At 71.1% G+C, this 54,931-nt stretch carries 59 protein-coding genes and 1 pseudogene (2 of these 60 cut by a window edge); 14 read left to right on the forward strand and 46 right to left on the reverse strand.

Annotated features, from left to right (window positions below):
• Nucleotides 1–175: the start of a serine/threonine-protein kinase gene (locus DN051_RS16520; RefSeq protein WP_112438992.1), read on the reverse strand. The gene continues 1,865 nt to the left of window position 1, outside the view; 175 of the gene's 2,040 nt are visible here — the first part of the coding sequence; its start codon is at nt 173–175; its stop codon lies beyond the left edge, outside the window.
• A gap of 96 nt (nt 176–271) precedes the next feature.
• Nucleotides 272–1,978, reverse strand: coding sequence for a glycerol-3-phosphate dehydrogenase/oxidase (locus DN051_RS16525; RefSeq protein ID WP_112438993.1), 1,707 nt, complete (start codon nt 1,976–1,978; stop codon nt 272–274).
• A 267-nt stretch (nt 1,979–2,245) separates the two neighbouring features.
• Between DN051_RS16525 and DN051_RS16530 the strand changes: the two genes are divergently transcribed.
• Nucleotides 2,246–3,454, forward strand: a complete 1,209-nt coding sequence (locus tag DN051_RS16530) for a nucleotide sugar dehydrogenase (protein WP_053759465.1) — start codon at nt 2,246–2,248, stop codon at nt 3,452–3,454.
• A 131-nt stretch (nt 3,455–3,585) separates the two neighbouring features.
• Here the strand turns inward: DN051_RS16530 and DN051_RS16535 are convergent, their stop codons facing one another.
• The 4 genes from DN051_RS16535 to DN051_RS16555 form a co-directional block, all read right to left on the reverse strand.
• On the reverse strand, nt 3,586–4,710 hold the full coding sequence (locus DN051_RS16535) for a GuaB3 family IMP dehydrogenase-related protein (protein WP_053759466.1): 1,125 nt from the start codon (nt 4,708–4,710) through the stop codon (nt 3,586–3,588).
• 117 nt (nt 4,711–4,827) lie between these two features.
• Nucleotides 4,828–6,333: an IMP dehydrogenase gene (guaB, locus tag DN051_RS16540; protein ID WP_053759467.1), complete on the reverse strand. Its 1,506-nt coding sequence runs from the start codon at nt 6,331–6,333 to the stop codon at nt 4,828–4,830.
• A gap of 143 nt (nt 6,334–6,476) precedes the next feature.
• A complete protein-coding gene (locus tag DN051_RS16545) occupies nt 6,477–7,064 on the reverse strand; it encodes a sigma-70 family RNA polymerase sigma factor (RefSeq protein WP_053759468.1) in 588 nt (195 codons plus the stop codon).
• 558 nt (nt 7,065–7,622) lie between these two features.
• Nucleotides 7,623–8,234 carry a response regulator transcription factor gene (locus tag DN051_RS16555; protein ID WP_003948568.1) on the reverse strand — a complete coding sequence of 204 codons (612 nt, stop codon included), beginning with the start codon at nt 8,232–8,234 and terminating at the stop codon, nt 7,623–7,625.
• Between the two features lie 380 nt (nt 8,235–8,614).
• Here DN051_RS16555 and DN051_RS16560 point away from each other — a divergent pair, with 380 nt between their 5' ends.
• The gene (locus DN051_RS16560; RefSeq protein WP_053759469.1) at nt 8,615–8,944 is read left to right on the forward strand and encodes a WhiB family transcriptional regulator; all 330 of its coding nucleotides are present in this window, start codon (nt 8,615–8,617) and stop codon (nt 8,942–8,944) included.
• Nucleotides 8,945–9,046: 102 nt separating this feature from the next.
• On the opposite strand, the gene DN051_RS16565 is transcribed toward DN051_RS16560, so the two are convergent.
• Nucleotides 9,047–9,952 carry a LysR family transcriptional regulator gene (locus DN051_RS16565; protein ID WP_053759470.1) on the reverse strand — a complete coding sequence of 302 codons (906 nt, stop codon included), beginning with the start codon at nt 9,950–9,952 and terminating at the stop codon, nt 9,047–9,049.
• A gap of 79 nt (nt 9,953–10,031) precedes the next feature.
• On the opposite strand from DN051_RS16565, the pseudogene DN051_RS16570 reads away from it, so the two are divergent.
• From DN051_RS16570 to DN051_RS16580, 3 genes and pseudogenes are all read left to right on the forward strand, one after another.
• Nucleotides 10,032–10,701: pseudogene (locus tag DN051_RS16570) on the forward strand (MOSC domain-containing protein).
• Nucleotides 10,702–10,806: 105 nt separating this feature from the next.
• A complete protein-coding gene (locus DN051_RS16575; protein WP_053759472.1) occupies nt 10,807–11,580 on the forward strand; it encodes an SDR family NAD(P)-dependent oxidoreductase in 774 nt (257 codons plus the stop codon).
• Nucleotides 11,581–11,677: 97 nt separating this feature from the next.
• Complete coding sequence (locus DN051_RS16580; RefSeq protein WP_053759473.1) at nt 11,678–12,385, forward strand: ester cyclase; 708 nt, start codon at nt 11,678–11,680, stop codon at nt 12,383–12,385.
• Nucleotides 12,386–12,472: 87 nt separating this feature from the next.
• On the opposite strand, the gene groL is transcribed toward DN051_RS16580, so the two are convergent.
• From groL to DN051_RS16600, 4 genes are all read right to left on the reverse strand, one after another.
• The gene (gene groL, locus DN051_RS16585) at nt 12,473–14,101 is read right to left on the reverse strand and encodes a chaperonin GroEL (RefSeq protein WP_053759474.1); all 1,629 of its coding nucleotides are present in this window, start codon (nt 14,099–14,101) and stop codon (nt 12,473–12,475) included.
• A 115-nt stretch (nt 14,102–14,216) separates the two neighbouring features.
• On the reverse strand, nt 14,217–14,525 hold the full coding sequence (gene groES / locus DN051_RS16590) for a co-chaperone GroES (RefSeq protein WP_053759475.1): 309 nt from the start codon (nt 14,523–14,525) through the stop codon (nt 14,217–14,219).
• A 219-nt stretch (nt 14,526–14,744) separates the two neighbouring features.
• Complete coding sequence (locus DN051_RS16595; RefSeq protein ID WP_053759529.1) at nt 14,745–15,518, reverse strand: polysaccharide deacetylase family protein; 774 nt, start codon at nt 15,516–15,518, stop codon at nt 14,745–14,747.
• A gap of 32 nt (nt 15,519–15,550) precedes the next feature.
• Entirely contained in the window at nt 15,551–16,435 is an 885-nt protein-coding gene (locus tag DN051_RS16600; protein WP_246041042.1) for a polysaccharide deacetylase family protein, read from the reverse strand.
• 135 nt (nt 16,436–16,570) lie between these two features.
• On the opposite strand from DN051_RS16600, the gene DN051_RS16605 reads away from it, so the two are divergent.
• Nucleotides 16,571–17,755 carry a class I SAM-dependent methyltransferase gene (locus DN051_RS16605; protein ID WP_246041044.1) on the forward strand — a complete coding sequence of 395 codons (1,185 nt, stop codon included), beginning with the start codon at nt 16,571–16,573 and terminating at the stop codon, nt 17,753–17,755.
• Between the two features lie 20 nt (nt 17,756–17,775).
• Here DN051_RS16605 and DN051_RS16610 read toward each other — a convergent pair whose 3' ends face one another.
• The 4 genes from DN051_RS16610 to DN051_RS16625 form a co-directional block, all read right to left on the reverse strand.
• The gene (locus tag DN051_RS16610) at nt 17,776–19,074 is read right to left on the reverse strand and encodes an RNA polymerase sigma factor (RefSeq protein WP_053759477.1); all 1,299 of its coding nucleotides are present in this window, start codon (nt 19,072–19,074) and stop codon (nt 17,776–17,778) included.
• A 48-nt stretch (nt 19,075–19,122) separates the two neighbouring features.
• Entirely contained in the window at nt 19,123–19,479 is a 357-nt protein-coding gene (locus tag DN051_RS16615) for a YciI family protein (RefSeq protein WP_053759478.1), read from the reverse strand.
• Nucleotides 19,480–19,691: 212 nt separating this feature from the next.
• Nucleotides 19,692–20,747 carry an LCP family protein gene (locus tag DN051_RS16620; RefSeq protein WP_112438996.1) on the reverse strand — a complete coding sequence of 352 codons (1,056 nt, stop codon included), beginning with the start codon at nt 20,745–20,747 and terminating at the stop codon, nt 19,692–19,694.
• A gap of 179 nt (nt 20,748–20,926) precedes the next feature.
• Entirely contained in the window at nt 20,927–21,976 is a 1,050-nt protein-coding gene (locus tag DN051_RS16625; protein WP_053759480.1) for a LacI family DNA-binding transcriptional regulator, read from the reverse strand.
• 109 nt (nt 21,977–22,085) lie between these two features.
• Here DN051_RS16625 and DN051_RS16630 point away from each other — a divergent pair, with 109 nt between their 5' ends.
• The 4 genes from DN051_RS16630 to DN051_RS16645 are packed head-to-tail and all read left to right on the forward strand — an operon-like array spanning nt 22,086 to nt 27,522.
• Nucleotides 22,086–23,420, forward strand: coding sequence for an ABC transporter substrate-binding protein (locus DN051_RS16630; protein ID WP_053759481.1), 1,335 nt, complete (start codon nt 22,086–22,088; stop codon nt 23,418–23,420).
• The gene (locus DN051_RS16635; protein WP_053759482.1) at nt 23,417–24,280 is read left to right on the forward strand and encodes a carbohydrate ABC transporter permease; all 864 of its coding nucleotides are present in this window, start codon (nt 23,417–23,419) and stop codon (nt 24,278–24,280) included. The genes DN051_RS16630 and DN051_RS16635 overlap by 4 nt, the downstream gene beginning before the upstream one ends.
• 4 nt (nt 24,281–24,284) lie before the next feature.
• Nucleotides 24,285–25,187, forward strand: a complete 903-nt coding sequence (locus DN051_RS16640) for a carbohydrate ABC transporter permease (protein ID WP_053759483.1) — start codon at nt 24,285–24,287, stop codon at nt 25,185–25,187.
• 25 nt (nt 25,188–25,212) lie between these two features.
• The gene (locus DN051_RS16645) at nt 25,213–27,522 is read left to right on the forward strand and encodes a beta-xylosidase/alpha-l-arabinosidase (RefSeq protein WP_053759484.1); all 2,310 of its coding nucleotides are present in this window, start codon (nt 25,213–25,215) and stop codon (nt 27,520–27,522) included.
• 333 nt (nt 27,523–27,855) lie between these two features.
• On the opposite strand, the gene DN051_RS16650 is transcribed toward DN051_RS16645, so the two are convergent.
• From DN051_RS16650 to tsaB, 4 genes are read right to left on the reverse strand one after another with little or no spacing between them, the layout of a single operon-like run.
• On the reverse strand, nt 27,856–28,113 hold the full coding sequence (locus DN051_RS16650; RefSeq protein ID WP_053759485.1) for a hypothetical protein: 258 nt from the start codon (nt 28,111–28,113) through the stop codon (nt 27,856–27,858).
• Entirely contained in the window at nt 28,110–29,201 is a 1,092-nt protein-coding gene (gene tsaD / locus DN051_RS16655; RefSeq protein ID WP_112438997.1) for a tRNA (adenosine(37)-N6)-threonylcarbamoyltransferase complex transferase subunit TsaD, read from the reverse strand. Before tsaD ends, DN051_RS16650 begins: the two co-directional genes overlap by 4 nt.
• Complete coding sequence (gene rimI, locus DN051_RS16660; protein ID WP_053759487.1) at nt 29,194–29,724, reverse strand: ribosomal protein S18-alanine N-acetyltransferase; 531 nt, start codon at nt 29,722–29,724, stop codon at nt 29,194–29,196. Before rimI ends, tsaD begins: the two co-directional genes overlap by 8 nt.
• Nucleotides 29,721–30,374 (reverse strand): tRNA (adenosine(37)-N6)-threonylcarbamoyltransferase complex dimerization subunit type 1 TsaB, encoded by a 654-nt coding sequence (tsaB, locus tag DN051_RS16665; protein ID WP_112438998.1) that lies wholly within the window; start codon nt 30,372–30,374, stop codon nt 29,721–29,723. The genes rimI and tsaB overlap by 4 nt, the downstream gene beginning before the upstream one ends.
• Nucleotides 30,375–30,492: 118 nt before the next feature.
• Between tsaB and DN051_RS16670 the strand changes: the two genes are divergently transcribed.
• Nucleotides 30,493–31,044, forward strand: coding sequence for a hypothetical protein (locus DN051_RS16670; RefSeq protein ID WP_053759489.1), 552 nt, complete (start codon nt 30,493–30,495; stop codon nt 31,042–31,044).
• Between the two features lie 105 nt (nt 31,045–31,149).
• Here DN051_RS16670 and DN051_RS45810 read toward each other — a convergent pair whose 3' ends face one another.
• The 7 genes from DN051_RS45810 to glmS form a co-directional block, all read right to left on the reverse strand.
• Nucleotides 31,150–31,323, reverse strand: coding sequence for a hypothetical protein (locus tag DN051_RS45810; RefSeq protein WP_199314944.1), 174 nt, complete (start codon nt 31,321–31,323; stop codon nt 31,150–31,152).
• A gap of 140 nt (nt 31,324–31,463) precedes the next feature.
• Nucleotides 31,464–31,976, reverse strand: a complete 513-nt coding sequence (gene tsaE / locus DN051_RS16675; protein ID WP_112438999.1) for a tRNA (adenosine(37)-N6)-threonylcarbamoyltransferase complex ATPase subunit type 1 TsaE — start codon at nt 31,974–31,976, stop codon at nt 31,464–31,466.
• A complete protein-coding gene (locus DN051_RS16680) occupies nt 31,942–33,189 on the reverse strand; it encodes an alpha/beta fold hydrolase (RefSeq protein ID WP_112439000.1) in 1,248 nt (415 codons plus the stop codon). Before DN051_RS16680 ends, tsaE begins: the two co-directional genes overlap by 35 nt.
• Nucleotides 33,190–33,360: 171 nt before the next feature.
• Complete coding sequence (gene alr / locus DN051_RS16685) at nt 33,361–34,539, reverse strand: alanine racemase (protein WP_053759492.1); 1,179 nt, start codon at nt 34,537–34,539, stop codon at nt 33,361–33,363.
• Between the two features lie 97 nt (nt 34,540–34,636).
• The gene (locus tag DN051_RS16690) at nt 34,637–36,067 is read right to left on the reverse strand and encodes an NAD(P)H-hydrate dehydratase (RefSeq protein WP_112439001.1); all 1,431 of its coding nucleotides are present in this window, start codon (nt 36,065–36,067) and stop codon (nt 34,637–34,639) included.
• Between the two features lie 157 nt (nt 36,068–36,224).
• Nucleotides 36,225–36,596, reverse strand: coding sequence for a holo-ACP synthase (locus tag DN051_RS16695; protein WP_053759494.1), 372 nt, complete (start codon nt 36,594–36,596; stop codon nt 36,225–36,227).
• A gap of 250 nt (nt 36,597–36,846) precedes the next feature.
• Nucleotides 36,847–38,694, reverse strand: coding sequence for a glutamine--fructose-6-phosphate transaminase (isomerizing) (gene glmS, locus DN051_RS16700; RefSeq protein ID WP_053759495.1), 1,848 nt, complete (start codon nt 38,692–38,694; stop codon nt 36,847–36,849).
• A 200-nt stretch (nt 38,695–38,894) separates the two neighbouring features.
• Between glmS and coaA the strand changes: the two genes are divergently transcribed.
• Both coaA and DN051_RS16710 read left to right on the forward strand, forming a co-directional pair.
• The gene (gene coaA / locus DN051_RS16705) at nt 38,895–39,863 is read left to right on the forward strand and encodes a type I pantothenate kinase (RefSeq protein WP_053759496.1); all 969 of its coding nucleotides are present in this window, start codon (nt 38,895–38,897) and stop codon (nt 39,861–39,863) included.
• 34 nt (nt 39,864–39,897) lie between these two features.
• The gene (locus DN051_RS16710; protein WP_112439002.1) at nt 39,898–40,839 is read left to right on the forward strand and encodes a DUF389 domain-containing protein; all 942 of its coding nucleotides are present in this window, start codon (nt 39,898–39,900) and stop codon (nt 40,837–40,839) included.
• 104 nt (nt 40,840–40,943) lie between these two features.
• Here DN051_RS16710 and glmM read toward each other — a convergent pair whose 3' ends face one another.
• The 4 genes from glmM to DN051_RS16730 all read right to left on the reverse strand — a co-directional run bounded on the left by glmM (nt 40,944) and on the right by DN051_RS16730 (nt 44,027).
• A complete protein-coding gene (gene glmM / locus DN051_RS16715) occupies nt 40,944–42,302 on the reverse strand; it encodes a phosphoglucosamine mutase (protein WP_053759498.1) in 1,359 nt (452 codons plus the stop codon).
• 218 nt (nt 42,303–42,520) lie between these two features.
• Nucleotides 42,521–43,033, reverse strand: coding sequence for a 30S ribosomal protein S9 (rpsI, locus tag DN051_RS16720; protein WP_010036632.1), 513 nt, complete (start codon nt 43,031–43,033; stop codon nt 42,521–42,523).
• Between the two features lie 42 nt (nt 43,034–43,075).
• A complete protein-coding gene (rplM, locus tag DN051_RS16725; RefSeq protein WP_053759499.1) occupies nt 43,076–43,519 on the reverse strand; it encodes a 50S ribosomal protein L13 in 444 nt (147 codons plus the stop codon).
• Between the two features lie 268 nt (nt 43,520–43,787).
• A complete protein-coding gene (locus DN051_RS16730) occupies nt 43,788–44,027 on the reverse strand; it encodes a hypothetical protein (protein WP_053759500.1) in 240 nt (79 codons plus the stop codon).
• Between the two features lie 74 nt (nt 44,028–44,101).
• Between DN051_RS16730 and DN051_RS16735 the strand changes: the two genes are divergently transcribed.
• Entirely contained in the window at nt 44,102–44,980 is an 879-nt protein-coding gene (locus DN051_RS16735; protein WP_053759501.1) for a hypothetical protein, read from the forward strand.
• 114 nt (nt 44,981–45,094) lie between these two features.
• Here the strand turns inward: DN051_RS16735 and truA are convergent, their stop codons facing one another.
• The 16 genes from truA to rpsH form a co-directional block, all read right to left on the reverse strand.
• Nucleotides 45,095–45,952 (reverse strand): tRNA pseudouridine(38-40) synthase TruA, encoded by an 858-nt coding sequence (gene truA / locus DN051_RS16740; protein WP_112439003.1) that lies wholly within the window; start codon nt 45,950–45,952, stop codon nt 45,095–45,097.
• Between the two features lie 73 nt (nt 45,953–46,025).
• Nucleotides 46,026–46,547, reverse strand: a complete 522-nt coding sequence (gene rplQ, locus DN051_RS16745) for a 50S ribosomal protein L17 (protein WP_053759503.1) — start codon at nt 46,545–46,547, stop codon at nt 46,026–46,028.
• A gap of 173 nt (nt 46,548–46,720) precedes the next feature.
• Nucleotides 46,721–47,743 carry a DNA-directed RNA polymerase subunit alpha gene (locus DN051_RS16750; RefSeq protein ID WP_003966937.1) on the reverse strand — a complete coding sequence of 341 codons (1,023 nt, stop codon included), beginning with the start codon at nt 47,741–47,743 and terminating at the stop codon, nt 46,721–46,723.
• Nucleotides 47,744–47,868: 125 nt separating this feature from the next.
• Nucleotides 47,869–48,273 carry a 30S ribosomal protein S11 gene (gene rpsK, locus DN051_RS16755; RefSeq protein ID WP_003956432.1) on the reverse strand — a complete coding sequence of 135 codons (405 nt, stop codon included), beginning with the start codon at nt 48,271–48,273 and terminating at the stop codon, nt 47,869–47,871.
• A 65-nt stretch (nt 48,274–48,338) separates the two neighbouring features.
• A complete protein-coding gene (rpsM, locus tag DN051_RS16760) occupies nt 48,339–48,719 on the reverse strand; it encodes a 30S ribosomal protein S13 (protein ID WP_053759504.1) in 381 nt (126 codons plus the stop codon).
• Nucleotides 48,720–48,911: 192 nt separating this feature from the next.
• Nucleotides 48,912–49,025, reverse strand: a complete 114-nt coding sequence (gene rpmJ / locus DN051_RS16765) for a 50S ribosomal protein L36 (protein WP_003974245.1) — start codon at nt 49,023–49,025, stop codon at nt 48,912–48,914.
• A gap of 60 nt (nt 49,026–49,085) precedes the next feature.
• Nucleotides 49,086–49,307 (reverse strand): translation initiation factor IF-1, encoded by a 222-nt coding sequence (infA, locus tag DN051_RS16770; protein WP_003948620.1) that lies wholly within the window; start codon nt 49,305–49,307, stop codon nt 49,086–49,088.
• Between the two features lie 141 nt (nt 49,308–49,448).
• A complete protein-coding gene (gene map, locus DN051_RS16775) occupies nt 49,449–50,285 on the reverse strand; it encodes a type I methionyl aminopeptidase (protein ID WP_053759505.1) in 837 nt (278 codons plus the stop codon).
• A gap of 163 nt (nt 50,286–50,448) precedes the next feature.
• Nucleotides 50,449–51,111: an adenylate kinase gene (locus DN051_RS16780; protein ID WP_112439004.1), complete on the reverse strand. Its 663-nt coding sequence runs from the start codon at nt 51,109–51,111 to the stop codon at nt 50,449–50,451.
• Complete coding sequence (gene secY, locus DN051_RS16785) at nt 51,111–52,424, reverse strand: preprotein translocase subunit SecY (RefSeq protein ID WP_053759507.1); 1,314 nt, start codon at nt 52,422–52,424, stop codon at nt 51,111–51,113. Before secY ends, DN051_RS16780 begins: the two co-directional genes overlap by 1 nt.
• Before the next feature lie 234 nt (nt 52,425–52,658).
• Nucleotides 52,659–53,114 carry a 50S ribosomal protein L15 gene (rplO, locus tag DN051_RS16790; RefSeq protein WP_053759508.1) on the reverse strand — a complete coding sequence of 152 codons (456 nt, stop codon included), beginning with the start codon at nt 53,112–53,114 and terminating at the stop codon, nt 52,659–52,661.
• 2 nt (nt 53,115–53,116) lie between these two features.
• Nucleotides 53,117–53,299 (reverse strand): 50S ribosomal protein L30, encoded by a 183-nt coding sequence (gene rpmD, locus DN051_RS16795; RefSeq protein ID WP_003974250.1) that lies wholly within the window; start codon nt 53,297–53,299, stop codon nt 53,117–53,119.
• A 2-nt stretch (nt 53,300–53,301) separates the two neighbouring features.
• Nucleotides 53,302–53,907: a 30S ribosomal protein S5 gene (gene rpsE / locus DN051_RS16800; protein WP_009190144.1), complete on the reverse strand. Its 606-nt coding sequence runs from the start codon at nt 53,905–53,907 to the stop codon at nt 53,302–53,304.
• A 37-nt stretch (nt 53,908–53,944) separates the two neighbouring features.
• Nucleotides 53,945–54,328 carry a 50S ribosomal protein L18 gene (gene rplR / locus DN051_RS16805; RefSeq protein WP_053759509.1) on the reverse strand — a complete coding sequence of 128 codons (384 nt, stop codon included), beginning with the start codon at nt 54,326–54,328 and terminating at the stop codon, nt 53,945–53,947.
• A gap of 3 nt (nt 54,329–54,331) precedes the next feature.
• On the reverse strand, nt 54,332–54,871 hold the full coding sequence (gene rplF / locus DN051_RS16810; protein WP_053759510.1) for a 50S ribosomal protein L6: 540 nt from the start codon (nt 54,869–54,871) through the stop codon (nt 54,332–54,334).
• Between the two features lie 24 nt (nt 54,872–54,895).
• A protein-coding gene (gene rpsH / locus DN051_RS16815) for a 30S ribosomal protein S8 (protein WP_053759511.1) crosses the window boundary here: on the reverse strand, nt 54,896–54,931 show its 3' portion. The gene runs 363 nt beyond the window's last position; only the last 36 of its 399 coding nucleotides appear in the window; its start codon lies off the right edge, out of view — the gene reads right to left on this strand; its stop codon occupies nt 54,896–54,898.

Consider the following 54,931-nt stretch of genomic DNA (forward strand, 5'->3'; position numbering starts at 1 on the left):
TCAGCTCCTTGACCGCGACCGTGCGGCCGAGCGTCTCGTCCTCGGCGCGCCACACCGTGCCCATGCCGCCTCGGCCGAGCACATCTCCCAGCCGGTACCGCCCGGCGAGAAGGCGCTCGCTCTTGTCCTGACGAGTGTCCTGACGGGATGTCCCCGCCCGCTCCGCCTCCGACATGCGTCCCCTCATGCAACCCGCCCTGACAGAGCCTCCATTGTCCCTCACCCGACAAGTGCCCGACGCCCAGGGTGCCCTCCCGCTGCTGTTACCCCCTCAGAGGGGCACGATGTCCGGCGCCCCGAGGCGCGCCGCGTCCGCCGTGAGGTCGTCCGGCTGGCGCTGCGACTCGCGTTCCGCTTCCACCCGCTTCTCGTAGTGCTGGATCTCGCGCTCGATGTGGTCCTTGTCCCAGCCGAGCACCGGCGCCACCAACTCGGCGGCCTCCCGGGCGCTGCGGGTGCCGCGGTCGAAGGTCTCGATGGAGATGCGGGTACGACGGGTCAGCACGTCGTCCAGGTGCCGGGCGCCCTCGTGCGAGGCGGCGTACACGATCTCGGCGCGCAGATAGTCGTCGGCCGCGTGCAGGGGTTCGCCCAGTGAGGGGTCCCCGGCGATGAGTTCGAACAGCTCCTCCGCCATCGAGCCGTACCGGTTGAGCAGGTGCTCGACGCGTGCGACGTGCAGGCCGGTGCGCGCGGCGATCCGCGCGCGGGCGTTCCACAGCGCGCGGTATCCCTCGGCGCCGAGCAGCGGGACGTCCTCGGTGACGCACTCGGCGACCCTGAGGTCGAGTCCGTGCACCGCCGCGTCCACCGCGTCCTTGGCCATCACCCGGTACGTCGTGTACTTGCCGCCGGCCACCACGACCAGCCCCGGCACCGGATGCGCGACGGTGTGCTCGCGCGACAGCTTGCTGGTGGCGTCCGACTCGCCGGCGAGCAGTGGGCGCAGTCCCGCGTACACCCCCTCGACGTCGTCGCGGGTGAGCGGCACCGCGAGCACCGAGTTCACATGCTCCAGCAGATAGTCGATGTCGGCGCTGGACGCGGCCGGGTGCGCCTTGTCCAGGTCCCAGCCGGTGTCGGTGGTGCCGATGATCCAGTGCCGGCCCCAGGGGATGACGAACAGCACGGACTTCTCGGTGCGCAGGATCAGCCCGGTGCTGGAGTGGATGCGGTCCTTGGGGACGACCAGGTGGATGCCCTTGGAGGCGCGGACGTGGAACTGACCGCGCTCACCGACCATCGCCTGGGTGTCGTCGGTCCACACTCCGGTGGCGTTGACGACCTGCTTGGCGTGGATCTCGTACTCCCCGCCGGCCTCGACGTCCTGCACCCGGGCGCCGACGACGCGCTCGCCCTCCCGCAGGAATCCGGTCACCCGCGCGCGGTTGGCGACCTTCGCGCCGTACGACGCCGCCGTGCGCACGAGGGTGGCGACGAAGCGGGCGTCGTCCATCTGGGCGTCGTAGTACTGGAGGGCGCCGACCAGGGCGTCCTTGCGCAGGGCGGGGGCGACGCGCAGCGCGTGACCGCGGGTCAGGTGGCGGTGCGCGGGCAGGCCGCGGCCGTGGCCGCGGGCCATCGACATCCCGTCGTAGAGCGCGACGCCCGACCCGGCGTACAGCCGCTCCCAGCCGTGGTGCTGAAGGGGATACAGGAACGGCACCGGTTTCACCAGGTGCGGGGCCAGCCGCTCCAGCAGCAGGCCACGCTCCTTCAACGCCTCCCGGACGAGCGCGAAGTCGAGCATCTCCAGATAGCGCAGGCCGCCGTGGATCAGCTTGCTGGACCTGCTCGACGTGCCCGATGCCCAGTCGCGCGCCTCCACCAGGCCGGTGGACAGTCCGCGGGTCACGGCGTCGAGGGCGGTGCCCGCGCCCACCACTCCGCCGCCCACGACCAGCACGTCCAGTTCCCGCTCGGCCATCGCCGCCAGTGCTTCGGCCCGCTGCGCCGGCCCCAGTTCCGCTGTCCTCACCGCTGCCTCCCGCTCATCGCCCGGTCGGTATCCCCATGCCCAGATTCTGGCCGGGTTGCCCGACTTCAGCCACCACGCACCCCCAGCCTGTGGACAACTTTCACGACCGCACGGGACGCCCCCGACACAACACCGCAAGGCGACACAGGGGAGTAATCCCATAAATCGGTCATATTTACCCCTAGTCTGACATTGCGGCCCGCTCATCCTGTCCACAGGGCTTGCGCACCTGTCCCGCTTCGGCTATTGGGAAGGACCGCCCACGCCATGCCCGCAGATCTCGCCGTGATCGGACTCGGCTCGCTCGGCCTGCCGCTGGCCCAGGCCGCCGTAGCCGCCGGTATCCCCACCGTCGGCTACCGGACCGGACCCGATCACGGCTCGCTCAGCGCCGCCGAACTGCGCCGGATGCTCTCGGGGGGCTTCCGGCAGCCCGCGGGACCGGCCGAGCTGGGCCGGGTGCGCACCGCCGTCATCTGCGCGCCCACCTCCAGGAGCGCGGACGGCGGCCTCGACCTCGGCCAGGTCGAGGCCGCCGCCCGCACCCTGGCCGAGCGGCTGCGCCCGCACACCACGGTCATCCTGGAGTCACCCGTGCACCCCGGCACCACCGAGGAATTCCTCCGCCCCCTCCTCGAAGAGGGTTCCGGGCTGCGCGCGGGCCGCGACTTCCACCTCGCCTACTCCCCCAGCCGCGTCGACCCCGGCAACCGCGACTTCACCCCCGCCAACACCCCCAAGGTGATCGGCGGCCTCACCCCCGCCTGCACCGAGTCGGCCGCCACCTTCTACGGCCGGCTCACCGACAAGGTGGTACGCGCGCGTGGCCCCCGGGAGGCCGAGACCGTACAGCTCCTGGAGACCAACTACCGGCACGTCAACATCGCGCTGGTCAACGAGATGGCGGCCCTGTGCCACGACCTGGGTGTCGACCTGTGGGACGTCATCCGCTGCGCGGAGACCAAGCCGTTCGGCTTCCAGGCCTTCCGCCCCGGCCCGGGAGTCGGCGGCCACGCGGCCGCCCAGGACGTGACCGGCCCCGCGGGCCGCGGCCTGCGCATGGTCGAGCTGGCCCAGCAGGTCAACAGCCGGATGCCCCGCTACGTCGTCAAACGCGCCGCCACCCTCCTGAACGAACACGGCAAGTCAGCCCGCGGCGCGCGCGTACTGCTGCTCGGCGTCACCTACAAGCCCGACGTCGCCGACCTTCAGAGCAGCCCGGCCCCCGAGATCGCGATCCGGCTCCGCGAACTCGGCGCCGCCGTCAGCTACCACGACCCCCACATGCCGTCCTGGAGCGTCCTCGACCGCCCGGTGCCGCGCGCCGAGGCCCTCTACGAGGCCGCCGCCGACGCCGACCTCACGATCCTGCTCCAGCACCACCGCACCTACGACCTCCAGGGCCTGTCCGTGAAGGCGCAGCTCCTCCTCGACACCCGAGGGGCGACCCCGACCGGCGCCGCGCACCGCCTGTGACTCGTCACCCCCTGCGACCCGTCACCACTTGTGCCCCGTCACACCACTTGTGACCTCGCACCGGGAGCCGCCCCACGACACGGAAGGGCCCGTCCACCGGCCGGGTGGACGGGCCCTTCCGGACGCGGGGACTACCGCTTGTGCTGCGAGTCCGCGACCGTCACCTCGACCCGCTGGAACTCCTTGAGCTCGCTGTAGCCGGTGGTGGCCATGGCACGGCGCAGGGCGCCGAAGAGGTTCATCGAGCCGTCCGGGGTGTGGGACGGGCCGGTCAGGATCTCCTCGATGGTGCCGACGGTGCCGAGGTCGACCTTCTTGCCGCGCGGCAGTTCCTCGTTCACCGCCTCCATGCCCCAGTGGTGGCCCTTGCCGGGAACGTCCGTGGCCCGTGCGAGCGGGGAGCCCATCATCACCGCGTCGGCACCGCAGGCGATCGCCTTGGGCAGGTCACCGGACCAGCCGACGCCGCCGTCCGCGATCACGTGGACGTACCGGCCGCCCGACTCGTCCATGTAGTCCCGGCGGGCCGCGGCCACGTCCGCGACGGCGGTGGCCATGGGCACCTGGATGCCGAGGACGTTGCGCGTGGTGTGCGCGGCGCCGCCGCCGAAGCCGACCAGGACACCCGCGGCACCGGAGCGCATCAGGTGCAGGGCCGCGGTGTAGGTGGCGCAGCCGCCGACGATCACGGGGACGTCCAGCTCGTAGATGAACTGCTTCAGGTTCAGCGGTTCGTGCGAGGACGAGACGTGCTCCGCGGAGACGGTCGTGCCGCGGATGACGAAGATGTCCACCCCGGCGTCCACGACCGCCTTGGAGAACTGGGCCGTGCGCTGCGGGGAGAGCGCCGCGGCGGTGACCACACCCGAGTCGCGGACCTCCCTTATGCGCTGCCCGATCAGTTCCTCCTTGATCGGGGCGGCGTAGATCTCCTGGAGGCGGCGGGTCGCGGCGTCCGCGTCCAGCCCGGCGATCTCGTCGAGCAGCGGCTGCGGGTCCTCGTACCGCGTCCACAGGCCTTCGAGGTTCAGCACGCCGAGGCCGCCGAGCTCGCCGATGCGGATCGCGGTGGCCGGCGAGACCACCGAGTCCATCGGGGCGGCCAGGAAGGGCAGCTCGAACCGGTAGGCGTCGATCTGCCAGGCGATCGAGACCTCCTTCGGGTCCCGCGTACGGCGGCTGGGGACGACGGCGATGTCGTCGAAGGCGTACGCCCGGCGGCCGCGCTTGCCGCGCCCGATCTCGATCTCAGTCACGTGTGTGGCCTTTCCCTGATGCGTTTCAGCGCCTTCCAGTATCCCCGACGGGTACGACAAGGGCGGCCCCGGAGCATCCGGGGCCGCCCTCGATGTCGCGTCACACGCGCGTGCGCCTCACTTGCGGCTGTAGTTCGGCGCCTCGACGGTCATCTGGATGTCGTGCGGGTGGCTCTCCTTCAGACCCGCCGAGGTGATCCGCACGAAGCGCCCCGAGGACTGGAGGTCCGGCACGGTCCTGCCGCCGACGTAGAACATCGACTGGCGCAGACCGCCGACCAGCTGGTGGACGACCGAGGACAGCGGGCCGCGGTAGGGCACCTGGCCCTCGATGCCCTCGGGGACCAGCTGCTCGTCGGAGGCGACGCCCTCCTGGAAGTAGCGGTCCTTGGAGAACGACTTGCGGTCGCCGCGGCTCTGCATGGCACCGAGCGATCCCATGCCGCGGTACGACTTGAACTGCTTGCCGTTGATGAACAGCAGCTCGCCCGGCGACTCCTCGCAGCCCGCGAGCAACGAACCCAGCATCACCGTGTCGGCGCCCGCGACCAGCGCCTTGGCGATGTCGCCGGAGTACTGCAGACCGCCGTCGCCGATCACCGGGACACCGGCCGCCTTGGCCGCGAGGGAGGCCTCGTAGATGGCCGTGACCTGCGGGACGCCGACGCCGGCGACGACCCGGGTGGTGCAGATGGAGCCGGGGCCGACGCCGACCTTGATGCCGTCCACGCCGGAGTCGATCAGGGCCTGGGCGCCGTCGCGGGTGGCGACGTTGCCGCCGATGACGTCGACGCCGGCGGAGTTCGACTTGATCTTGGCGACCATGTCGCCGACCAGCCGGGAGTGGCCGTGCGCGGTGTCGACCACGATGAAGTCGACGCCCGCCTCGATCAGCGCCTGGGCGCGCTCGAAGGAGTCGCCCGCGACACCGACCGCCGCGCCGACCAGGAGCCGGCCCTCGGCGTCCTTGGCGGCGTTCGGGTACTTCTCGGCCTTGACGAAGTCCTTGACCGTGATCAGGCCCTTGAGGACGCCCGCCTCGTCGACCAGCGGCAACTTCTCGATCTTGTGCCGGCGCAGCAGCTCGATGGCGTCGGCGCCGGAGATGCCGACCTTGCCGGTGACCAGCGGCATCGAGGTCATGACCTCGCGCACCCGGCGGGAGCGGTCGGTCTCGAAGGCCATGTCGCGGTTGGTGACGATGCCGAGCAGCTTGCCGCTCGGGTCGGTGACCGGGACGCCGCTGATCCGGAACTTGGCGCAGAGCGCGTCGGCCTCGGCGAGGGTGGCGTCCGGGTTGATCGTGATCGGGTCCGTGACCATCCCGGACTCGGAGCGCTTGACCAGGTCGACCTGGTTCGCCTGGTCCTCGATCGACAGGTTGCGGTGCAGAACACCGACGCCGCCCTGGCGGGCCATCGCGATCGCCATGCGCGATTCGGTGACCTTGTCCATGGCGGCGGACAGGAGCGGGATGTTGACCCGCACGTTCCTGGAGACGTACGAGGCGGTGTCGATCTCGTCGGGTGCCATGTCCGACGAGCCCGGCAGCAGCAACACGTCGTCGTAGGTCAGCCCGAGAGTCGCGAATTTGTCGGGCACTCCGTCGACGTTGGCAGTCATGACACCTTCCCCAAATGGCCTTGCTCGGTGCGGATGTCCATGCTAACGGGAAGCACGGCTCTCTCATTCCACGGTTCTGGGCGGCCTCAGGCTTCGTATGTTCGTACGGAATCGAGCCGGAGCCCGTTCAACCGGGAACGGCCTCACTGCTCGGCCAGGGCCCTCAGCCTGCTCAGCGCCCGGTGCTGGGCCACCCGGACCGCACCGGGTGACATTCCCAACATCTGACCAGTCTCCTCCGCCGTGAGACCCACGGCGATGCGGAGCAGCAGCAGCTCACGCTGGTTCTCCGGGAGATTGGCCAGCAGCTTCTTGGCCCACTCCGCGTCGCTGCTGAGCAGCGCGCGCTCCTCCGGCCCCAGTGAGTCGTCCGGCCGCTCGGGCATCTCGTCGGAGGGGACCGCCGTCGACCCCGGGTGCCGCATGGCCGCCCGCTGGAGATCGGCGACCTTGTGCGCGGCGATCGCGAAGACGAAGGCCTCGAAGGGGCGGCCGGTGTCCCGATAGCGCGGCAGCGCGAGCAGGACGGCGACACAGACCTCCTGGGCCAGGTCCTCCACGAAGTGCCGCGCGTCGCCGGGCAGACGGGACAGCCGGGTGCGGCAGTAGCGCAGGGCCAGCGGGTGAACTCGGGCGAGCAGGTCGTGTGTGGCCTGCTCGTCCCCGTCGACCGCGCGATGGACGAGCGCGCCGATCGCCCCAGGGGCGGTGGTGGCCTCGTCGTCACGCATCGGTCCATGGTGCCCTGCGGCCGATTGCTCCGCGGCACTGCCTCCGTTGTTGTGCACCGAAGCGTTATGAGCAGGTGCGCCGGAACTCATCCCCTGCGCCCTCCCCTTCCGCTCGACCGACTTGTCCCCGAGGAACTCCACACCTCAAGGATGCGGCATCCTCGCCGAAACAAGCAGCGGGCACTGGACGGGCCGCCGCGCGGACGGCCGCGTCGCGCCGCCGCCGAGGGCACGAGGAACCGCGCGACCGGCCACGGACACCCCGTGGCCCGCAGTCGGCCCGCACCCCACGATCCGACCCCACGGCGCGCGGCCGGCCCGGGGCCCATGACCGCGCCACCGGCGGAGCGCTGGGGCCTGTCGTCAAATTGCTGTCGTTGCCCGAAGGGCGGCCCCGCGGCGTCCGGTGCGTGCTCTCGGCGGGCCGGGCGGAAGCCCTCGTACCGGACGTACTCGGGCTTTCGCCCGGTGCGGCGAGTGGGGGCACCTCCCACGCCCTTGAGGCAGTGGGGGAGCGTGCCGGGCGTCGCGGGGCAGGCGGGAATTTGACGACAGGCCCTAGCGCACCAGACCCCACCGGAAGCCGAGCGCCACCGCGTGCGCCCGGTCCGAGGCGCCGAGCTTCTTGAACAGCCGGCGGGCGTGGGTCTTGACGGTGTCCTCGGAGAGAAACAGCTCACGGCCGATCTCCGCGTTGGAACGGCCGTGGCTCATGCCCTCCAGCACCTGGATCTCACGCGCGGTGAGCGTGGGCGCGGCGCCCATCTCGGCCGAGCGCAGCCGGCGCGGGGCGAGCCGCCAGGTAGGGTCGGCCAGGGCCTGCGTCACGGTGGCCCGCAGTTCGGCGCGCGAGGCGTCCTTGTGCAGATAGCCCCGGGCGCCGGCGGCGACCGCGAGGGCCACGCCGTCCAGGTCCTCGGCGACGGTGAGCATGATGATGCGTGCGCCGGGGTCCGCGGACAGCAGCCGCCGCACGGTCTCTACGCCGCCCAGTCCGGGCATGCGTACGTCCATCAGGATCAGGTCCGAGCGGTCGGCGCCCCAGCGGCGGAGGACTTCCTCGCCGTTGGCCGCCGTCGTCACGCGCTCGACGCCGGGCACGGTCGCGACCGCGCGGCGGAGCGCCTCTCGGGCAAGCGGGGAGTCGTCGCAGACGAGGACGGAAGTCATGACCGTCCTCCGCAGCTGATGCGCGTCACCTTGAGCCTCCAGGCTGGTACGAATCGTCACCTGTGCGGTCGACCGTCTCGGACGCTTGCCCGAGCGTTTGTGTTTTCAACCGCCTCCGCACTCTCAACGACGGTCACTCGAAAGAGTTACGGGGCTGTGTGCCGTATTCGGCACTCTACGTGAGGGTGCGGACACGGTGCAGACATGCGCGGCGGACCCTCGACGTTTCATCACAACCCGTGCCCCATTTAGCCCCATTTCTTCCCATCCGCTGGTGTCTGAGGCTAGATTCGCAATGAGTCATATTTTCATCTCCTTAGATCGTAGATGTACGGTCGTGGGCACCGTATCCGCCCAAAACGGCTACAAGGGGTCACGTAATGGCAGATTTCTCCCGCCTTCCCGGACCGAACGCGGACCTATGGGACTGGCAGCTCCTGGCTGCCTGTCGAGGGGTGGACAGCTCGCTCTTCTTCCATCCGGAGGGCGAACGCGGGGCGGCCCGGAGCGCTCGTGAGAACTCGGCCAAAGAGGTCTGCATGAGGTGCCCGGTCCGCGCGGAGTGTGCGGCGCACGCGCTGGCGGTGCGCGAGCCGTACGGCGTGTGGGGCGGTTTGACCGAGGACGAGCGCGAAGAGCTCATGGGGCGGGCGCGCCACCGGCTGGTGTCGGCGACGACCACTGGTGGAAGCACCGCCTCCAACACCTGAAAGAACGTTTCTTCTGACGGGGCGCGCGAGGGCGTGCCCGTATCAGTCACCCGATGTATGGGGATGTATGCCGGCGTATACCGATGAATACACGGATGCGCCTCAGCGCGCCGCCGCCCGTGCCAGCTCGTCCAGCGTCGCGGCCACCGCCGGGACCTGAGCCAGGTCCGGCAGGGTGAGGGCGACGATCTCCCGGCGCACCGCCGGTTCCAGTGCCACCGCTCGCGCCCCCCGCGGCCGTACGGACTCGACGGCGAGCTGGGGCAGGACGGCCACGCCCAGCCCCGCGCCGACCAGGCCCACCACCGCCGGATAGTCGTCGGTGGCGAAGTCGATACGGGGGGTGAAGCCCGCCCCCGCGCACACCTGGACCAGCTGGCCGCGGCAGCGCGGGCAGCCCGCGATCCAGGGCTCGTCGGCGAGTTCACCGATGGCGACGGACTCCGCGCGCGCCAGCCGGTGCCCCTCCGGCACCAGACTGACCAGCCGGTCGGACAGCAGCGGCCGTATCACCAGGTCGTCCCACTCCTCCGCCTCGCCCGCGCCCGCGGCGCCCTCGTAGCGAAAGGCGAGCGCGATGTCGCAGTCGCCCTCGCGCAGCAGCTCGACGGACTTCGGCGGTTCGGCCTCCTCCAGGGAGACCCGGGTGCCGGGGTGCGCGGCGCGCAGCGCGGCCAGCGCGGTGGGGACGAGGGTGGAGCTGCCGCTGGGGAAGGAGACGAGCCGGACCCGTCCGGCCCGCAGTCCGGCGATGGCGGCGACCTCCTCCTCGGCGGCGGTGAGCCCGGCGAGGATGCCCGAGGCGTGCCGGACGAGTGCCTCGCCGGCCTGGGTGAGCCGCATCTCGCGACCGCTGCGGACCAGCAGCGGTGTGCCCACGGACCCTTCCAGGGCTTTCATCTGCTGGCTGACGGCGGGCTGCGTGCAGCCCAGCTCGCGCCCCGCGGCCGAGAAGGAACCGGTGGTGGCGACAGCGCGCAGGACGCGCAGATGACGTGCCTCGATCACCCTCAGAGCATAAGTGAAGCTTGGGCACGACGTCCGATAATGCGAAGAATCTTTGCCCTGGATGCCTTACCGTGCCGTCATGAGGCTTCTCTCTGTGAACCTGGGCCGTCCGAAGGCCGTTCCCCACACGGACCAGCCGCAGGGTCTGACCGGCATCGACAAACGTCCGGCCGAGGGGGCCGTACGGGTGACGGCACCCGGCCCCAAGGGGTTCGGGGCGAGCGGACTGGCCGGCGACGCGATCTGCCACACCCGCCACCACGGCGGCGACGACCAGGCCGTGTACGCCGTGGCGCGGGAGGATCTCGACGAGTTGGGAGCGCGAGCTGGGCCGGCCGCTGCCGAACGGCTCGTTCGGCGAGAACCTGACGACCGAGGGCCTCGACGTGTCCGGGGCGCGGATCGGCGAGCGCTGGGGCGTCGGACCGGACCTGGTGCTGGAGGTCACCTCGGGGCGCATCCCCTGTCTGACCTTCCAGGGCCATCTGGGTGAGAAGGGCTGGGTGCGGAGGTTCACCCGGCGCGGTGCGCCGGGGGCGTACTTCCGGGTCGTGGAGCCGGGTGAGATCCGGGCCGGCGACCCGGTGCGGATCGTGCACCGGCCGGACCACGACGTGACCGTCGCCCTGCAGTTCCGGGCGGTGACCACCGAGCGGGAGCTGCTGCCTCGGCTGCTCGCGGCGGGCGAGGCACTGCATCCGGAGGCGCTCGCGGCGGCGCACAAGTACGTGGCGCGGCAGACCTCCTGAGCAGACGTCACGGCCGGGCCGGCAGCCGCCGGGCGCCCGCCCCGGCCGCCCGCACCCGCCCGCCGCACACGGAATCTTCACGTCCAGGGTCACTACCCTTGGCCCATGACAACGGCTCTGATTACGGGATCGACAGCGGGGATCGGCGCCGCGTTCGCGCGACGGCTGGCGGCTGACGGGCACAACCTCGTCCTGGTCGCCCGGGACACCGACCGGCTCGGCGTGCAGGCCACCGAGCTGCACGACCGGCACGGCATCGAGGCGGAGGTGCTGGCCGCCGACCTGGCGACGGACGACGGCATCGAGACGGTCGCCGCCCGGCTGGGCGACCGCAAGAACCCCGTCGACCTGCTGATCAACAACGCCGGCTTCGGCAACAAGGGCCAGTTCCTCGACGTGCCCATGGCCGACGAGCTGAAGATGCTCAAGGTGCACTGCGAGGCGGTGCTGCGGCTGACGTCGGCGGCGACGGAGGCGATGCGGGCACGGGGACGCGGCGGTGTCGTGAACGTCGCCTCGGTGGCGGCCTTCGTGCCGCGCGGCACCTACGGCGCGTCCAAGGCGTGGGTCGTGCAGTTCACGCAGGGCGCGGCACGCGATCTGGCGGGCAGCGGGGTGCGGTTGATGGCGCTGTGCCCCGGGTTCGTGCGGACGGAGTTCCACGCGCGGGCCGGGATGGGGACGGACAGCATTCCGGGCTGGATGTGGCTCGACGCCGACAAGCTGGTGGCGGCGGCGCTCGCCGACCTGGCCCGCGGCAAGTCCGTGTCGGTCCCGGATCCGCGGTACAAGACGCTGATGGGTGTGGTGAAGGTCGTGCCGCGCGGGCTGCTCGGCGGGATCAGTTCGCGGACGGGCCGGAAGTACGGGCCGCGGTAGCGCGGTTGCGCCGGGCGCCCGGCGGGAGCGTCGCGCCGAGCCGCCGGTGGGAGAATGGAGCCGTTCACCGGGACCCAGGGGGCCGGGAGGCGGCGTCATGACATTCGTGCAGGTCATCGACTGCAAGACCAGTCGGTTCGACGAGATGAGCCGGCTGATGGACACATGGGTCGAGCAGACCAGGGGCAAGCGCGCGGCGGCGCACAACGTGATCGGCAAGGACCGGTCCGACGCGTCGCACTTCATCGAGATCCTGGAGTTCCCCTCGTACGAGGAGGCGATGCGGAACTCCAACCTGCCGGAGACCGACCGGGTCTTCCAGGAGATGGTCGCGCTGTGCGACGAGTTGCCGACCTTCACCGATCTGGTGGTGGTGCGTGACGACCAGCTGGAGACGTCCACCGTACGGCGCTACTTCGAGGTGATCGCCGCCGAGGGCGAGCTGCCGCCGCTGAACGATCTGATGGCGGAGCACTACCGCGATCACCAGCCGGGCGACGAGCAGGACATCCTCGGGATGGACCACGTCCGGCGCGAGCTGGAGATGTGGCGGGCGGCCTTCGACTTCGAGTTCAGCGTCGAGGACCTCATCGCACAGGACGACCGGGTGTGCGCGCGGTGGTTCTGGACGGGCACCCACAAGGGCGACTTCCTGGGGATCCCGGCCGATGGGCGGAAGGTCTCCATGACGGGGACCACCGTCTTCCGCTGCGGCGGGGACGGAAAGCTCGCCGAGGGCTGGTGGGAGTACGACCGGCTCGGGCTGATGGCGCAGCTGGGCGCGCTCGACGACCTGGAGCGGTAGGTACGGCGGCCCGGACACGCCGAGGGCCCGGCGCCCCCTCGCGGGAGGGGACGCCGGGCCCTGCTGCCGTACGGCTGCGCGATCGCGTCAGTGCGAGTGGCCGTGGCCGTGGCCGTGACCGGCGGCCTCCGGCTCCTCTTCCTTCTTCTCGACGACCAGGGTCTCGGTCGTCAGCAGCAGGGAGGCGATGGAGGCGGCGTTCTCCAGGGCGGAGCGGGTGACCTTGACCGGGTCGATGACGCCGGCCTTGATCAGGTCGCCGTACTCACCGGTGGCGGCGTTGTAGCCGCTGCCCTTCTCCAGCTCGGCGACCTTGGAGACGATGACGTAGCCCTCCAGGCCGGCGTTCTCCGCGATCCAGCGCAGCGGCTCGACGGCGGCGCGGCGGACGACGGCGACACCGGTGGCCTCGTCGCCCTCCTTGCCGAGGTTGTTCTCCAGCACCTTCACGGCGTGGACGAGCGCGGAGCCACCACCGGAGACGATGCCCTCCTCGACCGCGGCGCGGGTCGCGGAGATGGCGTCCTCCAGACGGTGCTTCTTCTCCTTCAGCTCCACCTCGGTGGCGGCGCCGACCTTGATCACGCACACGCCGCCGGCCAGCTTCGCGAGGCGCTCCTGGAGCTTCTCGCGGTCCCAGTCGGAGTCCGTGGCCTCGATCTCGGCCTTGATCTGGCCGATGCGGCCCTCGACGTCGGCCTTCTGGCCGGCACCGTCGACGATCGTGGTGTCGTCCTTGGTGACGGTGACACGGCGGGCGGAGCCCAGCACGTCGAGACCGACCTGGTCGAGCTTGAGGCCGACCTCCTCGGAGATGACCGTGGCGCCGGTGAGGACGGCCATGTCCTGGAGCATCGCCTTGCGGCGGTCGCCGAAGCCGGGGGCCTTGACGGCGGTCGCGTTGAAGGTGCCGCGGATCTTGTTCACGACGAGGGTGGAGAGGGCCTCGCCCTCGACGTCCTCGGCGATGATCAGCAGCGGCTTCGAGGCGTTGCTCTGGATGATCTTCTCCAGCAGGGGCAGCAGGTCCGCGATGGCGGAGACCTTGCCCTGGTGGATGAGGATGTACGGGTCGTCGAGGACGGCCTCCATACGCTCCTGGTCCGTCACGAAGTACGGCGACAGGTAGCCCTTGTCGAAGGCCATGCCCTCGGTGAAGTCCAGCTCCAGACCGAAGGTGTTGGACTCCTCGACGGTGATGACACCGTCCTTGCCGACCTTGTCCATCGCCTCGGCGATGAGCTCGCCGACCTGCTGGTCCTGGGCGGACAGCGCGGCGACGGCGGCGATGTCGGACTTCTCGTCGATCGGCCGCGCCGACGCGAGCAGGTCCTCGGAGACGGCGGCGACGGCCGCGTCGATGCCCTTCTTCAGGGCGGCCGGGGAGGCGCCCGCGGCGACGTTCTTCAGACCCTCGCGCACCAGCGCCTGGGCCAGGACGGTCGCGGTGGTCGTACCGTCACCCGCGATGTCGTTGGTCTTGGTCGCCACCTCCTTCACCAGCTGGGCGCCGAGGTTCTCGTACGGGTCCTCGACCTCGACCTCGCGGGCGATGGTGACACCGTCGTTGGTGATGGTGGGTGCGCCGAACTTCTTGTCGATGACGACGTTGCGGCCCTTGGGGCCGATCGTCACCTTGACCGTGTCGGCGAGCTTGTTGACGCCGCGCTCGAGGGCGCGACGGGCGTCCTCGTCGAACTTCAGGATCTTCGCCATGACAGCGTGAGCCCTCTCGGAAAACTAGGTGAAATTGACTGCGCCCCGGGCGCCCGGCTTCTTGTCGGTAGCGGGGGCCAGGGGCGCAGCTGGAAGCAAGGTGCTTCGGGGTGAATTACTTCTCGATGATCGCGAGCACGTCGCGAGCCGAGAGGACGAGGTACTCCTCGCCGTTGTACTTCACCTCGGTGCCGCCGTACTTGCTGTAGAGCACGACGTCGCCGACGGCGACGTCGAGCGGAAGGCGGTTGCCCTCCTCGAAGCGGCCCGGGCCCACGGCCAGGACGACGCCCTCCTGGGGCTTCTCCTTGGCGGTGTCCGGAATGACCAGGCCAGAGGCCGTGGTCTGCTCGGCGTCCAGCGGCTGGACCACGATGCGGTCCTCGAGCGGCTTGATGGCAACCTTGGAGCTGGCGGTCGTCACGATCCGACCTCCCCCTTCGGAGATCTCACGGGGTTAACTGTCTGAGGTGGCGACCAGGTCGATCCGTCGTCGCGGGTGCCGGACCTGCCCGTCGCGTAGTTGGCACTCTCATCTGCCGAGTGCCAGAGCCGAGACTATGACCGCGATTAGCACTCGGTCAAGCGGAGTGCCAATCGCCCGCGGCGTGGCGTCGGAATTCGCATGCCGTCGCGGCCGCACTCACAGGTAGTCCTCCAGGCGTCCGACCGTCAGACCCGCCTCCTGGATCCGGTTCAGCAGACGGGTCGTACGGGCCACCAGGGAGGGTGTCGGGGTCTCGGTCGCGGGGACGGAGACGATGTCGCCGGGGCGCAGCCGGTCCGCTCCGCCGGTGAAGGTGAGGCCGTAGGCGTCCATCGTGGCGCGCCACAGGACGACGGCGGAGATGCCGCAGTCGGCGGCGGCGCGCAGGGTGGTCGTGTCGTGGAGGCCGTAGGGCGGGCGGAAGAGGCGGGGGCGGACGCCGAAGCGGGAGCCGAGCTTGGTCTGCTGGCCGCAGATCTCGGCGCGCTGGCCGGCGAGGGGCAGTCCCCGCAGGGCGGCGTGGTCGAGGGTGTGGTTCTGGATGCTCGCGCCGACCGAGCGCAGCCGGGAGAAGTGGCCGTAGCCCGGGCCGACGACGCTGTCCGTGAGGAACATGCTGACCGGCAGCCGCAGTTCGCGGACCATGTCGACGAAGCGCGGGTCGCGCTCCGCGCCGTCGTCGTAGGTGAGGAAGACGACCTTGTCGCCGGTGCGGACGCGGTCGACGACGGGGGGCAGGCCCGCGCTCCGGGCGGGCGGCGAGTGGGACGGCGGACGCGGGGGCGGCGACAGCGGGGAGGTCAGGCCCCAGCGGCGGTGGGCGGGGGCCTCGGCCGGCGATCCGGGGGCTGCCACCCGGTCCGGGGCCTCCCTGCCCGACCGCTCGGCGGGGGTGACGGTCAGGGCGCAGCCGGTCAGCGCGATCAGCATCAGTGCCGGGCCGGCCAGCCGTCTGCGCCCCGTCACAGGTAGTCCTCCAGCCGGGCCACCGCGTACCCCTGGGCGGTGACCTTGTCGAGGAACCGGCGGATCATGTCCGGCATGGTGCCCTGCCAGTCCTCCGGGCCGCGGAAATGGCTGAGGACGATGTCACCGGGGTGCAGGTCCTGGTCCCACTCGCGGTACTCCCAGTGGTCGACGAACACCTCCTCGCTCCACAGCGGGACGTACTTGACGCCGCACTCCTTGGCGGCGTGCAGGGTGTCCTGGTCGTAGTTGCCGAACGGCGGCCGGAACAGGGCCGGGCGCTTGCCGTAGCGCTTCTCGATGACGTCCTGCATGCCGCAGATCTCGGTGCGCTGGTCCTCGTAGGACAGGGCGGGCAGGTACGGGTGGGTCAGGGTGTGGTTGTTCAGGGCCACGCCGTGGTCCCGCATCCGCTTGAAGTAGCCGTAGTCCTCGTTGACCAGGTAGTCGCTGAGGAAGGCCGAGTACGGGATCCTCAGCTCCTTCATCATCCGCAGGAACGCCGGGTCCTTCTCGGCGCCGTCGTCGATGGTGAGGAAGACGATCCGGTGTTCGGTCGGGACGGTGGTGAAGACCGGCGGGAGGCCCTGCTCGGCGTGCCCGTCGACCTCGAAGCCCTCCCGGGTCACGATGTCCGGCTTCCGCACGGGCGGTGGCGGTGGCCGCAGCGGGACACTCTTCAGGCCCCACTCCTTGGCGGCGGCGGCACGGGCGGCCAAGTCGGCGCTGAGCCGGCCCGCGTAGCGGTCCAGGGCGCGCGCCGGGGGCGCCTTCAGGGGTGCCTGCTGGCCCGGGGCGGGCCGGACCTCCGGGCCGTCCTGCACACAGCCGGAGACGATGGCGGCACCGGCCAGTACGGCGAGCGCGGCCCTGACCGCCATGTGCCGACGTGACCGAGATTTGTCAGTTTGTCGTACTACTCGCATGGCGCCGGATCCTCCCAGCACCGGCATCCGATCGGCGGCCGACACCTCCTAAGGAGGCGCACCATCCACCGACTGGCCGACAATGTCCCGGTGAACGACCTCCTCGCCCCCCTGCTCACCGCCGAGGGCCGGGCCCTCCTCGACGAGGTGCGCGGCACGGACCCCGCCCGGGAACTCGCCGTCGCCACCCGGCTGCGGCGCGAACACCCGGCCGAACTGGTGTCGGCGGCACTCGGACAGGCACGGCTGCGGCAGCGGGCGGTCGCGAAGTTCGGGGCGGAGGACGCGCAGCGGATGTTCTTCACGCCCAACGGCGTGGAGCAGTCGACGCGGGCGAGCGTGGCGGCGTACCGCGCGCGCAGGTTCCGCGAGCTGGGCGTGACGTCCGTGGCCGACCTGTGCTGCGGCATCGGGGGTGACGCCGTCGCGCTCGCCCGGGCGGGCATCCGGGTCCTCGCCGTGGACCGCGACCCGCTGACCGCGGCGGTGGCCCGCGCGAACGCCGAGGCGCTGGGGCTCGACGCGCTGATCGAGGTGCGCGAGGCGGACGTCACCGAGGTGGACGTGTCGGCGTACGACGCGGTCTTCGTGGATCCGGCGCGGCGCGGCGGGCGCGGCAGGATCTTCGATCCCGAGGCCTACTCACCGCCGCTGTCGTGGGCCGTGCGGACGGCCCTGCGGGCCCCGCACGCCGCCCTGAAGGTCGCGCCGGGCATTCCGCACGAGGCCGTGCCCGAGGCGGCCGAGGCCGAGTGGATCTCGGACGGCGGGGACGTGAAGGAGGCGGTGCTCTGGTTCGGCACCGAGCCCGGGCTGGTCCGGGCCACCCTGCTGCCGGGGCCGCGCACCCTGCGCTCCCGCGGACTGCCCGACCCGGCGGTGCGTCCCGTCGGACGCTTCCTGTACGAGCCCGACGGCGCCGTCATCCGCGCCCATCTGGTCGCCGAGGCGGCCGACGAGCTGGACGGCGGACTGGTCGACGAGACCATCGCCTACGTCACGGCGGACGAGCTGCGCCCCACCCCGTACGCGACCGCCTACGAGATCACCGATCGGCTTCCCTTCAACGTCAAGAAGCTGAAGGCGCTGCTGCGGGAGCGGGAGGTGGGGATCCTGACCGTGAAGAAGCGGGGCTCGGCGGTGGAGCCGGAGGAACTGCGCAAGAAGGTCAAGCCGCAGGGGCCGCACGCCGCGACCGTGTTCCTGACCCGGGTCGCGGGCGCGCCCACCATGCTGATCGGCCGGCCGGCCGAGACCCCTCAGGAGCCCTCGTAGGGCCGGGCGGGCCGTTCGGATCACGTGCCGGGCGGGTCTTCGGCGCACGCCCGTGCCCGGTCCGCCAGCATCCTGCGCTCCGGCTCGTTGCGGGCCAGCGAGGCCGCCCGTTCGAACTCCGCCCGCGCCTCCGCCGTACGGCCGAGGCGGGCCAGCAGATCGCCGCGCACGCTCGGCAGCAGGTGGTAGTCGCGCAGGGCGGGTTCGGCGGCCAGCGCGTCGACGATGTCCAGCGCCGGCTGCGGGCCGTCGGCCATCGACACGGCGACCGCGCGGTTGAGCTCGACGACCGGGGAGGGCGCGCGGGCGGCGAGCAGCGCGTACAGCGTGGCGATACGCGGCCAGTCGGTCTCCTCCCAGGTGTGCGCGTACGTGTGGCAGGCGGCGATCGCGGCCTGGAGGGCGTACGGGCCCGGCGCTCCGCCGGCGGTGGCGTCGGCCCGGCCCAGTGCGGTGATGCCGCGGGCCACGAGCATGCGGTTCCAGCGGCTGCGGTTCTGGTCCTTCAGCAGCACGGGTTCGCCCTTCGGGCCGATGCGCGCGGCCGCGCGGGACGCCTGGAACTCCAGCAGCGCGGTCAGGCCGTGCACCTCGGACTCCTCGGGCATCAGACCCGAGAGCACCCGGGCCAGGCGCTGGGCGTCCTCGCAGAGCCCGGGGCGCAGCAGGTCGTCGCCGCCCGTGGCGGAGTAGCCCTCGTTGAAGATCAGGTAGATGACGTCGAGCACGGAACCCAGGCGCGCCGCGCGGTCGGGGCCGCCGGGGACTTCGAAGGGGACGTTCTTCGCGGCCAGGGTGCGCTTGGCGCGCACGATGCGCTGTGCCACGGTCGCCTCCGGCACCAGGAAGGCGCGGGCGATCTCGGTCGTCGTCAGCCCGCCGAGCAGCCGCAGGGTGAGGGCGACACGGGCCTCGGCGGACAGCACCGGGTGGCAGGCCGTGAAGACCAGCCTCAGCAGGTCGTCGTCGATGTCGTCGGGGTCGGCGGGCTCCGCCGGGGGAACGGCGGTCTCCAGGCTCCGCCCGATCTCCGCCAGCTTGCGCGCGTAGGCCTCGCGGCGGCGGATCAGGTCGACCGCGCGGTGGCGCGCGGTCGTCATGAGCCAGGCCCCGGGGTTGTCCGGCACCCCGTCCCGCGGCCACTGCTCCAGGGCGGCGACCAGCGCGTCCTGGGCGAGTTCCTCGGCGATACCGATGTCGCGGACGGTGCGCGTCAGGGCGGCGATGATGCGCGGGGACTCGATCCGGAAGACGGTCTCCACGGTGTGGCGGGCGGTTTCCGCGGGGCCGCGCGGGCCCGCGGCGGGCTGCTGGTGCACAGCCCACCATCGAACACCCCGGACGGCCCCGCGCCAAGGACCGTCCGGTCAGCCCTCCTCGATCTCCCGCACCTCACACGTCACGGTCCACTCCTCGCCGTGCACCTTCAGGAACCGCGTGGCCCACTCCACGGCCTCGGCCATGTCCTTGCACTGCGTGATGGAGTAGCCGCCGACGACCTCCTTGGTCTCGGTGAACGGCCCGTCCGTGACGGTGATCCGCCCGCCCTCCCAGCGCACGCGGGTGCCCTGCGCGGACGGCAGCAGCCCGGCGGTGTCGAGCATCACCCCGGCCTTGGTGATCTCCTCCAGCAGCTCCCCCATCCGCTGCATCATCTCGGGGCCCGCGTCCCCGGTGGGCGCGGTGCCCTCTTCGATCTGCACGAGCGACAGGTAACGGGGCATGGTGACTCCTCGGTCTCGGCCCGGACGGGGTCTCCTGCCCCGTCTCTCACCCCTGCGTCGAACGGGAGACGCCCGGATCGACACCGCGCCGGAACTTTTTTCCGAGCACGTCCCCGTCCGACGCGATCACCGCCGTGTCCCGGCACCACCGCCGTGCCCTGCCACCACCGCCGTGCCCCGACACGCCCGCCCCGCGGCGGGCGGTACGGCTGTCACCGCAGCGACTCCCACAGCTCGCTCGCGTCCGGCTCCCGCGCCACCACCCGGTTGCGGTCCGAGGGCGCCGGCACCACCGGCATCGTCACCGTGCGGGTGCCGGCCGAGGACAGTTCGCGCAGGCTCCGGCCGAGGTCCACCAGCTCGGTGAGGGAGTCGAGTCCGGTGTCGGTGGTCAGACTGCCGGTGACCGCGTCGGCCACCTCGTAGAGCCGGGTGGGGTCCGAGAACAGGTCTCTCGACGAGATCTGCTCCAGCAGCGCCTTCACCAGCTGCTGCTGGAGGCCGATGCGGCCCAGGTCGCTGCCGTCGCCGATGCCGTACCGGGTGCGGGCCAGGCCGAGGGCCTGCTCGCCGTCCAGGTGGTGCGTGCCGGCCGGCAGCGTCAGATGGCTGTCCTCGTCGTCGATGTCCTCCTCGGTGGTGACGGTGACGCCGCCGAGCGCGTCCACGAGCCGCGCGAAGCCGGAGAAGTCGATCTCGATGTAGTGGTCCATGCGGACGTCGGTCAGCGACTCGACGGTCTTCACCGCGCACACCGGACCGCCCACCGAGTAGGCGCTGTTGAACATCACGCCGTACGCCTCGGCCGTCTCGCCCCCGGACTCCGTCGGACAGGACGGCCGGGTGACCAGGGTGTCGCGCGGAATGCTGACCACCGTGGCCTCGTCGCGCCCGGAGTCCAGGTGCACCACCATCGCGGTGTCGGACCGGGCCCCCTCGCTGTCCCCGCCGCCGAGCGCCCGGTTCTCGGCGCCGCCGCGCGAGTCGGAGCCCAGCACCAGGATGTTCAGCGCCTCGGTGGGCGGCTCCGGGGTGGACGCGGACACCGAGGGGACCGGTTTCGGCGGACGGTCGTCGCCGAGCGCGCCGTTGATGTCGACGCTCTTGATGTTGTCGTTCAGATGCCAGTAGGCCCAGCCCCCCGCGGCGGCCCCCACCACCAGGACACCCGCCAGTGCGAAGCCGGCCACCCGCCAGGCGCGGGGCCGCCGGCCCGCGCGTCTGCCCTCGTCCCCGTTCTCGTCAAGTCCCGTCACAGGGAGGAACATAAGTCCGATTAATTACGAGCAGGGACGTCAGACCGTCTTTTCTTGGGGAAATCTCATATTCCTCCTGGCGTGCGCGGCCCAGGGGCACCACCGGCCACGGACTGCTCACGCTCCCCTGCGCGCCGAGCTGCGCCCGGCCGTCTTCGAAAGTTTCGAAGACCGCTCTCCGGCCGGTGGCCTCACCCGGCGGGCGGCGCCGTGCTGCTGCGCACGACCATGCTGGTCGCCAGCTCCACCCGGGTGGCGGCCGCAGCCCCCTCCCCGCGCCCCAGCTCCAGCACCAGCCGGGCCGCCGCCTCCGCCATCTCCGTCAGCGGCTGCCGCACGGTCGTCAGCGGCGGCCCCACCCAGCGCGCCACCGGCAGATCGTCGAACCCGACCACGCTCAGGTCCTCCGGCACGCGCAGCCCCAGCTCGCGCGCGGCCTCGTACAGCCCGAGCGCCTGGAGGTCGTTCCCGGCGAAGACGGCGGTCGGGCGGTCCGGGCGGCGCAGCAGCTCCAGGCCCAGCCGGTGGCCGGCCTCGTGGTGGAAGTCGCCGGCCGCGATCAGCGTGGGGTCGACCGGCAGCCCGGCGGTCTCCAGCGCCGCCCGGTAGCCGTCCACCCGGGCCCGGCTGCACATCATCCGCGACGGCCCGGTGATCGCGCCGATCCGCCGGTGGCCCAGTTCGACCAGGTGCCGGGTGGCGGCCAGCCCGCCCTGCCAGTTGGTGGCGCCGATCGACGGCACGTCGGCGCCGGGGTCGCCGGCCGGGTCCATCACCACGAACGGGATGGAGCGGCTGGTCAGCAGCGCGCGCTGGGACTCGTCCAGCTCGGACAGCACGAGGATCACCCCGTGCGGCCGGCGGGCGGCGACCTGGTCGGCCCAGGTGCGCCCGGGTGTGAGCCGCCCCGCGCTCTCGGAGAGCACCACGCTCAGCCCGGCGTCCCGGGCCACGTTCTCCACGCCCCGGATGACCTCCATCGCCCAGGCGCTCTCCAACTCGTGGAAGACCAGGTCGATCAGAGGTGAGCGGGACGCCTCGGCCCGGCGGCGCCGGTAGCCGTGGGTACGCAGCAGTTCCTCGACGCGGTTGCGGGTGCCGGGCGCCACGTCGGCCCTGCCGTTGAGGACCTTCGAAACAGTCGGCGCGGAGACGCCGGCCTCTCGGGCGATCTCGGCAAGTGTCGCGGTCTGCGCGGACCGTCCTGTCGTCGGGGTTTCTGCCCGTTCCGGGGGAGTCATGCCGGCGATCGTATCCCTGCGCGACCTCTTGACGGTCCCCCTCCACCGCCATAAGTTCCCGGAACATTCGAGCTGATGCACGAAACATTCGCGAGAGGTGCGTGCTGTCATGGGGTCCACCACGTCGTCCGAGGGCGGGCGAACGTTCAGCAGGCGCTGGGTGCTCGGCGCCGGCGCCACCACGCTGCTCACCACGGGAGTCACCGCCTGCGGCTCGGGCGGCGGCTCCGGCAGCGGCGGCGACACCCTCACCGCCCTGGTCTACGGCGACGACGCCGTGAAGGTGCAGGAGAAGGCCGTCGCCCGCTTCAACGGCTCGGCCGCGGCGAAGTCCGCGAAGGGCACCGTGAAGCTCCAGAAGGTCCCCGGCACGGAGTACCCGGCCAAGCTGCGTACGGCGATGGGCTCGCCCAACGCCCCCGACGTCCTGTTCAACTGGGGAGGCGGCTCGATCAAGGCCTACCGGGAGGCCGACCAGCTCGTCGACCTGACCGACACCATCAAGGGCGACCCGGTCCTCAAGGACGGCTTCCTGCCCTCGGTGCTGGCGGCCGGCGGCCTCGACGGCCGCAACTACGGCATACCGATGCGCGGCATGCAGCCGGTGATCCTCTTCTACAACAAGTCCGTCTTCACCGAGCACAAGCTGCAGCCGCCCACCACCTGGGACCAGTTGCTGGACATCAACGCCAAGCTCAAGAAGGCCGGCATCACCCCCTTCGCGCTCGGCGGGTCCGACATCTGGCCCGAACTGATGTGGCTGGAGTACCTGGTGGACCGCATCGGCGGCCCCGAGGTCTTCGAGCGCATCAAGAACGGTGACGCCTCGGGCTGGGGCGACCCCGCCGTCCTGAAGGCCGCGCAGTACGTCCGGGACCTCATCGACGACGGCGCCTTCGGCAAGGGCTTCAGCTCCGTGTCGTACGTCAACGGCGGCGCGCCCGCGGTCTTCGCGCAGGGCAAGGCGGCGATGCACCTGATGGGCTCGTGGGAGTACTCCACGCAGCTCGGCAAGTTCCCGGAGTTCGCGAAGAACAACCTGGGCTGGGCGGCCTTCCCCGAGATCGAGGGCGGCTCCGGGGACGTGCGCAACGTGGTCGGCAACCCCACCAACTACTGGTCCGTCAACGCCCGCACCCGCAACAAGGACGCCGCGATCGCCTTCCTCAAGGACTGCGCGTCGGAGGCGTACGCCAAGGACCTGGTCGCCAACGGGGACATCCCCACGACGTCCAACGCGGCCGGGCTGCTGGACGCGGCGCCCAACCCCGAGTTCGCCCGGTTCCAGTACGAGATGGTCGAGCAGGCGCCCGCCTTCACGCTCAGCTGGGACCAGGCGGTGGACCCGAGCGTCCAGACACCGATGCTGACGGAGATCAACAAGCTGTTCGTGGGCCAGTCGACGCCGAGCCGGTTCGTGTCGGCGCTCCAGGGACTGCGGTGACCGCGAGCAGCACCCGGGCCGGACGTCCGCACGCCGCCTGGGCCCTTCCGGGGGTCCTGTTCTTCAGCGTCTTCGCGGTGGCGCCGATGGTGCTGGCGTTCTACCTCTCCTTCACCGAGTGGAACGGCCTCGGCGACCCGAGGCCGGTCGGCCTGGCCAACTGGCAGCGCCTCCTGGACGACCCGCGTCTGACCCAGTCCCTGTGGCTGACGGCCCTGCTGACGGTGACCAGCTGGGCCTTCCAGACGGTCGTGTCGCTGCTGCTCGGGGTGTGGGCGGCGGGCCGGCAGCGGAACCGGGCCGTGCTGTCCGCGATCTTCTTCGTGCCGTTCCTGCTCTCCTCGACGGCGATCGCGCTGCTGTTCTTCGCGCTGCTCGACCCGAACTTCGGCATCATCCAGCAGGACACCCTCGGGTCCTCCAGCGGCGCGTTCCTCGCGATCGTGTTCGTCGGCGGCTGGCAGTTCATCCCGTTCCACACGCTGCTCTACCAGGGCGGCGCCCGCCAGATCCCGGAGGTCCTGCACCAGGCGGCGGCGATCGACGGCGCGGGCCGCTACCGCCGGTTCTTCTCCATCACGCTCCCCCAGCTGCGCAACACCATGGCGACGTCCGGGGTCCTGATGGTCGTCGGCTCCCTGACGTACTTCGAGACGGTGCTGATCCTCACCCAGGGCGGCCCCGGCACCGACACCGCGATCCTGCCGTACCTGATGTACGAGGCGGGCTTCAAGAGCTACGACTTCGGCTATGCGAGCGCCGTCGCCTCGTTCCTGGTCGCGACGGCGACGGGGCTGTCCCTGCTCCTGGTGCGGATGACCGGTTTCGGCGCCATGCGCAGCACCCGGGAAGGGATGTGACGGAATGTCGCACGACACGCTCCCCCGCCCGGTGAAGACGGACGGCCCGTCCGCGCCGCGGTCGGCGGCCCGTCGTCCCCGACGGCACTGGACCCGGCGCGCCAACCCCCTCGCCGGTCTCGGTTCGCTGCTCTGGCTCGTCGTCGTGATCGTCCCGATCTACGCGATGGTCTCGGCGTCCCTGACCCGCCAGGACGAGGCGCTGGGCCGCAACGCGCTCCAGCCGCCCGCGCATCCGACCCTGGACAACTACAACACCGTCCTGAACAGCGGCTTCGGCCACTTCCTGAGCAACACGGCGATCGTCGCGGCGGCCGTCGTGGGCATCGTCCTGGTGCTGTGCGTACCGCTCGCCTACGTCGCCGTACGCACCCGGAACCGCTGGTCGGGCGCCGCCTTCCGGCTCTTCCTGCTGGGCGTGGCGATCCCGGCCCAGGCGGTCGTGGTCCCGCTGTACCTGATGATCGCCAAGCTGAACCTCTACGACAGCCTCCTCGCGGTCGTGCTGCCGACCGCGGCGTTCGCGATGCCGGTGGCGGTGCTGGTCCTGACCGGCACGCTGCGGGACATCTCGGAGGACCTGTACGAGGCGATGGCACTGGACGGCGCCTCACCGCTGCGGATGCTGTTCCAGCTGACCGTCCCGCTCGCCAAGGGCGGCATCGGCACGGTCGTCATCTACTCCGCGCTCCAGGCCTGGAACGGCTTCCTCTTCCCGCTGATCTTCACCCAGTCCGACGGTCCGCGCGTCCTGACGCTCGGCCTGTTCAACTACGTCAGCCAGTTCGGCGTGAACATCCCGGCCCTGCTCGCCTCGGTCGTCCTCTCCGGCATCCCGATCTTCGCCGTCTACCTGGTGGCCCGCCGCGCGCTGGTGGGCGGCCTGATGGGAGTGGGCGGCAAGTGAACGCATCCCTGTCGACAGGAGTTTCATGACCACCGCCCCTTGGCGTGACCCCGCCCTGTCCGCCGCCGACCGCGTGGCCGATCTCCTCTCCCGCATGACCCTGCGCGAGAAGATCGCCCAGCTGTACGGCGTGTGGGTGGGCGCCGACACGGACGGCGCCGGGGTCGCCCCCCACCAGCACGAGATGGGCGACACCGTCGACTTCGACGAGTTGATCCGGCAGGGCCTCGGCCAGCTCACCCGCCCCTTCGGCACGGCCCCCGTCGATCCGGCGGCCGGCGCCCGCTCCCTGGCCCGCGCCCAGCGCCGGATCGTCGACGCCGGCCGCTTCGGGATCCCGGCGATCGCCCACGAGGAGTGCCTGGCCGGCTTCACGGCCTGGCGCGCCACGGCGTACCCCGTCCCGCTCGCCTGGGGTGCGACCTTCGACCCGGAGCTGGTCGAGGAGATGGCCGGGCGGATCGGCGCCGACCTGCGCTCGGTCGGCGTGCACCAGGGGCTCGCCCCGGTCCTGGACGTCGTACGGGATCCGCGCTGGGGCCGGGTGGAGGAGACGATCGGCGAGGACCCGTACCTGGTCGGCACCATCGGTGCGGCCTATGTGCGGGGGCTGGAGTCGGCCGGGATCGTCGCCACGCTCAAGCACTTCGCCGGATACGCGTCCTCGGCTGGCGCCCGCAATCTGGCCCCGGTGCGGGCGGGCGTACGGGAGTTCGCGGACGTCACCCTGCCCCCGTTCGAGCTGGCGCTGCGCGAGGGCGGCGCGCGCTCGGTGATGGCGGCGTACAACGAGACGGACGGGGTGCCCGCGTCGGCCGACCCGGTGCTGCTGACCGAACTCCTGCGGGACGAGTGGCAGTTCACCGGGACCGTCGTCTCGGACTACTTCGGTGTGGGCTTCCTCCAGACCCTGCACCGCGTCGCCGGCACCCCGGCCGAGGCCGCGCACCGCGCGCTGGCCGCCGGCGTCGACGTGGAGCTGCCGACGCTGAAATGCTTCGCGGAGCCGCTGGTGGCGGCGGTGCGCGCCGGTGAGGTCCCGGAGGAACTGGTGGACCGCGCGGCCCGTCGCGTCCTGCTCCAGAAGTGCGAGCTGGGTCTGCTGGACGAGGACTGGCGGCCGGAGCCGGCCGAGACGATCGACCTGGACTCGGCGGGCAACCGCGCGCTCGCCCGCCGTATCGCCGAGCGGTCGGTGGTCCTGCTCGACAACCCGGACGGCGTGCTGCCGCTCGGTCCGGACACCCGGATCGCCGTGGTCGGCCCGAGGGCCGCGGACGCGCTGGCGATGCTGGGCTGCTACTCGTTCCCCTCCCACGTCCTGCCGAACCATCCCGGCACCCCGGCCGGCATCGAGATCCCCACCGTCCTGGACGCCCTGCGCCAGGAACTCCCGGACGCCAAGGTGACGTTCGCCGAGGGCTGTCCGGTCGACGGCCCGGACACGTCCGGCTTCGAGGAGGCGGTGGCGCGGGCGGCGGAGTCCGATGTGTGCGTGGCCGTCCTGGGCGACCGCGCGGGCCTGTTCGGCCGCGGCACCTCGGGCGAGGGCTGCGACGCCGCCGACCTGCGGCTGCCCGGGGTGCAGGGCGACCTGCTGGACGCCTTGGTCGCCACCGGTGTCCCGGTGGTGCTGGTGCTGCTCACCGGCCGGCCCTACGCCCTGGGCCGCTGGCACGGCCGGCTCGCCGCCGCCGTGCAGGCGTTCTTCCCCGGCGAGGAGGGCGGCCCGGCGGTCGCCGGTGTGCTGTCCGGCCGGGTGAACCCCTCGGGCCGGCTCCCGGTGAGCGTGCCGCACCTGCCCGGCGGCCAGCCGTGGACCTACCTCCAGCCCCCGCTGGGCCTGGCGGGCGAGGTCAGCAACCTCGACCCGACCCCGCTCCACCCCTTCGGACACGGCCGCTCCTACACGGCCTTCGCCTGGACGGACTTCACCGACGGCTCGCCGGGGGAGATCGGCACGGACGGCACGCACGACGTGGCGGTGACCGTCCGCAACACCGGCGACCGCGACGGCGCGGAGGTCGTCCAGCTGTATCTGCACGACCCGGTCGCCTCGGTGACCCGGCCGGACGTCCGTCTGGTCGGCTACCGGCGCGTGGAGCTGCCGCCGGGCGGGGCGGCCCGGGTCACGTTCCGCTTCCACACCGACCTGTCAGCCTTCGCCGACCGGTCCGGCCGCCGCGTGGTCGAACCGGGCGCCCTGGAACTGCGGTTGGCGGCGTCCAGCACGGATGTGCGGCACTCGACACGACTGACCCTGACGGGGCCGGTGCGCACGCTGGGCCGCGACCGGCACCTGCGCTGCGGAACGGAGGTGTCGGAGGTGGTGTGACCACCGGCGGGTGGCGCCGCGACGGGAAGGACCGGCAGCCCGCGGCTGTCACGCCGACCGGAAGGGACGACCACCCGCGACCGTCACGCGGCCGGACGACCACCGGCGGCCGTCACCGCGGCCGGAAGGGACGACCGCCGGCGGGAAGCACCGCGGCCGGGGAGGATCGACCGCCCAGGGAGGTCACCCCGGCCGGAAGGGACGACCACCCACGGCCGTCACCGCGGCCGGAAGGGACGACCGCCGGCGGGAAGCACCGCGGCCGGGGAGGATCGACCGCCCAGGGAGGTCACCCCGGCCGGTGGGAACCGCCCCGCCCGCGCCGGCGCGCCGTCAGGCATCCTCCAGCGACTCGAACCGCCACCGGTGCACCGCCCGGGTGACCAACCCGTCAGCCGGTTCGGGCAGTTCGGGCAGGTCGGCGTCGTACGGCGCGTCCCACCAGGTGATCACGAGCACCCGGTCCTGCGGCGCCCGGAAGGTCTCCCGGCGCGCCGGGCGCGCCGGGAGCTCCTGGGCCCGCGCCCAGGACAGCAGCTCCTCCCCGCGCCCGGCCGCCGCCCGCGCCTCCCACATCAGCGCCACCGTCACGAGTACAGGTTCCCCTCGCCGACCTCGTGCACATGGTCGTGGGTGTGGCCGGGCACGTGCGGTTCCGTCACGGGCAGCGACGAGTCCGCCGACAGGTCCCAGCTCGACGCCGGCCGGTTGCGGGCCACCATCTCGGCGCCCAGCGCCGCGACCATCGCCCCGTTGTCCGTGCACAGCTTGGGGCGCGGCACCCGGAGCCGGATCCCGGCCGCCTCGCAGCGCTCCTGGGCGAGGGCGCGCAGCCGCGAGTTGGCGGCCACGCCGCCGCCGATCATCAGGTGGTCGACGCCCTCGTCCTTGCAGGCCCGTACCGCCTTGCGGGTCAGCACGTCCACGACCGCCTCCTGGAAGGAAGCCGCCACGTCCCGGACCGGTACCTCATCGCCCGCCGCCCGCCTGGCCTCGATCCAGCGGGCGACCGCCGTCTTCAGCCCGGAGAAGGAGAAGTCGTAGACCGGGTCGCGCGGGCCGGTCAGTCCGCGCGGGAACGCGATGGCGCCCGGGTCGCCCTCGCGGGCGTAGCGGTCGATGACCGGGCCGCCGGGGAAGCCGAGGTCGAGCACCCGGGCGATCTTGTCGAAGGCCTCGCCGGCCGCGTCGTCGATGGTGGCGCCCATCGGCCGCACGTCGGAGGTGATGTCGGTGGACAGCAGCAGCGACGAGTGGCCGCCGGACACCAGCAGCGCCATCGTCGGCTCGGGCAGCGCCCCGTGCTCCAGCTGGTCGACGCAGATGTGCGAGGCCAGGTGGTTGACGCCGTACAGCGGCTTGCCCAGCGCGTAGGCGTACGCCTTCGCCGCCGAGACACCGACCAGCAGGGCACCGGCGAGGCCCGGCCCGGCGGTCACCGCGATGCCGTCGAGGTCCCGCGCGCCGACGCCCGCGTCCTTCAGCGCCCGTTCGATGGTCGGCACCATCGCCTCCAGGTGCGCACGGGACGCCACTTCCGGCACGACACCGCCGAAGCGGGCGTGCTCGTCGACGCTGGAGGCGACGGCGTCCGCGAGCAGGGTGGTGCCCCGGACGATGCCGACGCCGGTCTCGTCGCAGGAGGTCTCGATCCCCAGCACCAGGGGTTCGTCAGCCATGGATCTCGGTTCCTTGTTCAGAGGTCGCACCCGGGGCGGAGCCGCTGCCGGATGCCGTGGTCAGGCGCATCACCAAGGCGTCCACGTTGCCCGGCTGGTAGTAGCCGCGCCGTACGCCGATGGCCTCGAAGCCGAAGCGCTCGTACAGCTTCCGGGCGCGGACGTTGTCCACCCGGCATTCGAGCATCACCTCGGCGCAGTCGAAGGCGGTGGCGGCCCTCAGCAGCTCGGTGAGCAGCCGGGCACCGAGTCCGGTGCCCCACTGCTCACGGGCGACGGCGATCGTCTGGACGTCGCCGACGGCCCCGGCGGCGGCGAGCCCGGCGTAGCCGACGATCCGGCCGCCGTCCTCGGCGACCACGTACCGCCGGGTCGCCCCGGGCCCGCGGGAATGGGCCAGCTCGGACCAGAACATGCCCCGCGACCAGGCGTCCTCGGGGAAGAGGTCCTTCTCCAGCTCCAGCACGGGGTCGATGTCCCACCAGCGCATCTCGCGCAGCACGGGCGTCACGGGCTCGGTCACTTGGGGGTGACCACCTTGTAGTTCTTGGGCACCTGGGCGTCGGGACGGCGCAGGTACAGCGGCCGCGGTGCGGGCAGTTCCTCGCCGGCTCGCAGTTTCTCGGCGGCGAGGCGGGCCAGGGCGGCGGCCGAGACGTGCTCGGGCTCGTGCGCGTGGGGGAAGGTGTCGGGATAGAGCAGGGCGCCCGCGCCGACCGCGGGCAGGCCCGCGACCTGCTCGGCGATCTCGGCGGGCTTGTCGACGGCCGGTTCGGTCAGACGCGTGCGGGAGTCCGCGTACCGCGCCCAGTAGACCTCCTTGCGCCGGGCGTCGGTCGCCACGACGAAGGGGCCCTCCATGTCGGCCGCGTAGGCCAGTCCGTCCAGGGTGCAGACGCCGTGCACGGGCACGCCGAGCACGAGCCCGAAGGTGTCGGCGGTCATCAGACCGACGCGCAGCCCGGTGTACGGGCCGGGGCCGATCCCCACGACGACTCCGGTGACGGCGTCCAGCGTGAGCCCCGCGTCGTCGAGCACCCGGTCGACGGCCGGCAGCAGCAGTTCTCCGTGCCGGCGGGCGTCCACCTGGCTGGACGAGGCGATGACGTCCGAGCCGTCGTGCAGGGCGACGGTCACGGCGGGGGTGGCGGTATCCAGAGCGAGCAAGAGCACGCAAACAGCGTACGGCCACCGCGCCCCGGGCACGCCCGCCCGGACCGAACCCTTCCGTGCTGCTACCGTCACCTACCGTCACCACAAGAACGGACATACGACCCGGAGGTGGGCGTCCGTGGCCAGCGGCAGCGCAGGTATCGTCACCGGACTCACCGCGGCGGCGCTCGCGGCGGTCGGATTCCTCGCCCATCAGGCGGCGACGCACGTCCCGGCGGAGCTGAGCGCGCGGCAGGGCGGCAAGGCCGCGGCGATCGTCTCGAAGGCCCCGCGCGACAAGCGGCACCCGACCGCGCTGCCCGGGAACTCCGGCATCGGCGAACGGGTCGTGTACTCGCTGGACGACGACCGCGTGTGGCTGGTCGGCGCCGACAACAAGGTGCGGCGCACCTTCAGGGTCACCCCCAGCCCGGTGGACCCGGCCCCGGGCAGCTACACGGTCACGTCCCGCTCCGGCGCGGTCACCGGCTCGGACGGCATCCCCGTGGAGCACGTCGTCCGCTTCTCCGTCGTGAAGGGCGTGGTGATCGGCTTCAGCGCGGCGAAGGACGGCTCGATGCAGTCGCCCGACCCGTCGGTGCGGACCGGCGGCATCCGTCAGTCACGTGTGGACGGCGACGAGATGTGGTACTTCGCGACGATCGGCCAGAAGATCGTCGTCATCCGCTGAGGTCGTCCGCTCAAGGCCGTCCGATCGGGGCCGCCCGCTCGGGACTGTCGGCTCGGGACTGTCGGCTCGGGGCCGTCCGCCCTTTCCGGTGGCCTGCCCGGTGTGTCAGGCCGCCTCGCGGTGCCTCTCGGGCAGCCGCGGCGAGCGCGGCTCGGGAGCGCGCGGTGGGGTGGAGACCGCCTTGGCGGCGGCGCAGGACGCCAGCAGGTCGCGCATCGACACGCCGGTCACGACGCGCGGCACCGGCCTGTCTCGCTCGTCTCGTTCCGTGGTCGACATGGACGCCTCCTGAGCCCGGGGGCGGACGTGGTTAGGTAGACCTAACTACGGACTGGGTACCATGTGACCACGCCCGGGAGGCCGGACGCAATATCTTCCCGACGTCTTGTCGGAACGTTCATGAAGTCCGCGCGTCGCCCTCAGGCCGTGAGCACGCCCAGGTCCACCGCGGCCCAGCGCTCGCCGATCCCGGTCAGCGTCACGTGCCGCACCTCGTCCGTGGTGTCCCCGACGGTGCGGTGGATGGCGATGCGCAGCCGGTCGTCGGTCAGCCCCTCGACCTTGCCGTCGCCCCACTCCACGACGATCACCGAGTCGGACAGCGACACGTCGAGGTCGAGGTCGTCCATCTCGTCCAGCCCGCCGCCGAGCCGGTAGGCGTCGACGTGGACCAGCGGCGGTCCGTCGCCGAGGGCGGGGTGCACCCGGGCGATGACGAAGGTGGGCGAGGTGACCGCGCCGCGCACCGCGAGCCCCTCGCCGAGGCCGCGGGTCAGCGTCGTCTTGCCGGCGCCGAGTTCTCCCGAGAGCATCACCAGGTCGCCGGCGCGCAGCAGTTTGGCGAGGCGGCGGCCCAGCTCGCGCATCTGCTCGGGCGCGTTGACGGTCAGCTCGGTCTCAGCCGGGTTGTGCGGTGCCGCTGGTGCTTCCATAGCCACCCACGGTAGCCCCTGCGGGGACGGCACCCGCACGAGTGAGGAGATCGGCGAGCCGGTCGGTGACCACCTCCGGGTGCTCCAGCATCACCAGGTGCCCGGCGTCGGGCACCAGCACCAGTTCCGCGTCCGGGAGCAGGTCGGCTATGGCCTCGCTGTGTTCGCTGGGCGTGACGAGGTCCTTGACCCCGGCGAGGACGAGCACCGGCAGGTCCCGGAAGAGGGCGAGGGCCTCGGTCTTCTCGTGGTCGGTGAAGGCCGGGTAGAACTCGGCGACCACGTCGATCGGCGTGCCCTCGATCATCCGCTCCGCGAACCGGGCGACGGCCGGGTCCACTTCCCGGGACGCGAAGGAGTACCGCTTGATGATCCCGGCGAACAGGTCGGCGGTGGCCCGCCGTCCCCGCTCCACCAGTTCGGCCTGCTGCCCGAGCGCCTTCAGGACGCCGGGCAGGACCCGCCGCACCGCGTTGACGCCCGCGACGGGCAGTCCGAAGTTGACCTCGCCGAGCCGCCCCGACGACGTGCCGACGAGCGCGACGGCGACCACCCGCTCCCGGATCAGCTCGGGATACTGCGCGGCCAGCGCCATCACGGTCATCCCGCCCATGGAGTGCCCGACCAGCACGATCGGCCCCTCGGGAGCGGCCGCGTCCATGACCGCCTTCAGGTCGCGGCCGAGCTGGTCGATGGTGACCGGTACGCCGTCCTCGACCTGGGCCACTCCGCGTTCGGAACGGCCGTGGCTGCGCTGGTCCCAGTGCACGGTCCGCACGACGCCCCGGAGCGCGGCCCGCTGGAAGTGCCAGGAGTCCTGGCTGAGGCAGTAGCCGTGGCTGAGGACGACGGTGACGGGCGCGGGCGCCTTGCGGCCGAACAGCCTGCGGCGGCGCGGCGCCGTCCCCGGCTCGGTCTCGACCTCGTCGACCTCGTAGTACAGCTCGGTGCCGTCGTCGGCGTGGGCCCGGCCGGGCGTCCCGCGCAGCGCCCCGTACGGCCCCGCCGAGTCGAGGGCGAGGCGGGCCTTTCTGCGTATGCCGCGCCCGACCGTCATGCGCTCGATGGCGACACCGGCCGCCGCGCCGGCGGCGAGCACGCCTATCGCGGCGCCGGCGATGCCGGTCGCCTTGCGCCAGCTGCCGGCCGCCCCCGTGGCGGAGGCGACGGCCGCGGCGGCGCCCGCGACGCCGTCCGCACTGCTCTCGGTCACGTACCGCTCCTGTTCGCCGGGCTGGTTTCTCGGGTGGTTTCCAAGGTGGTGCTCCGGGTGGTTCCCGGGGTGGCGCCTCGGGCGGCACCGGTGACACGCACCACCGGGCGCACCCGACGCGCGGTGCACGACGCGGCCGCGTACGACGTGCCGTGCGGGGACCGGGGCCGGTTACCCGTCCTGTTCCCCGTTCACATAGACGCGGGGAACGCGCGTTCCGATGCGGGTGACGATTTCGTACGCGATGGTTCCCGCGGCCTGGGCCCAGTCCTCCGCGGTGGGCTCGCCGCGGTCGCCCGGCCCGAACAGGACGGCTTCCGCGCCGGTCCCGGGCTCGTCGCCGCCCAGGTCCACGACGAACTGGTCCATCGCGATACGGCCCGCGACGGTGCGCCACTTCCCCCCGATCAGCACCGGGCCGTTGCCCGAGGCGTGCCGGGGGATGCCGTCCGCGTAGCCGAGCGGGACGAGGCCGAGGGTGGTCCGGCCCGGTGTGGTGTAGCTGTGCCCGTAGCTCACGCCGTGGCCTGCGGGGACCTGCTTGACCAGGGCCAGCGACGCCGACAGCGTCATCACCGGGCGCAGTCCGAAGTCGGCCGGGGTGCCGATCTCGGGGCTGGGCGAGACGCCGTACAGCGCGATTCCGGTCCGGACGAGATCGAAGTGGGCCTCGGGGAGCGTCAGCGTGGCCGGGGAGTTGGCGATGTGCCGCACCTCGGGCCGCAGCCCCGCCTGCTCCGCGTACGCCACCATCTCCCGGAACAGGCCGAGCTGGTGGGCGATCGACGGGTGCCCGGGCTCGTCGGCGCAGGCGAAGTGCGACCACAGCCCCGTGACCCGCACGGTTCCCTCGGCCTCCGCCTCCAGGGCCCGTGCGACGAGCTCGCGCCAGTCCTCGCCCGGCTGGCAGCCGTTGCGCCCGAGGCCGGTGTCGGCCTTGAGCTGGATCAGGGCGGGCCGGCCGGCCTCGCGCGCCGCCTCGGCGACCTCGCGCAGGGCCCACATCCCGCTCACGGACACGTCGAGACCGGCCTCGATCGCCTCCCGCCAGGGGCCCTGGGGTGTCCACAGCCAGCACATGATCCTGACGTCCGCCGGCAGCTCACCCGAGGCGCGCAGCACGAGCGCCTCCTCGGGCGTGGCCGTGCCCAGCCAGGTCGCGCCGGCCTCGACCGCCGCCCGGGCACACGGCAGCGCGCCGTGCCCGTACGCGTCGGACTTCACCACGGCCATCAGGGCCGCGCCGGGCGCCAGCGCGCGCAGGGCACGGACATTGGCCCGCAGCGCGCCCAGATCGATCTCGGCACGGGCACGCAGCGGGGCGGTCGGCAGATGTGCAGTCGTACTCATCGCGTTCAGTCTCTCAGAGGGGCCGGACCGGCCTTCGCCACCGGCCCGGCGCGGCAGGGCACGTGCCGCCGCGGTTCACCGGCCGACGGCGGTCCGCTCAGTCGCGCACGTCCCGCCAGGCCGCCGCGATCGCCTCGGCCACGTCGTGCGCCCCCACCGGCGCGCCGTCCGCCGCGAACCTCCCGGCCAGTCCGTGCAGATACGCCGCCACGCTGCCCGCGTCCACCGCCCGGAGCCCGGCCGCCAGCAGCGATCCGGCCAGGCCCGACAGCACGTCCCCGCTTCCCGCGGTCGCGAGCCACGACGTGCCCGTCGCGTTCACCCGTACGGCGCCGCCGCCCGGCCCGGCCACCAGGGTCGTCGACCCCTTGAGGAGTACGGCTGCCCCGTACCGCTCCGCCAGTTCCCGTGCCGACGTCAGCCGGGCCGCCTCGACCTCCTCCCGGGCCACACCGAGCAGGGCCGCGGCCTCCCCGGCGTGCGGGGTCATCAGCGTCGGCGCGGCCCGGCCCCGTACCGCCGCGGGCTCCGCCAGCCGCAGTCCGTCCGCGTCCACCAGCACCGGCACGTCCGCCGTGAGCACCTCGGCGACCGTCGCCGCGTCGTCCCCGACCCCGGGCCCGACGACCCACGCCTGCACCCGCCCCGCGCTCCGGGGCCCCCGGTCGGACACGAGGGTCTCCGGGAACCGCGCGATCACCGCTTCGGCGGCCGGGCCCACGTACCGTACGGCGCCCGCCCCGCCCCGCAGCGCCCCGGCGACGGCGAGCACGGCGGCACCCGGATAGCGCGCGGACCCGGCGGCGATGCCCACCACACCCCGCCGGTACTTGTCGCTCTCGGCCCCCGGCAGCGGCAGCAGCGCGGCCACGTCCGTGTGCTGCAGAGCCTCCAACTCCGCCTCGGCGGCCAGTTCCAGGCCGATGCCGACGAGCCGCACGGAGCCGGCGTACTCCCGGGCCGGATCCACCAGCAGCCCGGGTTTGTGCGTACCGAACGTCACGGTCAGATCGGCCCGGACGGCCGCACCGTTCACCTGTCCGGAGTCGGCGTCGACCCCGCTCGGCAGGTCCACGGCGACGACGGCGGCCCGCGCCCGCGCCGCCGCCTCCGCGAGCGGCACCGCCTCCGCGCGCAGCCCGCCCTTGCCCCCGATGCCCACGATCCCGTCCACGACGAGGTCGGCGCGCGCGATCAGTTCCTCGGCGCCACCGGTGCCGGACACGGTGCCCCCGGCCCGCCGCAGCGCCGCGAGCCCGCCGGTGTGGGCCCGTTCGGGCGACAGCAGGACCGCGGTCACGCCCGCGCCGCGCCGGGCCAGCCGCGCCCCGGCGTACAGCGCGTCACCTCCGTTGTCCCCGCTGCCGACCAGCAGCACGACCCGGCTGCCGTAGACCCGCCCGAGCAGGTCCGCGCAGGCGGCGGCGAGGCCGGAGGCCGCCCGCTGCATCAGGGCGCCCTCCGGAAGCCGCGCCATCAAGTCCCGTTCGGCCGCCCTGACCGTCTCCACGCTGTACGCAGTCCGCATACGCCCGAGTCTCCCCCACAACACCGGCCACGGCGCCCCCGTGCGGACGCGCGACCGGCCGTACCGACGTCCCCGCCCCCACCGGATGAATCGATTCAGAACCACCCTCGGGAACAGCCGTCGGCCGAGTGGACGCCCGCGCCGACGGCGTCGCCCCTCACCCTTCCGCGATCACCACCGCCGAGGCCACGCCCGCGTCGTGACTGAGCGACACATGCCAGGACTTCACGCCGAGTTCCGCCGCCTTGGCGGCCACCGTCCCCTTCACCCGCAGCCGCGGCTGCCCGCTCTCCTCGACGTACACCTCGGCGTCCGTCCAGTGCAGCCCGGGCGGGCCGCCGAGCGCCTTGGCCAGCGCCTCCTTGGCGGCGAACCGCACGGCGAGCGAGGCGACGCCCCGGCGATCGCCGCTGGGCAGCAGCAACTCGCTGCGCAGGAACAGCCGGTCGACCAGTCCCGGCGTCCGCTTGATGGACTCCTCGAACCGGTCGATCTCGGCCACGTCGATGCCGACCCCGATGATGCTCATGCCGAGCACCCTACGGCGACGGGGCGAGCACGAGCTCCGACAGGCCGGGCCCGCACCCGCCGGCCGCCCGGAGCCCCGCCCTCGGGCCACCGAAGTCGGCGCGCACCACACGCACTTGCCCCGGGAGCCGCCCCGGAGGGCGGCCAACTCCCCACCCCCGCGGCCGTCCGCGAGCCCGAAGCCCCGGTGCCGCCCGCACCCTCGCCTTCCCGGCCGAGGCCTCCGACCCCTTCGCCGACGCCCTGAGGACCTACTCCACCGTCACCGACTTCGCCAGGTTGCGCGGCTGATCGACGTCGTTGCCGCGCGCCGTCGCCAGCTCGCACGCGAACACCTGCATCGGCACGGCGGCGACCAGCGGCTGGAGCAGCGTCGGTGTCACCGGGATGCGGACGAGATGGTCGGCGTACGGCACCACCGCCTCGTCGCCCTCCTCCGCGATCACGATCGTGCGCGCGCCGCGGGCGCGGATCTCCTGGATGTTGGACACGATCTTGTCGTGCAGCACCGAGCGCCCCCGCGGCGACGGCACGACCACCACCACCGGCAGGTCCTCCTCGATCAGCGCGATCGGCCCGTGCTTGAGCTCACCGGCCGCGAAGCCCTCGGCGTGCATGTAGGCGAGTTCCTTCAGCTTCAGCGCGCCCTCCAGCGCCACCGGGTAGCCGACGTGCCGCCCCAGGAACAGCACCGTGTTCTTGTCGGCCAGCGACCGCGCGAGCTCCCGGACCGGCTCCATCGTCTTCAGGACCCGCTCCACGGCGCCGGAGATCGACGACAGGTCCTTGATCACGTCCTGGATCTCGTCGCCCCACTTGGTGCCCCGCACCTGCCCCAGGTACAGCGCGACCAGGTAGCACGCGACCAGCTGCGTCAGGAACGCCTTCGTCGAGGCGACCGCGACCTCCGGCCCGGCGTGCGTGTACAGCACCGCGTCCGACTCACGCGGAATGGTGGAACCGTTGGTGTTGCAGATCGCCAGCACGTGGGAGCCCTGTTCACGGGCGTGCCGCAGGGCCATCAGCGTGTCCATGGTCTCGCCGGACTGCGAGACGGCGATCACCAGCGTCTGCGGATCGAGGATCGGGTCCCGGTAGCGGAACTCGCTCGCCAGCTCCACCTCGCACGGAATCCGGGTCCAGTGCTCGATCGCGTACTTCGCGATCAGCCCCGCGTGGAAGGCCGTGCCGCACGCGACGATGACCACCTTGTCGAGCTCGCGCAGCACCCTCGGCGGGATCCGCAGCTCGTCCAGCCGCAGCGAGCCGGCCGCGTCGATCCGTCCCAGCAGCGTGTCGGCGACCGCCTTGGGCTGCTCGGCGATCTCCTTGAGCATGAAGTAGTCGTAGCCCCCCTTCTCCGCCGCGGACGCGTCCCAGTCCACGTGGTACGACCTGACGTCCGCGGGACGGCCGTCGAAGCCGGTCACCGTGGCACCGTCCCGGCGCAGCTCCACCACCTGGTCCTGGCCCAGCTCGATCGCCGACCGCGTATGGGCGATGAACGCGGCGACGTCGGAGGCGAGAAAGGCCTCGCCCTCTCCGATGCCCACCACCAGCGGCGAGTTGCGGCGCGCCCCGACGACCACGTCCGGCTCGTCCGCGTGCACCGCGACCAGCGTGAACGCCCCTTCCAGCCGCCGGCACACCAGCCGCATCGCCTCGGCCAGGTCCGCGCAGGAGGAGAACTCCTCGGCGAGCAGATGCGCGACCACCTCGGTGTCGGTCTCGGACGCCAGCTCGTGTCCGCGCTCCGCCAGCTCGGCCCGCAGGGCGGCGAAGTTCTCGATGATGCCGTTGTGCACGACGGCGACACGCCCCGCGTTGTCGAGATGCGGGTGCGCGTTGGCGTCGGTGGGCCCGCCGTGCGTGGCCCACCGGGTGTGCCCGATGCCGGTCGAGCCGGTCGGCAGCGGCTGCTCCGCCAGCGCCTTCTCCAGGTTGACCAGTTTCCCGGCCCGCTTCGCCGCGGCCAGGCCGCCATCCGCGAGCACGGTGACCCCCGCCGAGTCGTATCCCCGGTACTCCAGCCGTTTCAGCCCGGCCACCACGACATCGAGTGCCGACTGCGGCCCCACGTATCCCACGATTCCGCACATGACCGGCAGCCTACGATCGAATTCCGATCCAAACCGGCCAGAGCGTGCCCGAAATCGGAAATTCCCACGCCGGTACGAACATCATCTCGGGGCAGTTCCATCCCGGCCGCCCCCGACGCCGAAGATCCGCGTGACGGACGCCACCCGGCTGTCCGTTCGTACTGCCGTAACAATGGACTGTGATCTCTCCGGTCTCCCCGATGCCCCGGAGCGCCCATCGGCCCAGGCCGGAGGCGACTCCCTACGTCGACCTCACCCGCTCGGAGTGGAGCGCGCTGCGCGACAAGACTCCGCTGCCGCTCAGCGCGGAGGAGGTCGAGAAACTGCGTGGCCTCGGCGACGTCATCGACCTCGACGAGGTACGGGACATCTATCTGCCGCTGTCCCGGCTCCTCAATCTCTACGTCGGCGCCACGGACGCCCTGCGCGGCGCCCTGAACACCTTCCTCGGCGAACAGGGCTCCCAGTCCGGCACCCCCTTCGTGATAGGCGTCGCCGGCTCGGTCGCCGTGGGCAAGTCCACCGTCGCCCGGCTGCTCCAGGCCCTGCTCTCCCGCTGGCCGGAACACCCCCGCGTCGAGCTCGTCACCACCGACGGCTTCCTCCTGCCCACCGAGGAACTGCAGGCCCGCGGCCTGATGTCGCGCAAGGGCTTCCCCGAGTCGTACGACCGCCGGGCCCTGACCCGGTTCGTCGCCGACATCAAGGCCGGCAAGGACGAGGTGACGGCCCCCGTCTACTCCCACCTGATCTACGACATCGTCCCCGGCCGGCGGCTCACCGTGCGCCGCCCGGACATCCTGATCGTCGAGGGCCTGAACGTCCTCCAGCCCGCCCTGCCCGGCAAGGACGGCCGCACCCGGGTCGGCCTGGCCGACTACTTCGACTTCAGCGTGTACGTCGACGCCCGTACCGAGGACATCGAGCGCTGGTACCTCGACCGGTTCACCAAGCTGCGCGCCACCGCGTTCCAGAACCCCTCGTCGTACTTCCGCAGGTACACCCAGGTCTCCGAGGAGGAGGCCCTCGACTACGCCCGCACCACCTGGCGCACGATCAACCGGCCCAACCTCGTCGAGAACGTCGCGCCCACCCGCGGCCGGGCCACCCTCGTCCTGCGCAAGGGCCCGGACCACAAGGTGCAGCGCCTGAGTCTGCGCAAGCTGTGACCACCACCGCCCGCAGCGCCACTACTCTGCCGCCATGCTGCATCTGCGCCTGATCACGCCGTCCGAGACGACCGAGGACGTGGTCCGGCTGATCGAGGACACCGTCGGCACCACCCATCTGGTGGTGCTCACGGGCGCGGCCCGCAACCCGGACGGCGACGTCGTCCTGTGCGACGTGGCGCGGGAGGCGGGCGACGGGCTCCTCACCGGGCTGCAGCGGCTGGGCCTCGACGACAGCGGCTCCATCGCCGTCGAGAACATCGACCTCTCCCTGTCGACGAGGGCCGACAAGGCCGAGGCGGAGGCGCCGGGCGAGGCCGCCGACGCCGTGCTGTGGGAGCACCTGACGGACGCGACCCACGAGGAGTCGACGCTCTCGGTCACCTATCTCGCCTTCATCACGCTCGCCACCATGATCGCGGCCTGCGGCGTGGTGCTCGACAACGCGATCCTGATCGTGGGCGCGATGGCGGTGGGACCCGAGTTCGGCCCGCTCGCGGGCATCTCCACCGCGATGGTGCAGCGCAGACCGCGCCTGGCGCTGCGCTCGATGATCGCGCTGCTCGTCGGCTTCGCGGTGGCGATGACGGTGACGGTGGGCTTCAGCTTCTTCATGGACGCGGTCGGCCTGTTCACCAAGGAGCAGCTGGAGGGCGACCGGCCGCAGACCGGCTTCGTCTACGCCCCCGACTGGTTCTCCTTCGTCGTGGCGGTCCTCGCCGGCGCCGCCGGCACCCTCTCCCTGACCTCCGCCAAGTCGGGAGCCCTGGTCGGCGTCGCCATCTCCGTGACCACCGTCCCGGCCGCCGCCAACGCCGCCGTCGCACTGAGCTACGGCGACACCCGGCAGACCTGGGGTTCCACGGAGCAGCTCCTGCTCAACCTGTTGGGCATCATCCTGGCGGGCACCCTCACCCTGCTCGCCCAGAAATGGTTCTGGTCCACCCGGCGGACCGGGCGGACCAGCACGTCCTAGCGCTGCGCGGGTCCGCACCCGGCGCCGCGGCAGCTGCGCCGGAAACCGCGTGACGGTCCACCGGGACCGGTGATCCGCCACGCGCGGGGCCGGCACCGCTCATGTCATCCCAGGGCGGACTTCACCGCATCGGCCAGCCGCCCGGCCACCGAACGGGCCTGGTCGATGTCCGCCGCCTCGACCATCACCCGCACCAGCGGCTCGGTGCCCGACGGCCGCAGCAGCACCCGCCCGGTGGCCCCGAGCTCCCGCTCGGCCTCCGCGACGGCGGCGGCGAGGTCCGCGGACGTCTTCACCCGCGTCTTGTCCACGTCCGGCACATTGATCAGCACCTGCGGCAGCCGCTCCATCACGGCGGCCAGCTCCCGCAGCGAACGCCCGCTCTGCGCGACCCGCGCGGCCAGCAGCAGCCCGGTGAGCGTGCCGTCACCCGTCGTGGCGTGGTCCAGGATGATCACGTGCCCGGACTGCTCGCCGCCGAGCGCGTAACCGTGCTCCTTCATCTCCTCCAGGACGTAGCGGTCCCCCACCGCCGTCTGCACGAGGTGGATCCCCTCGCGCTCCATGGCGAGCTTGAATCCGAGGTTGGACATCACGGTCGCCACCACCGTGTCGGCCCGCAGCGCGGAACGTTCCCGCATCGCCAGCGCGAGCACGGCCAGGATCTGGTCGCCGTCGACCTCCGCACCGGTGTGGTCCACGGCCAGGCAGCGGTCGGCGTCGCCGTCGTGCGCGATGCCGAGGTCGGCCCCGTGCTCCAGCACGGCGGCCTTGACCGGGTCGAGGTGGGTGGAGCCGCAGCCGTCGTTGATGTTGAGTCCGTCCGGTTCGGCACCGATCGTGACGACCTCGGCACCGGCCCGCCGGAACGCCTCCGGCGAGACCCCGGCGGCGGCGCCGTGCGCCTCGTCGAGGACGATCCGCAGTCCGTCCAGCCGGTGCGGCAGGACGTCCAGGAGGTGGGCGACGTACTGGTCGAATCCCTCGGTGTAGTCCCGCACCCGGCCGACACCGGCGCCGGTCGGCCGGTCCCAGGGCGCTCCGGTGCGGTGCTCCTCGTAGACGGACTCGATGCGGTTCTCGATGTCGTCGGGCAGTTTGTGACCGCCGCGCGCGAAGAACTTGATGCCGTTGTCGGGCATGGCGTTGTGGCTGGCGGAGAGCATCACACCGAGGTCGGCACCGAGCGCCCCGGTGAGGTGGGCGACGGCCGGCGTCGGCAGCACACCGACCCGCAGGACGTCCACACCGGCGCTGGCCAGACCGGCGACCACGGCGGCCTCCAGGAACTCCCCGGACGCACGCGGGTCCCGCCCCACCACCGCGGTCGGCCGGTGGCCCGCGAAGGTGCCCGCCTCGGCCAGCACGTGAGCCGCCGCGACGGACAGACCGAGCGCCATCTCGGCCGTCAGATCCGCGTTGGCGACACCACGAACGCCGTCCGTGCCGAAGAGTCGTCCCACTTGTCCTCCTGAGGAAAGCGTCAGTTCCGGAAGCCCAGCCGGTGCGGCCCGCGCATGCGGCTCCCGCCTCCCAGGCATACGATGCCTGGCCATCCGATCACACAAGCCTCTGAGCGTCTTGTGCCGTTATACGCCTCGTGGCTGTGATAAACGAACGCCCCGGCGGCACTGTGGCGTGCCGCCGGGGCGTTCGGAGTAGCTGCAGGCGAAGCCGAAGCTTAGCGCTTGCTGTACTGCGGAGCCTTGCGGGCCTTCTTCAGACCGGCCTTCTTGCGCTCGACCGCACGGTCGTCGCGGCGCAGGAAGCCGGCCTTCTTGAGCGCGCCGCGGTTGTTGTCGACGTCGGCCTCGTTCAGCGCGCGGGCGACACCGAGACGGAGCGCACCGGCCTGACCGGAGACACCGCCACCGGCGATGCGGGCGATGACGTCGTAGCGGCCCTCGAGCTCCAGAACCTTGAAGGGCTCGTTGACTTCCTGCTGGTGCACCTTGTTGGGGAAGTAGTCCTCAAGGGTGCGACCGTTGATCTTCCACTTGCCGGTGCCCGGGACGATCCGGACACGGGCGATGGCGTTCTTGCGACGGCCCAGGCCGGCGGCCGGCTGGGGCTCGCCGAAACGGGACGCCATCGACTCCGAGGTGTACTCGCCCTCGACGGGGACCTCGGACTCGGTGGTGTAGCTGTCGATGTCAAGCTCTTCGAGCGGCTGCTCGGCAGTGGTCTCGGCCACGATTCTCCTCAGATTCTCTTCGGTCTTAGGGGGTGGCCGGACTTACTGCGCGACCTGGGTGATCTCGAACGGAACCGGCTGCTGGGCAGCGTGCGGGTGGTTCTCGCCGCGGTAGACCTTCAGCTTCGAGAGCATCTGACGGCCCAGGGTGTTCTTGGGGAGCATGCCCTTGACGGCCTTCTCGATGGCCTTCTCGGGGTTCTTCTCCAGCAGCTCGTCGTAGCGGACGGAGCGCAGACCACCCGGGTAGCCGGAGTGGCGGTACGCCATCTTCTGGGTCCGCTTGTTGCCGGACAGGTGCACCTTGTCGGCGTTGATGACGATGACGAAGTCACCAGCGTCGATGTGCGGGGCGTAGATCGGCTTGTGCTTGCCCCGGAGAAGGGTCGCTGCGGTGGTGGCGAGACGACCCAGGACGATGTCCTGAGCGTCGATGACGTGCCACTGGCGCGTCACATCGCCGGGCTTGGGGCTGTACGTACGCACGGTTCGTAGCCTTCGCTTCTTCAGTGAATGGTCCTGACAAGGTCACCGAAGACGATCACGACAGCCCTGACCGCACAGCGGTGACGCAAACCGCGTGCTGGTCGCTGGTCATCGGCCCGGTGGACCGGTGTAAGGGCCCCTCACGTGAGAATGAGCAAGCCAATACACAACGAACAAGCAGAATACCTGCGGCGCGTCCACCCGGTCAAAACGGGTCCGCCACCACCTGGCAGCCTGCTCGTTTCCACTTTACGGCCTCTTCCCGGCCTCACCTGGCATTCCGGGACGCGACGACCGCCACACACACCCTGATCAGGCGCTTCAGACCCTGCCGGAAGCGGGGCGAGCAGCAGCGGGAGAGGAGCGGGGCGCAGTAGCCGTACGACGAGAAGGCGGCCAGGTACCCGGAGAGCACCATCCCCACCGCGACATCGACGAGCACCGCCCGCCCGCACCACGCGGCCCTTCGCACCAACCACCCGGAGATGCCGTATTTGCCCGTCCTCATGGAGCGAACGCTAGGGGCTCCAGGGCTCGTTGAGGCGGACCAGCACACCCCTCGGCCCGTCTAAGATGCGCCCCATGAGCTTTGGGCAGGGGGGACCCCAGTCCCAGTGGGATCCCTGGAAACCGAATTCGCAGCAGCAGCCCTGGAGCACCGGCGGCCAGAGCCCGGACTGGGCGGCTCTCGCCGAGGCGTCCGAGGCGCGCAACAAGCGCCGCAGACTGCTGTTCATCGGCGGCGGCGCGCTCGCCACCGTCGCGATCGGTGCTGCCGTCGCCGTGGCCGTCGTCTCGGCGAACGGCAGCAGCACGGCGTCGAACCAGCCCGGAACCCGGCTGCCCTCGACCGCGGACATCCCGAGCCGGTCGGCCACGGCCCCGTCGTTCGCGCCGACCAGCGCGCCGCCCCCGCTGGACCCGAAGGACTTCATCGCCAGCAAGAAGAAGGACACGGCGCCGCTCGACGTCGGCTCGCTCTTCCCCGGCACCCAGCTGACCATGGGTGACACGGTGTACAAGAAGGGCCCCACCGCCGACACCGGGAACTGCGCCAACGCGGCCGGCCGCAGCCTGCCGAAGATCCTGGAGGCGAACGACTGCACCCGCCTGCTCCGGGTGACCTACACCAAGGGCGGCATCGCGGTCACGGTCGGCGTGGCCGTCTTCGACACCGAGGCCCAGGCGACGCGCACCAAGAACGACGCCGACAGCAAGAGCATCGTCAAGTCGCTGTCCGGCGGCGGCATCAAGGACTTCTGCAACGCCGCCGTCTGCCGCTCGACGACCAACTCCTACGGCCGCTACGCCTACTTCACGATCGCCGGCTTCGCCAACGGCAACGACGTGACGTCGAAGGACACCGAGGTCTTCACCACGGGCGACGACCTGGCCGAGTTCGCCTTCCGCCAGATCCGCCGCCGCGGCGAGGCCCAGGCATCAGCAGCCGCGAACGAGTAACCATCCCCAGCCCGTCCGGCGCTTGAGGACGAGGCCGTTCAGGCCGAAGCGGGGGTGTGGGGGCGGCAGCCCCCACACGCTCACGCACGTACCCCGCTGCAGAGGGGACCCCCCTCAGCAGCACCCCGCCCCCCGCAACGACCTCTTGTTCCGCGCCTCCTTGTTCCGCGCGGCCAGCAACTCGTCGGCCGGATACCCGACCTCCTCCAGCGTCAGCCCGTGCGGCCGCACCACGTGCACCGCCGAGTCCCGTACGCCCGCGGCGAGCACCTTCCCCGGCCAGTCCGCCCCCCGGTGCCCGTCCCCCACGAACAGCAGCGCCCCGATCAGCGAGCGCACCATGTTGTGGCAGAAGGCGTCGGCCCGCACGGTCGCGGTGATGATCCCGTCGTCCCCGCGCACCAGGCTCAGCTCCTGGAGCGTCCGGATGGTGGTCGCGCCCTCACGCCGCTTGCAGTACGCCGCGAAGTCGTGCTCCCCGAGCAGCCGGCGCGCGGCCTCGTTCATGGCGTCGACGTCGAGCGGCCAGTCGTGCCACAGGACGTGCCCGCGCAGCAGCGGATCGACACCCCCGGGGTTGTCGGTGACGCGGTAGGCGTAGCGGCGCCAGACGGCCGAGAACCGGGCGTTGAATCCCGCCGGGGCCTCGGTCAGCCGCCAGACCCGCACATCCTTCGACAGCCGCCCGGCGAGCCGCTTGAGCAGCTTCTCCCGGTGTTCCGCCCACAGCTCCTCGGGCAGATCGACATGCGCCACCTGCCCGCGCGCGTGCACACCCGCGTCCGTCCGCCCGGCCACGGTCAGCTCGTACGTCGTCTCCCCGGACCGCGTGACCGTCCGCAGCGCGTCCTCGATCTCGCCCTGGACGGTCCGCTTCCCACCGGCCTGCTTGGCCCAGCCGTGAAAGCCGCTCCCGTCGTAGGACAGGTCGAGCCGCACTCGCACGAACCCGGGCTGTACTTCGTCACTCACCCCTAGATCCTCTCAGCAACGCCGAAGCGGGCCCGTCCCCAGGGACGGACCCGCTTCGTCGCATGGCAGAGCCTCAGGCGTCCTTGGACTCCTCGGCGGCGGCCTCGTCGGCCGGCTTGGCGTCCTCGACGACCTCGTCGGACTTGGCCTCGACGGCCTCGTCCTTCTTCAGGGCGTCTTCCTTGACCGCACGCTTGGTGGCGGCCTCGGCCTCACCCGTGGCCTGCTGAGCGACCGTCAGCGCCTCGACCAGCTCGATGACGGCCATGGGCGCGTTGTCGCCACGGCGGTTACCGATCTTGGTGATGCGGGTGTAGCCACCCGGACGGTTCTCGTAGCGCGGGCCGATCTCGGTGAAGAGCGTGTGGACGATGCTCTTGTCCGTGATCACCTGGAGCACCTGACGGCGGTTGTGAAGGTCGCCCTTCTTCGCCTTGGTGACCAGACGCTCCGCGTACGGGCGCAGGCGGCGAGCCTTGGCCTCGGTGGTGGTGATCCGGCCGTGCTCGAAGAGCGCCTTCGCGAGGTTCGCGAGGAGCAGCTTCTCGTGCGCGGCGCTGCCGCCAAAACGGGCACCCTTGGTGGGCTTCGGCATGGTGATTCTCCTGTGTGTCTGCCCCGGCCGTATCAGGTACCGGGGTCAGTATCCGAGCAGACGGTCGCCTGTCGGAGATCCAGGCCCCCGAAGGGGCCTGGAAGGGGCGCGGGGAGCTGCGCGGCAAGCCGCCGAGCACCCGCACCCGAGTACGGACCGGGAGGCCCGAGCTCTCAGTACTGCTCGGTCTCCACGAACCCGGCGTCCGCGTCGTCGTCGGCGCCGAAGGCGTCGGCGGCGGCGGTCGGGTCGAATCCGGGCGGGCTGTCCTTCAGGGCCAGGCCCATGCCGGCCAGCTTCGCCTTGACCTCGTCGATCGACTTCGCACCGAAGTTGCGGATGTCGAGCAGGTCGGCCTCGGAGCGGGCGACGAGCTCACCCACGGAGTGGATGCCCTCGCGCTTGAGGCAGTTGTACGACCGAACGGTGAGCTCCAGCTCCTCGATCGGCAGCGCCAGATCGGCGGCGAGCGCGGCGTCCGTCGGGGACGGACCCATGTCGATGCCCTCGGCGTCGATGTTCAGCTCGCGGGCGAGACCGAACAGCTCGACCAGCGTCTTACCGGCGGAGGCCATGGCGTCACGCGGACGCATCGCCTGCTTGGTCTCGACGTCGACGATCAGCTTGTCGAAGTCGGTGCGCTGCTCGACACGCGTGGCCTCGACCTTGTACGTGACCTTCAGAACCGGCGAGTAGATGGAGTCGACCGGGATACGGCCGATCTCCTGGCCCACCTGCTTGTTCTGCACGGCGGAGACGTAGCCGCGGCCGCGCTCGACCGTGAGCTCCATCTCCAGCTTGCCCTTGCCGTTGAGCGTGGCGAGGACCAGGTCGGGGTTGTGCACCTCGACACCGGCCGGCGGCGCGATGTCGGCGGCGGTGACCAGACCCGGGCCCTGCTTGCGCAGGTACATCACGACCGGCTCGTCGTGCTCCGAGGAGACGACCAGCTGCTTGATGTTGAGGATCAGGTCGGTGACGTCCTCCTTGACGCCCGGCACGGTGGTGAACTCGTGCAGCACGCCGTCGATACGGATGGACGTGACCGCCGCACCCGGGATCGAGGACAGCAGGGTCCGGCGGAGGGAGTTGCCGAGGGTGTAGCCGAAGCCCGGCTCCAGCGGCTCGATCACGAACCGGGAGCGGAATTCGTCGACGACCTCTTCGGTCAACGAGGGACGCTGAGCGATCAGCATGTTGCGTTCCTTCTGTCAGGGGCGCCCGCTATTTGACGCCCTGAGGTGTAACAAGGGTACGGGCGATACGACCCGAAGGAGTCGTACCGCCCGAAAACCTCAGACCAAGCGGCCTGCGTCGAAGATCAGACGCGGCGGCGCTTGGGCGGACGGCAGCCGTTGTGCGGGGTCGGGGTGACGTCCTGGATGGAGCCGACCTCGAGACCCGTCGCCTGGAGGGAGCGGATCGCGGTCTCACGACCGGAGCCCGGGCCCTTGACGAACACGTCGACCTTGCGCATGCCGTGCTCCTGGGCGCGGCGGGCAGCCGACTCGGCGGCCATCTGCGCGGCGAACGGCGTGGACTTCCGGGAGCCCTTGAAGCCGACGTGGCCGGCGGAGGCCCAGGAGATCACGTTGCCGGACGGGTCCGTGATGGAGACGATCGTGTTGTTGAACGTGCTCTTGATGTGCGCGTGGCCGTGAGCGACGTTCTTCTTTTCCTTGCGGCGCACCTTCTTGGCAGCGCCCTGACGTCCCTTGGGGGGCATCTACTAACTCCTACGGGAGGTGGTCGGTCCTACAGCGAAGACCGTGGACAGGTGTCCGCTGCGGACTACTTCTTGCCCGGCTTCTTCTTGCCGGCGATGGCGCGACGCGGGCCCTTGCGGGTGCGAGCGTTCGTGCTGGTGCGCTGACCGCGGACGGGCAGACCACGACGGTGACGCAGACCCTGGTAGCAGCCGATCTCGACCTTGCGGCGGATGTCGGCCTGGATCTCGCGACGAAGGTCACCCTCGGTCTTGATGTTGTTGTCGACGAACTCGCGGATCGCGACGAGCTGCTCCTCGGAGAGGTCGCGGACGCGGGTGTTCGGGTCGACGCCGGTCGCGGCCAGCGTCTGCTGCGCAAGGGTCCGGCCGATGCCGAACACGTAGGTGAGGGCGACCTCCACGCGCTTTTCGCGCGGGATGTCAACACCGGAAACGCGTGCCATTCAATGGCTCCAGTTGATCTTCGGAGGTCTTCCGCAGAACCGACTCCCAGCCGCCGTACCAGGTACGAACTGGGTCCCCGGCCTCCGAACCGGGGGTATCAGACCTGAACGCTCAGGATCTGGATTCTGCGTATGAACATATTCAGCTCGCGTCGCGCGAATCTCTGCGATGCAGAGGGAAAGGTCCTGCGGTCAGCCCTGGCGCTGCTTGTGGCGCGGGTTGTCGCAGATGACCATGACCCGACCGTGACGGCGGATCACCCTGCACTTGTCGCAGATCTTCTTGACGCTCGGCTTGACCTTCATTGGGTGAGGTTCTCCGGGTCAGTTGCCGACGGTCCCGATCACACGGGCCCGGGGCAAGATCTACTTGTACCGGTAGACGATCCGGCCACGCGTCAGGTCGTACGGAGACAACTCCACCACGACCCGGTCGTCAGGGAGGATGCGGATGTAGTGCATACGCATCTTGCCGCTGATGTGTGCCAGGACCTGGTGGCCGTTCTGGAGCTCGACCTTGAACATGGCGTTCGGCAGAGACTCGACGACAGTGCCCTCGATCTCGATGGCACCTTGCTTCTTGGCCACGCTTCGCCCTTCGAATCGACTACCTTGATCGACTCCGTACGAGCGCATGCGGACATGCGGATGCACGAGAGCCGACGAGTCAGTCTACGTCAGCGCACCCTGAAAGACGAATCGGGGAAGTCTGCCCCACGCCGGAGATCGTTATGCAAGGGGGTCCGGGGCAGCGGTGACACCGTGCTCCGCCAGCTTGGCGCGGCCCCCGTCGGGAGCGGTGAGCACCAGCGGCCCCTGCTCGGTGAGGGCGACGGAGTGCTCCCAGTGCGAGGACCAGGTCCCGTCGGTGGTGACGACCGTCCAGTCGTCGCTCAGGACCTCCGTCTTCGGGGTCCCCAGCGACACCATGGGCTCGATGGCCAGACAGAGCCCCGGGACCAGCTTCGGCCCCTTGCCCCGGCGCCGCTCGACGTAGTTCAGCAGGTGCGGGTCCATGTGCATCTCGGTGCCGATGCCGTGGCCGCCGTAGTCCTCGACGATGCCGTAGCGGCCGCCGCCCGGCTTCGGCTGGCGGCGGATGTAGGTCTCGATGGCGCGCGAGACGTCGACGAGCCGGTGGCCCTGCTTCATCGCGGCGATACCGGCCCACATCGACTCCTCGGTCACCCGGGAGAGTTCGATCAGCTCCGGAGCGTGACCCGAGCCCACGAAGGCCGTGTAGGCGGCGTCACCGTGCCAGCCGTCCACGATCGCGCCGGCGTCGATGGAGATGACGTCCCCGTCCTTGAGGACGACGTCCTCGGACGGGATCCCGTGCACGACCACCTCGTTGACCGAGGTGCAGATCGTCGCCGGGAAGCCGCCGTATCCGAGGAAGTTCGACTTGGCACCGTGCTCCGCGAGCACCTTGCGCGCGACCTCGTCCAGGTCCTTGGTGCTGGCGCCCGGCACGGCCGCCTCACGGGTGGCCGCGTGGATCGCGGCAACGACCAGCCCCGCCTCTCGCATCTTGGCGATCTGCTCGGGGGTCTTGATCTGCACCATGAGGGCGACGGCCTTTCTGGACCGGTGGAGACGGACGCATTCAACGATACGGGCAGTGGGACTCCGTCACGCCGCGCGCAGCCGCGCCGAGCGCGCCACCCCCCACGCAGCAGCCGCGGCCCCCTCGGAAGGGGACCGCGGCCCGAAAGCTGCGTACGGACGACTACTGGTCGTCGTCGTCGCGCTTGAGCGCCTCCAGGGCGCGCTGCGTGACGTCGTCGACCGGGCCGAGCGCGGAGATGGTCACGACCAGCCCCTGCGCCCTGTAGTAGTCGATGATCGGCTCGGTCTGCGTGTGGTAGACCTCCAGCCGCTTGCGGACCGTCTCCTCGGAGTCGTCGTCGCGCTGGTACAGCTCGCCGCCGCAGACGTCGCAGACGCCGTCCTGCTTCGGAGCGCTGTACGTCACGTGGAAGACGTGGCTGGAGTCCTTCCGGCAGACGCGCCGGCCGGCGATCCGCTTGACGACCTCGTCCTCGGGGGCCTCCAGGTCGAGCACCGCGTCCAGCTTGATGCCCTCGGACTGAAGCAGTTCGTCCAGCGCCCCGGCCTGAGAGACGTTGCGCGGGAAGCCGTCCAGCAGGAAGCCGTTCTCGGCGTCCGGCTGCTCCATGCGGTCCTTCGCCATGGCGATGGTGACCTCGTCGGGCACCAGGTTGCCGGCGTCCATGTAGGACTTCGCCAGCTTGCCCAGGTCCGTCTGCCGGCTGATGTTGGCCCGGAACAGATCGCCCGTGGAGATGTGCGGGATCGACAGCTTCTCGGCGAGGCGTGTGGCCTGCGTACCCTTGCCCGCGCCCGGCGGCCCGACGAGGACGATTCGCATCAGCGGAGGAACCCTTCGTAATTGCGCTGCTGGAGCTGGCTCTCGATCTGCTTCACCGTTTCGAGGCCGACACCCACGATGATCAGGATGCTGGTCCCGCCGAACGGGAAGTTCTGGCTTGCACCGAAGCCGACCAACGCCATCGTCGGTACGAGAGCGATCAGACCCAGATACAGCGAGCCCGGCCAGGTGATGCGGTTGAGTACGTAACTCAGGTACTCAGCCGTCGGTCGGCCAGCCCGGATGCCCGGGATGAAGCCACCATACTTCTTCATGTTGTCCGCGACTTCCTCGGGGTTGAAGGAGATCGCCACGTAGAAGAACGCGAAGAAAACAATGAGCAAGAAGTACAGCGAGATGTAAATCGGGTGATCGCCACGGACGAGGTGGGCCTCGATCCAGGCCTTCCATTCGGAGTTTCCGCTGGAGAACTGCGCGATCAGAGCCGGGATGTAGAGCAGCGACGAGGCGAAGATGACGGGGATCACACCCGCCTGGTTCACCTTGAGGGGGATGTAGGTCGACGTGCCGCCGTAGGACCGGCGGCCGATCATCCGCTTGGCGTACTGCACCGGGATGCGGCGCTGGGCCTGCTCGACGAAGACCACCAGGCCGACCATGAACAGGCCGACGAGGATGACCGTGCCGAACTCGATCCAGCCGTCGGCCAGCGAGCCCTGCTGCTTGATGGCCCACAGGGCGGCGGGGAAGGTGGCGGCGATCGAGATGAACATCAGGATCGACATGCCGTTGCCGATGCCGCGGTCGGTGATCAGCTCACCGAGCCACATGACGACGGCCGTACCGGCGGTCATCGTGATGACCATGGTGATGGTGACGAAGATCGACTGGTCCGGGACGATCTGGTTCGCCACCGGGCAGCCGCTGAAGAGAGCGCCGCTGCGGGCGGTCGCCACCAGGCCGGTGCCCTGGAGGATCGCCAACGCGACGGTCAGGTAACGGGTGTACTGCGTGATCTTCGCCGTGCCGGCCTGGCCCTCCTTCTTGAGGGCTTCCAGGCGCGGAATCACCACCGTCAGCAGCTGGAGGATGATGCTCGCTGTGATGTACGGCATGATGCCGAGCGCGAAGATCGTGATCTGCAGCAGCGCGCCGCCACTGAACATGTTCACCAGACCGAACAGGCCCTGGTTGCCCTTGGCCACGTCGATACAGGTTTGGACGTTCTGGTAGTCGACACCCGGGATCGGGATGTGCGTACCGATCCGGTACACCACAATGATGCCGAGCGTGAAGAGCAGCTTCTTGCGCAGGTCGGGCGTCTTGAACGCCCGGGCGAACGCGGTGAGCACGGTGCCTCCTGCGACCCCCGCGCAACTGCGTCAAGGGTGACGGTCTTGAGGTTCGACTAATACGTAACGGTCAACTGCCGCTCAGAGTGCCCCAGGTTCGGCACGCTGTGAAAGTTGGCAGTGCAGGCCACCTTACCCGCGGCACTGCCACCCTTGGAACGACCAACCGGGGATACCCCATTTGTGGGGTATCCCCGGTCGGGATCGCTCAAGTCATCAAGACGCCTGAAGGGTTCAGACGAGCTCGGTGACGGTGCCGCCGGCGGCGGCGATCTTCTCCTTGGCGGACCCGGAGACGGCGTCGACCGTCACCTGGAGCGCCACGGAGACCTCGCCCTGGCCGAGGACCTTGACAAGGCTGTTCTTGCGCACGGCACCCTTGGCCACGAGACCCTCGACCGTGACCTCGCCACCCTCGGGGTAGAGCTCGGCCAGCTTGTCGAGGTTCACGACCTGGTACTCGGTCTTGAACGGGTTCTTGAAGCCCTTCAGCTTCGGGAGGCGCATGTGGAGCGGCATCTGGCCGCCCTCGAAGCGCTCCGGAACCTGGTAACGGGCCTTGGTGCCCTTGGTACCACGACCGGCCGTCTTACCCTTCGACGCCTCACCACGACCGACACGGGTCTTCGCGGTCTTGGCGCCGGGGGCGGGACGGAGGTTGTGGATCTTGAGCGGGTTCTGCTCCGCCATGATCAGTCGACCTCCTCGACCGTCACGAGGTGGCGGACGGTGTGCACCATGCCGCGGAACTCGGGGCGGTCCTCCTTGACGACCTGCGTGTTGATGCCCTTGAGACCAAGGGAACGCAGCGTGTCACGGTGGTTCTGCTTGCTGCCGATGTAGGACTTGACCTGCGTGATCTTGAGCTGCGCCATGATTACGCACCCGCCCCGGCACGCGCACGCAGCAGAGCGGCGGGCGCGACGTCCTCGAGCGGCAGACCACGGCGAGCCGCGATCTCCTCGGGACGCTGCAGACCCTTCAGGGCCTCCACGGTCGCGTGCACGATGTTGATCGCGTTGTCGGAGCCGAGCGACTTCGACAGCACGTCGTGGATACCGGCGCACTCCAGGACGGCACGCACGGGACCACCGGCGATAACACCGGTACCCGGCGAAGCCGGCTTGAGGAGGACAACACCGGCAGCCTTCTCACCCTGGATGGGGTGAGGGATGGTGCCCTGGATCCGGGGGACCTTGAAGAAGTGCTTCTTGGCCTCCTCAACACCCTTGGCGATGGCGGCCGGCACCTCCTTGGCCTTGCCGTATCCGACACCCACGGTGCCGTCACCGTCGCCCACCACGACCAGCGCGGTAAAGCTGAAGCGACGACCACCCTTCACAACCTTGGCGACGCGGTTGATCGCGACAACGCGCTCAACGTACGCGGTCTTCTCGGCGGCAGCAGCGCCGCCGTCACGGCCCTTCCGGTCCCGCCGCTCGCCGCCACCGGCACCGCCACCGCGGCGCTGGGGTCCAGCCATTGGATTTACCTCTTTCTATTCCGCTAGCTACGGCGGCTCAGAACTTGAGCCCGGCTTCGCGGGCGGCGTCCGCCAAGGCGGCGATGCGCCCGGCGTACTGGTTGCCACCACGGTCGAAAACGACGGCCTCGACACCGGCGGCCTTGGCGCGCTCGGCGACGAGAGCGCCGACCTGCTTGGCCTGCGTGGACTTGTCGCCCTCGCCACCGCGGATCGAAGTGTCCAGGGTGGACGCCGACGCCACGGTGTGGCCCTTCAGGTCGTCGATCACCTGCGCCACGATGTGGCGGTTGGAGCGGGTCACGACGAGACGGGGACGCTCCGCCGTACCGTTGATCCGCTTGCGGATCCGGATGTGACGGCGCTTGATCGCGGCGCGCTTGTAGGCGTCGCCCTTCAGGATCTTCTGCCCGTATGCCATGGCTTACTTACCCGCCTTTCCGACCTTGCGGCGGATGACTTCGCCCTCGTACTTGACACCCTTGGCCTTGTACGGGTCGGGCTTGCGCAGCTTGCGGATGTTGGCCGCAACCTCGCCGACCTTCTGCTTGTCGATGCCCTCGACCGAGAAGCGGGTCGGGGTCTCCACCTTGAAGGTGATGCCCTCGGGCGCCTCGACGGTGATCGGGTGGCTGTAGCCGAGCGCGAACTCGAGGTTCGAGCCCTTGGCCGTCACGCGGTAACCGACACCGCTGATTTCGAGCTTCTTCACGTAACCCTGGGTCACGCCGGTGATCATGTTCGCCACCAGCGTGCGGGACAGGCCGTGCAGGGCCTTGTTCTGACGCTCGTCGTTGGGGCGGGTGACGCTGAGCACGCCGTCCTCACCCTTGGCGATGTCGATCGGCGCTACGACGGTGTGGGTCAGCGAGCCCTTGGGGCCCTTGACCGAAACCGTACGGCCGTCGATGGTGACGTCCACGCCGGCGGGAACCGCGATGGGGAGCTTGCCGATGCGCGACATAGCTGTTTCCTCCGTTCCCTTCCGCTACCAGACGTAGGCGAGGACTTCCCCACCCACGCC

The organism is Streptomyces cadmiisoli (assembly GCF_003261055.1).
GTDB lineage: Bacteria > Actinomycetota > Actinomycetes > Streptomycetales > Streptomycetaceae > Streptomyces > Streptomyces cadmiisoli.

Coding starts and splice junctions, on each gene's coding strand:
- tsaD (WP_112438997.1), bottom strand. CDS start 29,201: ATGGCTGACGAACCCCTGGTGCTGGGGATCGAGACCTCCTGCGACGAG.
- DN051_RS16530 (WP_053759465.1), top strand. CDS start 2,246: ATGCCCGCAGATCTCGCCGTGATCGGACTCGGCTCGCTCGGCCTGCCG.
- rplR (WP_053759509.1), bottom strand. CDS start 54,328: ATGGCATACGGGCAGAAGATCCTGAAGGGCGACGCCTACAAGCGCGCC.
- DN051_RS16580 (WP_053759473.1), top strand. CDS start 11,678: ATGACATTCGTGCAGGTCATCGACTGCAAGACCAGTCGGTTCGACGAG.
- rpmJ (WP_003974245.1), bottom strand. CDS start 49,025: ATGAAGGTCAAGCCGAGCGTCAAGAAGATCTGCGACAAGTGCAGGGTG.
- rplF (WP_053759510.1), bottom strand. CDS start 54,871: ATGTCGCGCATCGGCAAGCTCCCCATCGCGGTTCCCGCCGGCGTGGAC.
- DN051_RS16710 (WP_112439002.1), top strand. CDS start 39,898: ATGCTGCATCTGCGCCTGATCACGCCGTCCGAGACGACCGAGGACGTG.
- DN051_RS16690 (WP_112439001.1), bottom strand. CDS start 36,067: ATGCGGACTGCGTACAGCGTGGAGACGGTCAGGGCGGCCGAACGGGAC.
- DN051_RS16735 (WP_053759501.1), top strand. CDS start 44,102: ATGAGCTTTGGGCAGGGGGGACCCCAGTCCCAGTGGGATCCCTGGAAA.
- rplQ (WP_053759503.1), bottom strand. CDS start 46,547: ATGCCGAAGCCCACCAAGGGTGCCCGTTTTGGCGGCAGCGCCGCGCAC.
- rpsE (WP_009190144.1), bottom strand. CDS start 53,907: ATGGCTGGACCCCAGCGCCGCGGTGGCGGTGCCGGTGGCGGCGAGCGG.
- DN051_RS16545 (WP_053759468.1), bottom strand. CDS start 7,064: ATGCGTGACGACGAGGCCACCACCGCCCCTGGGGCGATCGGCGCGCTC.
- rplO (WP_053759508.1), bottom strand. CDS start 53,114: ATGGCGGAGCAGAACCCGCTCAAGATCCACAACCTCCGTCCCGCCCCC.
- DN051_RS16645 (WP_053759484.1), top strand. CDS start 25,213: ATGACCACCGCCCCTTGGCGTGACCCCGCCCTGTCCGCCGCCGACCGC.
- DN051_RS16750 (WP_003966937.1), bottom strand. CDS start 47,743: ATGCTGATCGCTCAGCGTCCCTCGTTGACCGAAGAGGTCGTCGACGAA.
- rpmD (WP_003974250.1), bottom strand. CDS start 53,299: ATGGCGCAGCTCAAGATCACGCAGGTCAAGTCCTACATCGGCAGCAAG.
- DN051_RS16615 (WP_053759478.1), bottom strand. CDS start 19,479: ATGCCCCGTTACCTGTCGCTCGTGCAGATCGAAGAGGGCACCGCGCCC.
- DN051_RS45810 (WP_199314944.1), bottom strand. CDS start 31,323: ATGTCGACCACGGAACGAGACGAGCGAGACAGGCCGGTGCCGCGCGTC.
- DN051_RS16630 (WP_053759481.1), top strand. CDS start 22,086: ATGGGGTCCACCACGTCGTCCGAGGGCGGGCGAACGTTCAGCAGGCGC.
- rpsM (WP_053759504.1), bottom strand. CDS start 48,719: ATGGCACGCGTTTCCGGTGTTGACATCCCGCGCGAAAAGCGCGTGGAG.
- map (WP_053759505.1), bottom strand. CDS start 50,285: ATGGTGCAGATCAAGACCCCCGAGCAGATCGCCAAGATGCGAGAGGCG.
- DN051_RS16625 (WP_053759480.1), bottom strand. CDS start 21,976: ATGACTCCCCCGGAACGGGCAGAAACCCCGACGACAGGACGGTCCGCG.
- tsaE (WP_112438999.1), bottom strand. CDS start 31,976: ATGGAAGCACCAGCGGCACCGCACAACCCGGCTGAGACCGAGCTGACC.
- DN051_RS16560 (WP_053759469.1), top strand. CDS start 8,615: ATGGCAGATTTCTCCCGCCTTCCCGGACCGAACGCGGACCTATGGGAC.
- DN051_RS16620 (WP_112438996.1), bottom strand. CDS start 20,747: ATGTTCCTCCCTGTGACGGGACTTGACGAGAACGGGGACGAGGGCAGA.
- alr (WP_053759492.1), bottom strand. CDS start 34,539: ATGAGTACGACTGCACATCTGCCGACCGCCCCGCTGCGTGCCCGTGCC.
- DN051_RS16595 (WP_053759529.1), bottom strand. CDS start 15,518: ATGCTGATCGCGCTGACCGGCTGCGCCCTGACCGTCACCCCCGCCGAG.
- DN051_RS16695 (WP_053759494.1), bottom strand. CDS start 36,596: ATGAGCATCATCGGGGTCGGCATCGACGTGGCCGAGATCGACCGGTTC.
- DN051_RS16575 (WP_053759472.1), top strand. CDS start 10,807: ATGACAACGGCTCTGATTACGGGATCGACAGCGGGGATCGGCGCCGCG.
- DN051_RS16555 (WP_003948568.1), bottom strand. CDS start 8,234: ATGACTTCCGTCCTCGTCTGCGACGACTCCCCGCTTGCCCGAGAGGCG.
- rpsK (WP_003956432.1), bottom strand. CDS start 48,273: ATGCCCCCCAAGGGACGTCAGGGCGCTGCCAAGAAGGTGCGCCGCAAG.
- groL (WP_053759474.1), bottom strand. CDS start 14,101: ATGGCGAAGATCCTGAAGTTCGACGAGGACGCCCGTCGCGCCCTCGAG.
- DN051_RS16730 (WP_053759500.1), bottom strand. CDS start 44,027: ATGAGGACGGGCAAATACGGCATCTCCGGGTGGTTGGTGCGAAGGGCC.
- DN051_RS16600 (WP_246041042.1), bottom strand. CDS start 16,435: ATGGCGGTCAGGGCCGCGCTCGCCGTACTGGCCGGTGCCGCCATCGTC.
- coaA (WP_053759496.1), top strand. CDS start 38,895: ATGCCCCGGAGCGCCCATCGGCCCAGGCCGGAGGCGACTCCCTACGTC.
- glmS (WP_053759495.1), bottom strand. CDS start 38,694: ATGTGCGGAATCGTGGGATACGTGGGGCCGCAGTCGGCACTCGATGTC.
- DN051_RS16640 (WP_053759483.1), top strand. CDS start 24,285: ATGTCGCACGACACGCTCCCCCGCCCGGTGAAGACGGACGGCCCGTCC.
- DN051_RS16780 (WP_112439004.1), bottom strand. CDS start 51,111: ATGCGAATCGTCCTCGTCGGGCCGCCGGGCGCGGGCAAGGGTACGCAG.
- guaB (WP_053759467.1), bottom strand. CDS start 6,333: ATGACTGCCAACGTCGACGGAGTGCCCGACAAATTCGCGACTCTCGGG.